Origin of the sequence: Pseudomaricurvus alcaniphilus, assembly GCF_011440395.1 — a bacterium.
GTDB lineage: Bacteria > Pseudomonadota > Gammaproteobacteria > Pseudomonadales > Cellvibrionaceae > Pseudomaricurvus > Pseudomaricurvus alcaniphilus.
The window spans coordinates 115344-173014 of the sequence record NZ_JAAOIX010000010.1; the positions used below are offsets into that span (position 1 = coordinate 115344).

Genomic DNA, 57671 nt, shown 5'->3' on the forward strand with positions numbered 1-57671 from the left:
GCACATGGCCTCGATGGAGGTGGGGCCGCCGCCATTGCGGGCCCGTTCAATGGCGGTTTTTATGGCCTCGTAGGTGGCGAAGAAGTCCAGGCCGTCGACGCACTCGGCGGGCATGCCGAAGCCGGCATTGCGTTCGGTAAGGCTCTCGCAACCCAGGGCGTAGTTGGCGGCAGTGCCCTCGCCGTAGCCATTGTTCTCATAAATAAAGATATGCGGCAGCTTCAGGACTACGGCCATGTTCATGGCCTCGAGCACCGTGCCCTGGTTGGCGCTGCCATCGCCGCCGAAGGAGAGGGCGATATTTTTTGTGCCCAGGGTTTTGGCGGCCAGTGCGGCGCCGTTGCAGAGCGGTGGGCCGCCACCGACAATCGCATTGGCGCCGAGCATACCTTTGTCGATATCGGCGATGTGCATGGAGCCGCCCTTGCCCTTGCAGAGGCCGGTAGCGCGACCCATGATTTCTTTCATCATGCCGCCGACGTCGCAGCCCTTGGCGATGCAGTGGCCGTGGCCGCGATGGGTGCTGCCAATAATGTCCTTGTCGGACAGGTCGATACAGGCGGCCACAGCGACGGCTTCCTGGCCATTGGAGACATGGGTGAAGCCGGGAATATTGCCTCCCTCGAACTCCTTGACGCAGCGCTCTTCAAACTCGCGGATGGTTTTCATGGTGCGATAGGCTCGCAGGAGAAACTCTGTCTGGTAGGGCATTGGCATGCCTCCTTGTAATTGTTTATAAACAGGCGATGCTCCAGACTATACCGCTTTTTAATAAAAAAACAAGCCTGATGGTTTTGGAAAGTGTACAATATTGACAAATTTCCATGACTTATTTAAAAAATAGTCATGCTTATTTTTATTTTGGAAAAACAGGCGGCTGTTTGTTATTCTGACAGGCGTGAGTTTGTTATTCTGAAAAGCTTTGAATTATGGGAAAAGGACAGTGATTCTATGGACACAGTAGACGCCAAAGTGGAAGTTGGAGATGCCCCGGCCAAGCCGCGAGCGAGCAGGCCCAAGCGCAATGAGAAGGGCTGGCAGGCTGAAAAGAGTGCCATGACCCGCACTGCGATTCTGAATGCCGCCTGCCAGTGCCTGATAGAGCTGGGTTATGCCAATACCACCACCGCGCTGATCGCCAGCCACGCCAATGTCTCCCGCGGGGCGATGATGCATCATTTTCCGTCGCGGATGTCGGTCATCAAGGCGGTGATCGATTACCTGCACGAGCTGCGGCTGAGGGAGTACCAGGAGCTGATGGCCGATATCGATGACCCGAACGTAAAGCTCTCCAAGGAGAGTATTCGCAAGTCGGTGGATTCGGCCTGGCGCTATGTCAACCTGCCTTCCTTTATTGCCTACCAGGAACTGCTGATGGCGTCGCGTACCGATGCCGAGCTGAAAAAAGTCATCGAGCCGGTGGAGAAGGATTTTGAGAAGCAGTTTCTCAATACTGTCAAGTTGGTGTTTCCCCACTGGGAGAAAGTGGAAGCTCTGGAGGCGTCCCACGATTTGGTGCAGTTCCTGATGAAGGGCATGGCGCTCAGTCATATGTCCGTGCGCAAGAATGCCCGCGCCAAACGGGTCAGAACTCACCTGACCAATATCCTCTACCAGATTTATGAGGAGTCGCTGCGCGGCAGCGAGTAGACGGGTGCGTCCAGCAATGAGACAGAGATTATCGGGGAGAGGGTCATAGCCAAGCGTGATTCCAGTGTCGCAGCAGCGCCGGCAAAGCGCGTTGACCGGCGCCGCTCCCCTGAAACCAAGGAAAAAATACTCGATGCCGCCGAAGGCCTGTTTGTCCAGCGCGGCTACTACGGTGTCTCCCTGCGCGACATCAGCCGCGAGGCTGGGGTTCAGGTTGCACTCTGTTACTACCATTTCGGTGCCAAGGAAGACTTGTTTCGAGCGGTTATCGATCGCCGCTCCAGCGCCAATGTCCAGGGCCTGGCCGACGCCCTGCAAGCTGTGCAGCAGCAACCGGCGGCGGACCTGGAGACCCGCCTGCAGAACGTATTGCGGGCCTTTCTCAAGCCCATCGTGGAAAAGTCCCTGCGCGGCGGGGAGGGCTGGCGCAACTACGTGCGGCTGCTGGCCCAGGTGGCCCAGTTGCCCCAGGAGGAGACCTTCCTGCGGCCCGCTACCGACCAGTCTGATGCGGTAGTGATGCTGTTTATCGACGAGCTGCGCAAAATACTCCCCGCCATGTCCGCCGAGGATCTGCACTGGAGTTTCTATTTCTACCAGGCGGCCATAACCCACGTGCTGGTAGAGTCCGGTATCGTGGACCGCCAGTCACAGGGCCTGTGCAAGGCCTCGGACCTGGATACCATAGTCGAGAAAATGACCCGCTTCTTCAGTGCAGGGTTTTTGGCCATGAGCTCCGTGATCACGGAGCCTGCACTTAAAGCCGGTTACTGAGCGGCGCTCGCGCAATGGCGCCCGGCCACTCGGCCAAAGAAGGAGCCGGGGCCCAGGCTCATGCCGCTGGCGTAAGATTTCCCCGATTTGGGAATGTGAGCGGTGCAGGCGCCAGCGCCGTACAGGCCCTTGATGGCGTTGCCTTCACGGTCGAGTACCTGGGCGTTGCAGTTGATCTTCAGGCCGCCGAGTGTCATAAACAAATAGCTCGAGCGGTTGTAGGAGATGTCAAAAGCCGCCCATGGGCCCTTGTCGAGAGGCTTGAGCCAGTCGGAATGTTTGTGGAAATCTGGGTCGCGGCTTGCTGCTGCATGAAGGTTGTAGTCGGCCAGAGTTTGGGTCAATGACCCCGGTGGCAGTTTCAATTGGCTCTCCATTTCCTCGATGCTTTCAAAGCCGTCGATCAACTGATGACGCGCGCTCTCAATTTCCGGGTAGGCAAAAATCTCCGAGTCGACGATCAGGTAAGCGCGTTGTTGTGGCTGCTCCGCGATAAAGGCTGCGGTGCGGCCGTGATAGCTGTCTTCGGCGACGAAGCGCTTGCCGTTCCGGTTGACGATGATGCCCTTGATCAATTGTCCCGGCGGGTAGATGGAGGCGGTGGCAATCAGGCCGTTCATGGCATCAGTGGCCGCACCGGCTGCACTGCCGAGGCGGATTCCCGCGCCATCGCTGTAGGGTGTACCAAGGGGTTCCAGTGTCGGCGAGGTCTGCAGGTTACTGGCCACCATATCATGGTTCATAACAAATCCCCCGGTGGCCAGCACGACGCCCTTGTGGGCGCGCAGGTTTAGCAGTTCACCGTTTTTGCGAATCTGTACGCCGACGATCGAGTTGTTGCCGTCATCGATAATCAAAGCGGTGGCACGGCTGTCATAGGTGGCGTTTACGCCCTCATCGAGGCAGCGCTGTATCAGTCGCTCCATGGCCAGGCGGCAGGGGCTGTCGCCCTCTTCCTGCACCTGGTGGCCACGGGCGGCGGGCCTGGCAATCTCACGGTAGGGCCACAGCTTTTCATTGCCGGTACTCAGTAGGCCTTCAGAGCTTAATAAAAATACGGCTTTGCCCTGGTGGTAGCTGCGCTCGAAAGGTATTCCCTGGGCCTCCAGCCAGTTGAAGTGTTCAACATTCTGATCGCAATACATGCGAATCATGTCGGCATTTTCAGAGCCCATGCTGGCGATCATAAACCGGTACATGTTGTCGGCATCGTCCTCGACGTTACAGGCCTTTTGTACACCAGTACCACCACCCAGGTAGAACAGGCCGGAAGAAACCGCGCTGGCGCCACCTCCAGCGCTGGCGCGCTCAATAACCATGACATCCGCGCCTGTGCGGCGGGCCTCAAGTGCAGCGCAGGCGCCTGCAATGCCATATCCAACCACCAGGACATCGTGGGTAGAAGAATAATGGGTGATGTCGCTTGCTGAGAGGGTCAGCGGTGTATCGTTCATGGCTTTGGGTTCTCCGAAAGGTCCAGTGACACCAGGGGTGTATACAGATGGCTAAGGCACAGACCGGCAAAAAGGCCGGCAATTAAAAAGCTGGTCGCAGCGGATTGTCGCCCTGCCAATCAGCGGCGGCAGCGCGGATGCGTTGAAAAAATTCCGTCTGGGCCGGCGAGTGTTCAATCAATTCCATCATGTAGCCCAGGCTGGCAGTGGTATCGAGATAGCAGAAGCGCTTGCCCCCGGAGGTGCCGCTGAAGGCGACTTCTGCGCCCTGTTGCAGATAGGCCTCCAGGTCGTCATCGTAATGCTGGCAGTAGAGCGCCATATGGTGGAAGCCCTGCTGCCCTGCGGCGATGGTATCGCGGTAGGCGGAGGGGGCGTCATTGTGCTGGCAGACCAGTTCAATCTGGATGTCGCCGGCCTGGGCGAGGGCAAAGCTGGCTTTGACGTCGGTGGGCTTGCCCCGGTGCAACTGGTCTTCCAGTTCTATGCCTTCCACCAGGAAAAATGGGCCTATGCCGGTCTGCCGGATCCAGTCTGTTGCGGCTTGTCGCAGGTCGTTGACAACCCAGCTGTTTTGCATGATACGGGTATTGCGCGGATTGATCGGTGCCATCGGAGCACAACCTCTTTGCTATTTATATTGAATTCGGAGTAACTGCTGGTCGGCGCCTGGCCCTTATAATAACAAACCAATAACCTTGTTTTTATACATTTGACTAAGTATTAGTTGTGCGCGCCTGTCTGTCAATATCCAAACTCGTGGTGGCGCCAAAGCCTGCAGCAAGAGAAAGTGGTTGCAGATTAGTCGGGAAGGCAATATTATTAAAAAAGAAACATGCCTGTCTGTTTTATAGGGCGCAACTAATAACGATCACCAGCCAAACCAGGGGTTCTCTCATGGGTCGTCTAGACGGAAAAATCGCTTCCATTGTCGGCGCTGCCGGCAAGGATAATATGGGCCAGGTCATCGCCCGCCGCTTTGCGGCAGAAGGTGCCAAAGTCATTGTATCCGGCCGTAACGAACAGGAATTGCGCGACTTCGCCGCCAGCGTCAATGGCGACTGGGTCTTGTGCGACCTCACCAGCAAGGCCTCCATTGACGCCATGATCGATACCATCATCGATCGTCACGGCCGTCTCGATATAGCTGTCAACTGCACTGGTTGGGGTTTACTGGTGCCGCTGGTCGAGAACTCGGAGGCAGATCTCGACCGGATTATCGACCTGCAGTTCAAGGGCCCGTTTATGTGGTTGCAAAAACTGGTGCAGGCCATGGACGCAACCGGCGGGTCCATTATCCAGATATCCTCTGCCACAGCCAAAATCATGCTCGATGACCACGCCGCCTACATGGGTACCAAGGCCGGCACGGATCACTTGATTCGCTGTGTCGCCAATCAGTTTGGCAGCAAGGGGATTCGCGCCAACAGTATTTCGCCCGGGCTGACGGAAACCCCCATGACGGCCAATGCCATGCAGAGCGCCGCGCTGGTGAAGGAATTTGAAAAGTGTTATCCGCTGGGCCGTATCGGCAGCAAGGAAGACATAGCTGCTGCAGCGACGTTTCTCGCCTCCGACGAATGTTTTATGACCGGTGAAAACCTGCAGGTAAACGGCGGTCTGTGTCTGCGTCGCAACCCCATGGGTACCGAGTTGATGGATGCTATGGTGGCCGCGGGTGAAATCCCCGCCGCCTAAGCGACGATATTAAATTTTAAAGCGCACTTGATCGAAGCGATCACAGGCCAAAGGAATCCCGATGAGATTAAAAGATAAAGTGGTATTGATTACCGGCGCCGCGGGCGCCATAGGCATCGCGGCGGTAAAGCGCTTTAGCGAAGAAGGCGCGAAAGTGATGCTGGCGGATGTCAATCTCGAGTCACTGCAGCCACTGGTCGCTCAGTTGGGCGCCGACCGCGCTGCTTGCGTGGCGGTGGATGTTACCCAGCCGGATCAGGTGGAGAATATGGTTCGTGCCTGTACGGACGCCTTTGGCGGCATTGATGTGTTCGTGGCCAACGCCGGCATCGAGGGCAAGATCGGTGAAATTATCGATTCGGATGTCGCCAATCTCGACAAGGTGCTGGCGGTTAACGTGCGTGGCGTCTGGCTCGGTTTGCACTATGTGATTCCGGTGATGAAAAATGGCGGTGGCGGCAGCATTATCATTACCTCCTCCGGCGCCGGCGTGAAAGGGGCTGCCAATATGGTGCCTTACAATACCAGCAAGCACGCGGTGATCGGTATGATGCGCTGCGCCGCCCTCGAGTGCACGCAATACAATATCCGCGTCAACACCGTCAATCCAGGCCCCATTGAGTCGCGCATGATGCGCTCCATTGCCGAGGGTTTTGCTCCCGGTGGCGGCGATGATTTCAACCAGAAAATAACCGCGCAAACGCCCATGGGTCGCTACGGCCAGCCGGTCGAGATCGCCAACATGATGGTATTCCTGGGCAGCGATGAAAGCAGTTACTGCACCGGCAGTGTCTATATGGTCGACGGCGGCAACGCCACCTGAGGTAGTTGCGGCCTGTGCGCCCCTGGATTAAGCAATGGCTGCCGGGTTGGCAGCCAATTTTTGATAACAATAAACGGAGCAGTGCATGACGTTTGATTTTTCTGGCAAGGTCGTTCTGGTGACCGGCGCCGCCGCAGGTTTGGGTTTCGCCTGCGCCCAGGCCTTTGTCACTGCGGGCGCGCGGGTGGTGATTACCGATATTTCCCAGGCAGCGCTGGATAAAGCGGTGGCCGAGTTGCAGGGCGAGGGTGGCGAAGTGTTGGGTTTGCTCAATGACGCCAGCAAGTCCGCCGATGTCAACGCCCTGCTCGATAAGATCGTCGAGCGCTACGGGCGCCTGGATATCGCTGTCAATAACGCCGGCACCTCGTCGCCGCTGAGCGACTTCCATGAAGTGGCCGAGTCCGAGTTTGATCGTGTCTTGGCGGTAAACCTGAAAGGGGTATGGCTGTGTATGCAGGCGGAAATTCGCCAGATGCTGAAACAGGGCGGCGGTTGCATTGTCAATATGGCCTCTGCCACCAGCCGCAACACCTATCCCGGGGCCGCGCCCTATGTCACCAGTAAATTCGCGGTCGCCGGCCTCACCCGCACCGTTGCGGTGGATTACGCCGAGCGTAATATTCGCATCAATGCCATCTGCCCCGGTAATGTTGCCACACCCCTGGTGCTGAGTATGGTGGAAGACCTGTCGGTGCTGTCGGCGAAGCACGCCATGAAACGCCTGGGCACTCCCGCAGAAGTTGCCAATGGCGTTCTGTATTTGGCCTCGGACCTGTCCTCGTTCAGTACCGGCAGTTTGCTCGAAGTCGATGGCGGCTGGAACGCCATTTGATTGCGGCTCTCAGCCGGTGTTGGTTTCTCATGATGTTTTAATAATAAGGGTTCAACTATGCGCTTTTCAGGAAAAACCGCCCTGGTCACCGGCGGTGCCAAGGGCATCGGTGCCGGCATCTGCAAAATGCTGGTGCAGCAGGGGGCGAAAGTCATCATTGCCGATATCGACACCGCCGCCGCCGATAGCCTGGCGGCAGAGCTGGGTAACAACGCTGTTGGCCTGCAGCTGGATGTGTGTGAAGAGGGGCAGTGGCAGGCGGCGATAGACTACACCGAAAGCCACTGTGGCCAACTGGATATTTTGATTCAGAGCGCGGGTATCTCCCGGCCAGCGAGTATCGAGGATGCCGACCTCAATGAATGGCGCGACCATATGCGTGTGCATGGTGAAGGTGCTTTTCTGGGCTGCAAATACGCGGTAGCCAGCATGAAAAAAACCGGCGGCGGCAGTATTGTCAATATTTCTACGGTGGAAAGCATTCGCCCCGGCCCGCTGTTTACTTGCTACGGCGCAGCCAAGGCCGCGCAAGATGCGGTTACCAAAACCGTGGCACTGCACTGCGGTGAGAAGGGTTACAACATCCGCTGCAATTCCGTACATCCCGCAGCGACTTATACCCCGCTGCTACAGCAGTACCTGGACGCAGCGGAGGACCCCGCCACACTGGAAAAAATCTACGCCGGCATGCAGCCGTTGAATCGAATCGCCACCGTGGAAGAGGTCGCCAACTGCGTACTGTTCCTCGCCTCGGAGGAGTCCAGTTTTATGACCGGTCACCAGATGTATGTCGACGGTGGCGTACTGGCAAAACCCTATCCGTCCGGAGAGGGCGCCTGAAAATAAGCAATTACTAAAGGATTAATTATGTCTCGACTGTTAAACAAAGTGGCCATCATCACCGGCGCCGCCTCCAACCCCAGTCTCGGTCGCAGCATTGCCCTGCGTTTCGCCGCGGAAGGCGCCAAACTGGTCATTACCGATATCGATGAAGAGGGGTTGGCGCAACGGCAACAGGAATTGCTCGACCTGGGCGCCGAAGTGCTGGCCATGCCCCAGAATGTAGTGGATGAAAATCGCTGGCAGCAGGTGGTCGATGCCACAGTGGAGCGTTTTGGTCGCATCGATATCCTGGTGAACAACGCCGGCATGGTGTCCATGAAGCCGATCTGCGAATACTCGGCCGCGGACTACGACCTGCAAATGGACGTCAATATCCGCAGTGTCTTTATCGGCTGCCAGAAAGTCATACCGGTAATGGCAAAATCCGGCGGCGGTTCCATTGTCAACCTGTCTTCCGTGGGTGGCTTGAAAGGCATTCCCAATGTCTCGATCTACGGTATCGCCAAGGCCGGCGTGCGCAATTTCAGCAAGAGTGTGGCGATGGAATACGCGCGCCAGGGCATTCGCTGCAACTCCGTCCACCCGGGTGTGATTGATACCAATATCCAGAATGTCTCCCGCCGGGAAAACCCGGAAGGCTTCAAGGCGATTGGCGAATCGATCCCCGTGGGTCGCCTGGGGCGCCCGGAGGAAGTGGCCGACTGTGTGCTGTTCCTGGCTTCGGATGAATCCAGTTATGTCACCGCGACAGAGTTGGTAGTAGACGGCGGCCTGATGGCGCAATAAGGGCAAGTTCACAAACTTAACAGTGAATAGGGTAGGGTTATGCGGTTAAATACGCTCGGGATTTTGCAGAAAATTTTTACGACAGTTGCGTTGAGCCTGGTTTTCAGTGCGGTAACCTTTGCCGCAAGGCCGGATGATTCCGCCGCGCAGCTCTCCCGGCTGGTGGCCATCCAGAAGATTGAATACCTGCGCAAGCACTATGCCCGGGCCACCGACCTTATCGGCCTCAACACTGCAGAAAGCATCGCCCAGGGCCGGGCTATCTACCGCAGTATTTTTACCGCCGACGCCAAAATCAGCACCACCGAGCACGGCAAAGTGGTTTTTACCGCTGAGGGACCCGATGCCTGGGTGGATGTGGCAGCCCAGGCGCTGAGCGTATTTGCCAATACCCAGCATTTGATCGGCACGCAGTTGGTAGAGATCAAGTCTCTGCCGGATGCCAGTGGCAGGGGGGGTGAGGCAACCATGACCAGCTACCTGCAGGCCTGGCACGACGATCCGGATCGCGTGCTGGACATATTTATTGGTACCTACCATGACCAGCTGCGCTACAGCCCGGAAAACGGCTGGCAGATTTACGCTATGGTGCTGGAAAAAGTGTCTGGTGAAGTTACCGCAAAGTGAGCTGAATTTTTCCAATGTTCATGGGGCGGAAGTAAGAATACCGGTACTAATATACCTCGTTAGTCTTAAGGTTTTGATCTACCCCTAAACTTTTATTGCCGAGGTTTTCAGGTGGCGGAAAAATCCGCGGCTGTGGCCAAGGGTCCGGGATCTTTCAGGGCTTCAATAAAGCGAGACTGCGGATCAATTGATCCGCAGTCTCGCTGTAGGGCACCTGTAACATCAGCTCAGCTTGGTCAGGCCGGCTGTATGCACTGGTGTCCCCAGGGGAAGCTTGTTGATGCGCGCAGTCAACTCTTCTTCATCATTGCCGACATTGTTCGCGGTTGGGGAGTCCAGGTTGGCACTGGGCCGTGTTACCCGGATCATATCGTCGCCCACCATGCGCAGGGACAGGCTGCGTCTGGTCGAGCGGGGCGGTGTAGTGCCGCCGCCGTGCAGACAGCTGGGGTGGAAAAGCAACACGTCGCCACGCTTCATGCCACAGGTCACGATATCCCATTTGTCCCGCTCTGCTTCAATTTCCGGCAGGCGAGGCATTTCCTTCTCATCGTAAAGAGGAAGTGTGTCATCGTTCGGATCGAAGAATGAGGGGTTGTACAGCGTCTGTTTGTGCGACCCCCGGACGACTTCGAGCGCGGACTCCGCAGGGATATCGCGCATCGGAATCCAGAAGACCACAAACTTGCTGCCATCAATGGAGTGGTAGGGCGTGTCCTGATGCCAGGGGGTGCGCCGCACCGGCTTGTCGTCGCCCTCCTTGTAGAACAGCTGGTCATGGAAGTACCAGACATCGCCGGAACCGAACGCTTTTGCGCAGATTTCAACGATTGGGGTTTGCGCAAACATTGCCTTGAAGGCAGGCTTGCCGCTCGAGTCTTCGATCGACTGGATAAAGGTACCACCAGACTCTTCGTAGAGACGCTGGGCAAGCGCACTGGGGTTGTCCAGATTGCCCTGATAAGCTGCTTCTATAAGCGTCATCTGCTCATCATTGAACGCACCTTCCACAATCAAAACCCCATCGCGATGGAATCTTTCCGAGAAGCTGTCCATTTCGCTGAGGTTTGCACGTATTTCTTTAGAGTTTGACATTTTGCCTCCTGATCGAAAAATGCAAGTTACTTGTCTTTATGAACCTGGCCTACAGAGTCGGGCATGGGCAACTTGGGAGCCTCATAAAAATGGGCGATTTTCCAACCGTTTGAGGTGCGTCGCATCTTCAGGTCGTAATAGACATATACCTGAATGTCGACCCCCTGGTGCGAGCGCCCCATACCACAGATATAGGCATAACAACGAGCTGTATCGCCAGCATACTCAGTAACTCGGAAGTTGGTCAGCGTGTGCATGTGATGGGACATGGACTCAAAGACTTGCGCATAGAACCCGCGAATTGCCTCTTGACCTTCAAAAACGCCCAGGTCCAGCCCCGAGAGGTCCAGTACCGCGTCTTCGGTAAAAACAGCCGTCATGGCATCCAGGTCAGCCAATCCATCAACAGCGGTCAGGTAGTCGAGTAGCGCATCTTCCAGGTCACGGCGATCTTGCAGGGTGGGTTGATTACTCATATAAGCTCCTTGGTTATTAGTATCGGCAAATTCTTGCCGAGCATCTGTGGTAAGTGTATCTGTCTGCCGGGGGTAACTCCCCCCGATTCTTTTATTATATTACAATTGTCATAAAATAAAATACATTTTTTATGGGGCAGGTGATGTATGCTCATATCCTATTGTTTTATATAGATATTTATTTATTTGTTCGATGCGTTATGGAAATTGGTGTAATATAAAGAGGCGTTAAATAGATTTGAGACAGAAATGTCCTGAGAGGAGATAGCTGTGCCCGCAATTGTTGATCATGATGCCCGAAGACAGGAGGTGGCCGCCGCAGTCGGAAGGCTGGTAGCCCGCGGCGGAATTCAGGCCGTGACGGTTCGATCTGCTGCCAAAGAAGCCGGCTTCAGTACCGCCGTTATCGGCCACTACTTCCATAACAAAGATGACTTGATCAACTTTACCTATTTTTCTGCCCGAGACCGGACACGCTTTCGTGTCGAGCGAGCGCTCCACGCGGGGAAAAACGTCTTTGATTGCCTGAAAGAGTGCCTGCCGACCAACGCCAGTCAGCGCAGTGACTGGATCGTATGGTTCGGTCTTTGGGGTATGGCAAACGGAAACCCTGCGCTGGAAAAGGAGCGCAGCAAGGGCTTGCTGGAAGCCAACACACTGTTTGTTGATGTGCTGGAGGCAGCCAAAGCGCGAGGTGAACTTGCCGAGTCAGTTGACTGTGTGGCCCAGGCTCAGCGCCTGCTCGTCTTGATTAATGGTATCGCCGCGTTGTGGGTGCAGATGCCAGAGTACTGGACGGCAAAAACCCAACTACAGTTACTGAAATCTGAGCTTGAATCGATTGGCGCACTCTGAGTGTTGTAATGCACTTTGAAAACTGTGGTATGGGGCCGGATATTCTTCTTATCGAAGTAAAATAAACCCAAAATTGTTGGCATAAGGCTGCCGTTCTTATGGGTTGTAAATGATGCAATTCATTGGGTGAGAAGGCTAGCCGAGTTGCAAGGCGTGAGCCATTCCCCGGTAGGCCCGCTGCGCCGCTTGCTCTACAGCCAGACTCCTGAATTCATTGGACAGGATCTCAACGCCGTATAACCCCTGATAGCCAGTGGCGGCGATGGCGGCCATAAATTTGGCGATGGGAAATTCCCCCTCGCCCGGTGCGCAGCGGTGCTCGATGGTGTCGGTGATATAGTCGGCACCAGGCAGCAGCGGGCCATCGTCCAGTTCGACATGATTGATGATGCCCGCCGGCAGGCTGGCAATGGCGTCCAGGGAAATATTGCCGCGCAGCATATGCCAAATATCGAGCAGCAGACCGCCGTTGCTGCAGCCGGCTCCTTGCACCACGGCAAGCCCGGATTGCAGGTCGGCGAGGTTAGAGGTTGGAAACAGCTCGATGGTAATCGCCGTGTCCACTGCCGCGGCCTGTTGACAGAGTTGGTAGAATTCCCCAATCAAATGATCCATGGGCCAGGGTTTGCCGGTTATGTCAGAGCAGACCTTAATATGGTGAGCGCCGATCAACTCTGCGGCGAGCAGCAGTTGCTGGCGTTTCAGGTCGGAGACTTGACGTCGCTCGCCGTCCACAAACCAGTCGAGCAGAACCTCCAGTTCCCGCTGCTGCAGGTCCAGGTCATCGAGAATCCGGTTCACTTCAGCGGCACCATGGCGTGCCAGCAACTGATTGATATCATCCAGGGAAAAGCCCATACCGCCGAAGCCGGCGTCGGCACAGGCCCGAGCGCGGCGCTGGAAGTCAACCGGGCTGGCGCTGTTGGCAGCAAAAGGGTTGACGTTACCGGCGTGGGTAAAATAACTGCAGATGGTTTTGTTCATAGCGCGGAAGGGCGTTGCGGGTGCCCTGGTCGAATAGCGACAAGGGTACCCGGATCGAGGTTCTGCTAGCGGAAGCGAGCAGTGAGCTGTACAGCGAAGGTGCGCGGCAGCGAGGTAAAGCCAAGCTGATCGGCGTACTCACCACCGGCTACCGGTGTGCTGGGGCCATCCACCACACCCGATACAATGTGCTCGTCGGTGAGGTTTTTACCCAGCAGTTTTACCTCCCAGCGGTCATCGGTGCCGGCCAGGTACACACTTGCATCCCAGGTTGTGTAGGCGTCACGGGCCGCGTGGGGGTTGGCAAATGCAGAGACGTTATAATCGTCGCTGTAAATACCGTCGAGCGCGATGCCGTAGGATAAACCGTTGCCCAGGCTGCCGTCGTAGCTGACACCCATGGATGCAGACCTCTTGGGTGCCATGGCGGTTGAACTGCCGCTGATGTCCTGTCCGGGGGTACCGTTGGTGCCGGGTACGGTGGTATCACAACCCATTGCCGCTGTCTGCCCGCCCCAGCAGGGAGAGATAAAGTCATCGTACTCCGCCTTGTTGTAGGCAACCGAACCGCGCAGTGTCAAACCGGCGATGTCAAAGGGCGCGTATTCGAGATCCAGTTCAAAACCTTTGGTGGCGGCTTCGCCGACATTGAGGGTGATAAAGGCGAAGGTCGGTGAATTGAAAAAGTCGACCTGCAGGTTCTCATAGGTGTATTTGTACAGGGTAAAGTTCAGGCGCAGCTGGTTGTCCAGCAGCGTCGATTTAATACCCGCTTCAAAACCTTCGGCGGTTTCAGGCTCGAACAGGAAGTCGGATTCGGAACCGCCCATAAAGTCGGCGGAAAAAATGCCGCTGTTGGAAAAGCCGCCTGATTTGTACGCCGTTTTGTAAGCCACATAGCCAAGTATATCATCGTTGATCTGCCAGCTGAGGGTGGCCTCCGGCGACCATTCCTCAAAACTCTGGTCACCCCTGGCGACTTCATTCTCACGCCAGATACCGCCCAGACCCGGGTTGTTATAGGGGTGCACAAACTCGGATTTCTTGGTCTCGTCGGAGTAGCGGGCACCGGCGCTGACTTCAACGGTGTCGCTCAACTGCCAGTTAAGCTGGAAAAACGGCGAGATGGTTTTGCCGTCGGTAAAGGACGACTTCGAAGAGGCCACGTGTACCAGGCTCGGGTCCGGAGCCGCGCTGTTCATCAGTCCGGCAGTCGCTACCCACTGGTCAAACGTGCGTTCGGTTTCCTGGTAGAGGATGCCCACCAGAAAATTAAAGTCACCATCAAAATCGCTGGTCAAGCGCAGTTCTTCCGAGAACGCATTCCAGGCATTTTTTTCAGTGGCAAACGTCGCGGTGGGAAACGACTGGAAATCACCGGACAGGCCAAAGGTGTTTTCGTTGTCCTGGTAGTTGGTCACCGATGCCAGGGTGAAATTGTCGCCGATGCGGTATTCGACATTGGCCGTCAACGAATAGGATTCATACAGGTTGAACAGGTCGCCGTTACTGCGGGCATAGGGCAGGGAGTTAGCCAGTGGCGCCGGCATCCGGTTCTGGGTGATGACAAAATTATCACCACAGCTCAGGTTTGGATTCAGACCGCCCACGCCGCCCGGACAGTTAAAGTGGGTGTAGTTCCAGGAAGAGTTGCTGACTTCTGTATCGGTGACTGCCGCCATAAAGGTCATCGACAGGTCGTCGTTGGGATCGACCGTCAGGGTCAGGCGGGCCAGGGTTTCCTCTTCACCGGGGGCATCCCGGTTGTCGGCCGGTGCTATGTAAGGGTTCACCGTACTGGTGGCAACATCAAAGGCATTGTAGGGCTGCTCGGTGGATTTGTTGGCGAAATAGCCGCCGGACATATCCGAGTAGCGCACGGCGAGCCGGGCGCCGACGGTGTCACTCAGGGGGCCGGAGACAATGCCTTCAAAGCGGGTCTGCTCGGCTTCGAATTCGTAGCCGACCTTGGCGGTCGCTTCAAATTCCTGCGTAGGTTTGGCCGTGGTTATGGAAATAACCCCGGCGGTGGCATTTTTGCCAAAGAACAGGGACTGGGGACCCTTGAGCAGTTCAATCTGGGCCAGGTCGAACATGCCTTCGTTGAGAACGCGACCCTGGCCGTAATAGACACCGTCAAGTACCACGGCTACAGACTGTTCGATACCAATACTGGTGGAACTCGAACCAATACCGCGCAGGGTCATCTGTGCCCCGGAACCGTTGGACGAGCGACCGACGAAGAACTGCGGCGACAGGGCGGCAATTTTTTCGAGACTGGTGACATCAAATTTTTCGATCCGCTGCTGGGAGATAGCACTTACAGTTAAGGGCGCATCTTGCAGGCTCTCCTCGCGTTTGCGAGCGGTTACAATAATCTCCTCCAGACCGCCAGCGCGCTGGCCTTCATCGGCAGCGTGTAACACCGGCGCAAAGCTGAGGGTGGTGCCCATGGCAAGGGCAATATGGGAAGCAAGTGTTTTTATACGCACAGAGGTTCTCCTTCTGCAGGACTTTATAATAGTTAGCAATAATGTCTTGGTGTAAGCGGTGGCATAGATGCTGGGTAAACAGTAGCAGCTACCTTCTTAAAAAACAAGCAGTACGGATTTATTTGTTTGGTGGCGTGGATTGCCCAGTTTTCTCAGCCGTTGCAACAGGTTGCTGGCGCTGCTGTGCAGGTGATGGATACCAGTGTTTATGCGCCGGGGTAGTTCGCCCGGTGTAAGATGTCGGCCGATGCTTGCCAGGCTTTTAATGCAGCCTGTTCAGCGGTTAACAGGTCCAGTTGGTCGGAAAATATTTCCGGTCCAATATTTACGATGCCTTTTTTCTTGCCGAGAATGGCCAGCACTTTTTGCAGCGCCAGTTCGCCATCGCCCGGCAATTGGCGAAAACGAAGGCAGTCGGCAAACAAGTCGCCGGTCTCTGAGTGCAGTTTGGCGTCCGCCAGTTGCACGGTAGTGATGGCGCCATCGGGAAGGCTTTCGAGCAGAGCATAGTTCGGTGTGCCTTTTAAAAAATGCCAGGTGTCCAGTAATATGCCGGCGTTGCTGGCGTTAGCGGAGCGCAGGATATTCCAGGCATCCGCCAGTGTCGGAACGCCCCACATTGGCAGGAATTCCAAATCCACCCGCACGCCGTGAGCGCTGGCCTGCTGGCAAAACTCGGCAAAGCAATCGGCCAGTTGTGAGACGGGAAATTGGGTTGGATAAAATGTTCCTGTTGCGCAGATATTGTCCAGTTGCAGGCGCTGGCAAATCTCCAGGCACTCGGCGCTACTGATGTCAAATACCGCTCTCGCCGCGGCCGGCAGGTCGTCGTTAAAACGCACCGGAGCCCAGGCGCTGAAGCCGTCGTAGTGGCCCAGTTTTACACCTTGCTCCGCTGCCAGGTCGAGAATGTTACCATCGCTGTAACCGTCGGCCCGCAGCGCCCGGTAAGTGACCAGGCCAATCGGCAGGTGGGTAAAGCCGGCCGCGGCTGCAGCCGCCAGTTGCTCCTTAAAGTTGTGGCTGCGAACGCAGGCGGGCCAGAGGCTGCGTCGCACATCTGCGCTGGACAAATTCAATCGAACAACCGGTCCGGTGCATCGACTGCGACGATTTCCTGCAGCTCGAACACGTTGCCGTCCGGGTCGCGGCCATAGGTGGCTTTGACGGCACCGAAGTCCTGTGGGGGGGCGTTGAAAGCAACACCGGCGGCCAGCAGGCGGGCGTAGACCTCCTCGATGTCTGTCACATCAAAGCAGATGTGGGTGTGGCCGTGATTGCAGACCGGGCGTTGCGGATTCATGGTGTCGGGCGCCGGGGTCTTGAATTCGAACAACTCGATGCACAGGTTGGCGCCCTTCAGCATCACCTGGGTGGCCGCGCTGTCCTGTAGCCCCAGCACCTGGTTGATGACGTCGGTGCCGGGCTCCCAGGCAGTGCGTGCAACCTCCTGAAAGCCGAGCAGGTCGCGATAGAAACCCAGCAAGCGTTCGATATTGGGTGTGGATATGGCGACGTGGTGCGCACCCCGGATCATGACTGCCCTCCTTGCAGGTACTTGTCCAGGGTGTTGTGAAACTGGCGAATCCGAATTTCCTGGTAGTTACCCAGGGTCTCGCCGCGCTTGGTGCTGGATTTGAAACCGCGCTGCTGGCCGGCGAGGTTGCCGGTGTCCTGGTCGTAGATGGTGGCCAGGCCCGGGTCGAAGCCGGGAACCTCGTGGAACGACTGATGTTCATCCAGGTCGATGGGTTCGGCGGGGTCCGGACGCTCACCGGATTCGGGCAGCGGTTGCAGGTAGAGCAGATCAAAAATGGTGGCGTCGGGGTTGTTGCCGTCCGGGCGGAAGCGATACACCATGGGAAACAACAGTGACGGGAACAGGCAGGTGTTGGGGAACAGGGCGTATTCCAGCGCGTCGATGGTTTCGGTGATGCTGAGGTGGGAAAAGTCGCGCTGGTAGGCGGCGCCCAGACTTTTTTGCAAGTGTTTGGCAAATGTTTTACGCGCCGTTGAGCCCTCGGGCACCTGCAGCTTGTCCTGCTTGCCTTCAATGCCTTCGACCACCCCTTCACTCATCAGGGCGTCGAGGATTTCCTGTTCACCGGGCTCTTTTTTCAAGTGCGGGCTGGGATAGCCCACCAGATGCACGAAACGGGAGACGTTGTCGCCGTAGATGTCGTACTGGCTGTTGGCGTCGCCGACGGTGGCCAGGCCCTGAGGGTGTGTTTCGAGCACATGGTAGGATTCGAGGAACGCTTCCAGGCAGGCTTTCCAGTTGGCGGGCAGTCGCTTGCGGATGTGCATGGCGATGAATTTTTCATCCATGCGCCAGTTGGCGAAATGCTCCGGTAATACCCCGAGAAAATCCTGCAGCGGTTGGGCATTGGCGTCGAAGTTGATAAAGACAAAACCTTGCCAGATGTCGACCCGCAACTCTGGCAGGCTGAAGTTGCGCTCTTCGATATGGGGGAAGTCCCAGCGGCAGGGGACGTCGGTCAGTTCACCCTCCAGCGACCAGGTAAAACCGTGAAAGGGGCAGCGCAATTGTTTGCTGTGGCCGCAGCTATCGGACGGCTTGAGCTGGGTGCCGCGATGCAGGCAGGCATTGGGATAAGCCTTGATGTCACCGCTGTTGGTGCGCACCAGCAGTACCGACTTGTCGCAGATGTCGTAGACCGTGTAGTCACCCGGCCCCGGTATCTCTTCTTCGCGGCAGGCCCACTGCCAGGTTTTCAGCCAAACCTGCTGCTTTTCGGCGTTGAAGAACGACTGGCTGGTGTAGCGACTGAAATCAATGTCCTCGTCGCCGAGGAATTGGTAGGACTCCTGCAGCAGGTGGGCGGGTGCGTGATCCTGGTCTGAAGCGATGACTTCACTGGTGCTGGGCCCCGGGCAGCGGGCCTGGCCTGGTTTCAATGCGGCGTCGTTCACGGGCTGGTTGCCTCCTGATTGTTGTCATTATGGTTGTTCTAATAATTTTGGTAGAGCCGTATGGGAAACAGCTTTGCGGTAACGCCAACTTTACCACTGTCTTGTAAAAAAACAATCAGGAATGTATAAAATATTGCCTAGACAGTTGACTAAGTATCTCCAAAGCTATATAAACAATCCTGTTGGTTTTTATGGTTGGTGCTTGATGAGAGCAGTCGCAATAGCCCCGCTAAGCCAATAAGCAAAAGAAAAAAACAGAGCAAGAAAAGCAAATTAAAATAATTGAGTCGGAGCAGTCATGAATTCATTCCCTGTTGGTACCTGCAAAGTGGAAAATCACTCGAAAGCAGAACTGCGTGCCAAACAATCGAAAAGTACCGTAATTGCAAAAACAACGGGGCTAATACCCCGCGCGCTGGCCAGTGCTATCTCGCTGGCTTTATTAGCGCCGCTGGCAACTGCGCAGGATAACCCGCGCATTCGTGCTGCGGTGGAAGAGGTTATTGTGACCGCACAGAAAAAAGAGGAGAGTTTGCAGGATACCCCGGTCGCCGTTTCGGCGCTGACCGGGAATATGCTGGAACGCACCTTTGCCACCGACCTTAAGGCCATCAGTGGCCAGGTGCCCAGCCTGGTGGTGTCCAGTGTGGTCAACGTCGGCATGACCGCTGCCATGACCATCAGAGGCATAGGCGTGCAAGAGGCCGACGGCTTTATCGACCCCTCGGTCGGGGTGGTGCTGGATGGTGTCTACCAGGGCAGCAACACCACAGCGCTGCTGGATTTGTTCGATATTGAGCAAGTGGAAGTATTGCGCGGGCCGCAGGGCACCCTGTTCGGTGCCAATACCATTGGTGGTGTCGTCAATGTCAAAACCCGCCAGCCGAGCGAAGAACTGGAAGGCAGTATCAAGCTAACCGGCGGCAATTACGGTCGTCGCGATGCTGCCGGGATGATCAACGTGCCCATCAGCGAGACGCTGGCGGCGAGGGTGGCGATGATGTACAAGTCGTTTGATGGCTTCTACGAAGACCACGACACTGGCAGAGATCTCGGCTCCCAGGAAGTGTTGTCGGGGCGGGGCTACCTGAAGTTCACGCCGTCGGGTAATTTTGACGCTACCTTGCAATACGAATACGGCCGCGGCCGCAACGGCTCGCCCCCGGTAGTGAATCACGCCGACCCCGGCATGGCCATGTATGTGCCCGGCTACTCCCAATCCATAAATGATGCGCCACATTTCAAAACCACCCAGGCCAGGGATGCTTCAGACTACGATATCGATGGCACCACCCTGACCATGAATTGGGATCTGGGTGCGGTGCAGCTGGTGTCGATCAGTAATTATCGCCAGTTTGAACTGGACGAATGGACCGATCAGGATGGCACCCCGGTGGATATCTATGTCTCCCACCGCGTTACCAACAACAAGCAGGCTTCGCAAGAATTGCGTGCCGATTTCAGTCTGGCGGACAATGTTGAATCCACGGCCGGAATTTTCTATTTCCGCCAGAACTGGCAACTGGATTCCGATGCGGTATTCGGGCCCTTTGCTCTCTACAGCGACCCCGACCAGGACGATCAGGCGTGGTCTCTGTTCACCCAGAGCTACTGGCACATTACCGACGCGGTAACGGTGCAGGCGGGCTTGCGCTATACCTGGCAGGAGAAGGAACTTGACCTGAGCGCCGATACCCAAGACGCGGCCAGCGGAGCATCGCTTGTACCTGTCACCGCGGGCGGCAAGAGTGACTGGGAAAACCTGGGCTGGCGCCTGGGGGCCGACTGGAAGGTGAACGATGACCTGATGCTGTATGGCTACCAGGCCCGGGGCTTCAAATCCGGCGGTTTCAACGCCCGTATTACTTTTCCGGAAGACATTGGTCCCTACCAGCCGGAAATCGTCGATACCTGGGAGATTGGTGCCAAGGCGGACTGGATGAATGGCATCCTGCGCACCAATGCGGCTATTTTTTACAACGACTACCAGGACCTGCAGGTAGACCAGTTGGTGTACCAGAATAACCAGCCGGTTACTCGGGTGGAAAATGCCGCCAGCGCCATTATCCAGGGCGTTGAGCTGGAGGTGGTTTGGGTTCCCGCGCAAGGGTTGACCATCAACGGCTCCTACAGCTACCTGGACGCCGAGTACGACGAATTCTTTTTCGACCTGGACGGCAACCCCGCGAATGGCCAGGAAGACGCCTCCAGCCTTGCCCTGCGCAACGCTCCGCGCAACCAGGGTTCATTGGGTGTATCCTACGAGATGGAGTTGTTGGGTGGCTATACCACCTTCAACGCGGTCTGGACCTACACCGGCGAGCGCCAAACGGATACGCGCAATCACCCGGTGGGAACCATTGCCCCACTGGATCTGTTCGACGCCAGTATCCGCTGGGCCGATGCCAATGAGCAGTGGTCGGTGGCGCTGCGGGGTAAAAACCTGAGTGATGAGAAATATCGTGCGTCCGGTTTTTATGCGCCGGATGTAATGAATTTTGGTGTCAATGGCGGCCGCCGCGAAGTGGCTGTGGATCTCGCCTATCGGTTTTAAGTGCAGTTCAGTTATCTGACGTTAGCAGGAGACACCTATGACCAGTAAAACGACCGAGCGGCAGCTGCAGGAGCTGCTCGACAAGCAGGCGCTGCACGAATTGAACTGTGCCTATGCGCGCGGCGTAGACCGGGCCGACCGCGCTCTGCTTGAGAGCCTATGGCACCCGGACGCCACTGCTGATGCCGGCATGTTTCGCGGTTCTGCCCGGGAATATTGTCAGGTGTTTACGACGCCCAATGAGGCCATGGAAAGGTGTGCGCATGTTATTACCAACGAGTGGTTTGAGGTCCATGGCGATGCGGCTACAGGTGAATCCTATGTCCTGGGGCTGACCACCATGGTGGATAACGGCGAGAAATATGAGCAGATGGTCGGCGGTCGCTACCTGGATCGCTACTCGCGCCGTGATGGCAGCTGGAAGTTCGACTCCAGGGTATTTGTGCTCGACTTTAACCGCACGGGTCCGTGCACTGCGCAGTGGGACGAGGGGATATTTGCCCTGATGACCACCCGCGGCCGTCGCGATCGGCAGGATCCGGTCTACGCATTGAGCACGGTCGGCTAGGGCTGGCGCAGCAGCGGTGTGACCAACAGCCAATTATTTACCAGATGAACTATTTATAAAACAAGCTATGCTGTTTTTATGTTTTTGTGTATAATGGGCCCACGTTTGGTTAGTTGTAAGCCTGCAGCTATCACCTGTAGGGGTTGGTAGCGCTGGCTGGATATTTTCTCCCTGTTGGTTTTTTTGCTGGTATGGTTTTGCCCTGCCAGCTTTTTTTTGCCCGATTTTTTGTCCTAGACCTGATTATTCGTTAACAAGGGGATCACTGCATGACCACTGACATTATCAACCGCCGCTGGGTGCTGACATCGCGCCCACAGACCACTGTTTCGCCGCGCAATTTCGAATTGCAGCAATCCCCGCTGCCTGACTTGCGCGAAGGCGAGTTCCTGGTGCGCAACCACTATCTTTCTTTTGAGCCGGCCCAGCGCGGTTGGCTCAATGACGTGCCGAGTTACATTCCTCCGGTGGCAATCGGCGAGGTGATGCGGTCTATGGCGGTAGGTGAAGTGATCGCCAGCCGGCACAGTGATTATCAGGTTGGCGACCGACTGCAAGGCGGATTTGGCTGGCAGGAATACGCCATCAGTGATGGCAGGGGCCTGTTTCCGGTGACCAGGATAGCCGCCAATATTCCCATGTCCTATCCGCTCCATATCTATGGTCTCACAGGGTTGACCGCCTACTTTGGCTTGTTGGAGCTCGGCCGGCCCAGGGCCGGGGATACGGTGGTGATTTCCGGTGCCGCCGGGGCCACTGGTTCTACCGCCGGGCAGATCGCCAAGCTGTTGGGGTGTCGGGTAATCGGTATTGCCGGCGGGCAGGCCAAGTGCCAGTGGCTAACCGACGAGCTGGGCTTTGATGCAGCCATCGACTACAAATCGGAATCCGTCGACCAGCGCCTGAACAGCCTGTGCAAAAACGCCATCAACGTGTTCTACGACAATGTTGGCGGCCCGATACTCGATGCGGCGCTGGTCAATCTCGCCAATCATGCCAGGGTGGTGTTGTGCGGTGGAATTGCCAGTGGTTACCAGGCCAGTGAGTTGCCGCCGGGGCCGAAGAATTATATGCAGCTGGTTATTCGCCGCTCGCGTATGGAGGGCTTTATCGTACTCGACTATGTCGATCGCTACGGCCCCGCCATCGAGCAGTTGCAAGCATGGGTCGAGGCGGGACAAATCAAGGTCAAGGAGCACATCGTTGAGGGGATCGAACACTGTCCGTCGGCGCTTGCCGGCTTGTTTGCCGGTGCAAACTTCGGCAAGCAATTGGTAAAAATATAGGAAAATATTAACAGCTTGACCCAGGGGGCGAGGGGTTGTCATCCATTAACGGCGGCTTGGGGATGTTAGCTAACTGGCCTTGAATTAACGGGCCCTGAATTAACTGGAGAGGACTCACTGTGTATAAAGTCATTGGCTTACTGAAACGGCGAGCGGGGATGAGCCCGCAGGATTTTCGCGCCTACTATGAATCCCACCACCGGGTCATCGGCGAGAAATATCTGCGTGACTACGCCGTGCGTTACTTGCGCCGCTACCTGCAGGGGTTCGCCGACCCGATTACCGGTCAGGTGGCGGAGCAGGAGTACGATGTGCTGCTGGAAATCTGGTACCGGGATCAACAGGCATTTGAGGCCGCCAACCGGCGCTTTACCGAGCCGGAGGTTAGCGCCGAAATTGCGGCGGATGAAGAAAAGCTGTTTGATCGCAGTGCCAGCCGTTTTTACACCCTGCAGGAAGTGGAGTCGGATCTGTCCGCCTGAGCTGCCGGTTTACCTTGTTAATCTGTTTACCCCTTTACCTCTTAACCTCCTTTCCTGTTTACCCGGACCGGCTGGCACTCCAGCGCGGCGCCGGGAAGAGCAAGCGCCGCAGCCCCTTTCTGGTAAAGGGCTGCCAGCCAGCCCGGGGCTGTAAGAGGCGGTCATTGATGATGTACCAAACGGCGGCATTGACCGTCATGGCATTGTGGCAGCTGTAGACTTCGATATTCTCGGTGCGCTCGTGCCCGTTCGATTGCAGGGCAATTCGCCAGTTAATAATGCCATCTGTGCGCGAATAGATGGCCGTAGTGGGCACGGGCGGCGCCTCCGGCCACTTGGCGTCATCATCGACCCCGTTGTGTGGGCTGAGCAATTTGTAGAGGGAGTTGGCGTAGGATGCTGAGGTCCGTCCGCCACCGATGGGACTGCCAATAGAAATCACCTGGCGTACTTCGTGGGGCCACAGCTTGGCGATTTCCCGTGCGTAGACTCCGCCCAAACTGTGTCCGATCAGTGACACAGATTGCCCGGACTGGTTGTAGAGCTGGTTGACACGATTGACAAGTATTTCCGGGTCCAGCAGTCCGTGGCCCCAATTTCGTCCCCGGTTCCAGCCCACAGCGTTATAGCCTTGGCACTGGAGAAATTTGATCAGCGGCTGGTTGTAACCGTCACCCCCGGTGAAACCGGGAATCACCATCACGGGGTGGCCGTCGCCCTTGGGCAGCCGATTTAACCATGGCCGGCTGAGGTACAGTTTCGATTTTTCTGCCAGTGTGCGCGGAGCCTCCAGCAGCGTCAGTGCCAGGGGAGGCGGTCTTTTGCTGCGCTCGGGGCAGGTTTTCACAGTGTCAGGTTGCCGCGTCAAGGCTGGGCTGAGCGGGACTTTTTGCCCGCGGGTTCAGGCAGCAGGGCGCGCTCCAGCTCTTCCAGTGCTTCTCCGGTAAACACCGCCAGCCGTTGTACCCGCGGCAGTGTATCGCGGCAGGCCGCGAATCCGAATGACAGGGTACCCGCATAACTGTAGCAGGTGATGTTGAGGGCCTGGCCGTGAGTCACGGCCGATACCGGGTACATGGCTTCGAGCTTGCTGCCGCGGAAGTAGAGCGGTTCCCTGGGGCCGGGCACATTGGAAACGGTGACGTTGAACACCGGGCGTGTGCGGCCCTCAAGCCCGGTAGCGGCCTGCAGGGAGAAAGGAGACATCAGCAGCGCGGTAAATATATCGATCGATTGCTTGGACAGGCCATCCAGAACGCTTTTTGCGCGCCGGGTGGAGGCCTTGATGGTATTCAGGCGCCGCAGGGGGTCGGCAATATTGGTGGCCAGGTTAGCGATCAAAAAGGTCACTGCGGACCCGGCACCCTGGTCATCTGCTGCGCGCAGTGACATCGGTATACCGGCGGTCAGGGGTTCACCGGGCAGGGCAGACAGATCGCGTAAAAACCGCCGCAGGGCACCGCTGCACAGGGCCAGGATAATATCGTTGATGGTGCAGTCGCCGGCTTTGGATAGCTTGCGAATGCGCTCAAAATCATACAGTTGGGTGGCGAAACGCCGTTGACTGTGAATCCGGGCGTTGAGCTTGGAGACCGGTGTCTGAAAGGGCAGGGTAATGGGGTCGTCTTCATCCATTGAGGCGCCGATCAACTGCCCGAGCCGCTGGACCGCGGGCAGCAGTGCATTCGACACCAGGTTGGATCCGGATCTCACTACACTGCCAATGTGTTTCGCGGCAGGTGGATTTTGATTCTCAGTGGCGGCCGGTGCTGCCCAGAGGGCGGGTGTATTGATCTCCTCGGGGTTGGTCGACATGGACCGTTGCAGCATGCGGATGCCGGCGATGCCGTCGACCAGGGCGTGATGCATTTTGAAATAGACCGCGAAGCGATTGTTTTCCAGCCCCTCGATGACGTGGTATTCCCACAGTGGGCGCTCCTTGTCCATGGGATTGCTGTGCAGGCGGGATACCAGCATGCCCAGTTCCCGTTCGCCGCCGGGACGCGGCAGGGCCAGGTGGCGTACATGGTATTCCATGTCGAGGTCTGAATCGATTTTCCAGAGGGGAAGCAAGCCCAGGGGGGAGGGTTTGATCAGGCGTTTGTTGAAAGGATCGGAAAACTCGGCCTCCTCACGCAAGTCTTGCACCAGTTGGGAGAGGTAATTTTCCGCCGCCTTGTCTGGCAGCGAGTAAATTAACAAGGTGGCAACGTGCATGGGGCGCTGGCTGGAATCCATCATTAGCCAGCCGGCTTCATTTATACTTATTCGTTTTTTAGACGGCATTCCTTTTTCTCCGCGCAAAGTGTTGTATGCCATAGGCTTGCGGCCCTATTGAAGGCAGGTTGGCCCGAGCATTCCTTGGATAACGCTACTCTATACCGAATATACTAAAAAAACAATATTGTATGTTTTTATGGTTTGGGTTAACGTAGTGGTGTAGCGGTGACGGCCGCAAGCAACATAAGAACAGTCTTCTCCACAACCTGAATGCCTGAACCTATGACCAAATTACGCAATAAAAGCCTGGCCGAATACGCCGCAGCCCTGGCCGCGACACGCCCTGATGACATCGCCATCTACCTGGAGGACGCCGAGCCAATTCGCTACGGCAGTATTTTTACTGAGGCGATGTCGCTGGCGGCGTCACTTGCCGATCTCGGCCTAAAGGCCGGTGACGTGGTCAGTTTTCAATTGCCGAACTGGCGTGAAACTGTGGCTCTGGATATTGCCGCCACCTGGCTGGGTTTGGTGGTCAACCCGGTAATTCCTATTTACCGGGATCGCGAGCTGGCATTTATTCTCGCTGACAGTCGTGCTCGCTGCCTGTTTATTCCCGGCACCTATCGCAAATTCGACTACCCGGCGATGATTCAGCGGCTGCAGCCGCAGTTGCCGGAGCTGGAGTTTGTGGTGACCGTGCGCGATGAAGAAAAGCGCGACGGCACACTGGCTTATGAGGCGCTGATACAGGCGGATCCATCGGCGGCGCCTGCGCGGCAAGCAATAGCCGGGGACAGTGTTAAATTGATTATGTACACGTCCGGTACCACCGGTCGTGCCAAAGCGGTGCGGCATAGTCACAACTCTCTGGCACGGGCCATAGACAACGGCGTCGAGGGCTGGGGCTTGGGTGAGGGCGATGTCATGCTGATGCCCTCGCCGGTCACACACGTCACCGGCTTTGCCAACGGTATCGAATTGCCGTTCTTATCCGGCTGCAAGACGGCGTTTATGGAGCGCTGGGATGTGGATCAGGCGGTGGCATACATTGCCAGGGTCAAGGCCACCGGGTGTGTCAGTGCAACGCCTTTCCTGCAGGAACTGGTGGACAAGGCGGAGCGGGAGTCCCTGCGCCTGCCATCGCTGCGCTTTTTCGCCTGTGGTGGTGCCTCGGTGCCACCCACATTGATCCAGCGTGCCCATCGAGTATTGGAAAACTGTCGCGCATTCCGGGTTTACGGTTGCACCGAGGCGCCACTGGTTACCGTCGGCTTTATCAAACCCGAGGAGGAGTTGCTGGCAGGGACCACCGACGGTCGCATCCACAACTGGGATGTTGTGGTCGTCGATGACGACGGCAAGCCAGTGGCTGCGGGTGAGGACGGTGAATTGTTGGTCAAGGGGCCGGCGATGATGCTGGGTTATGGTGAAGAGGAGCAGACCCGTGAGGCGGTTGACGCCAACGGCTATTTTCACACCGGCGATATCGGCCATATCACCCCCGAGCGGGCAATTGTAATTACCGATCGCAAGAAGGACATCATTATTCGCGGCGGCGAAAACCTGTCGGCGCGGGAGATTGAAGATGTGTTGCACCAGCACGAACTGATCAATGAAGTGGCGGTTGTTTCCATGCCCCACGAGCGGCTGGGCGAAGGTGTTTGTGCGTTTGTGGTTACCCGTGACCAGGCGCCGTTGTCCCTGGCGCAATTGCGCCCGTTTCTGGAGCAGCGGGGCCTGGCCCGACAAAAATGGCCGGAGCGTGTTGAGCAGGTGGAAGAACTGCAAAAAACCGCGTCGGGCAAGGTGCGCAAGGATATTCTGCGTCAGCAAATTAAAGCCCTGCTGGAAACCTGATGACGGCGTGACAGGGCCGGCGCCGCAGCGGACACCAATTTTAAAATGCCCCACTGCTGATGACAAATAAATAAAAACAGGTTAGACTGTTTAATCGATGGCAGTGAGTAAAATGGCAGAGAATCGTTATGAGTGATGAAGAGTTTCGCGGTGAAGTCCGCGCCTTTCTCGAACAGGCCCTGACCAAAGAGATCAGGCGCGCCGGGGAATTGATGACCAGTGTGTTTGCCGATTTCGATGCGACCATGGCCTGGCACAAAATTTTACACGCCCGCGGCTGGATCGCACCCGATTGGCCAGAGGCCTATGGCGGCACCGGTTGGTCCCTGAACCAGCGTTATATTTTCCAGGAAGAGTGCAAGCTGGCCAACGCCCCCGCGTTGTTGCCCATGGGGCTGCAGATGCTCGGGCCGATGTTGATTCATTACGGCACCGAAGAGCAAAAGAACTATTACCTGCCGCGCATTTTGTCCGGCGAAGATGTCTGGTGCCAGGGCTATTCCGAGCCGGGTGCCGGCTCGGATCTCGCCTCATTGACGACCTCGGCAGTGCGCGACGGCGACGACTACGTGATTAACGGTTCCAAGATCTGGACCAGTTACGCGCAGCACTCCAATCGCATTTTTTGCCTGGTGCGGACCTCAAAAGAAGGCCCGCCGCAAGCCGGTATCAGTTTTATCCTGGTGGATATGGATGCCCGAGGTTTGACGGTGGATCCGATTGTCGGGCTCGACGGCACAGTCGAGCAGTGCCAGGTGTTTTTTGAAGACGTGCGGGTGCCGGCTGCCAACCTCGTCGGTGCTGAGAACCAGGGCTGGGAAGTGGCCAAGTACCTGCTTGAGTTCGAGCGTGGAGGTCACAACTTCACCATCGATCACAAGAAGCAAATGGCCAAAATCATGCGTCAGGCCAACTCGCAATACGGCCCCGACCACAACCTGTGGATCAACAACCCGGTATTTCGTGCCAAGTTTGCCGATGTCGCGGTGGATGCCCTGGCGCTTGAATTTACCGAGTTGCGCATCAAGGGCGACCTGCAGGCGGGCGGTAATCCCGGCGCGCTGTCGTCGCTGACCAAGGTGATGGGCACCGAGATCGGCCAGCGTTTCAATGAGCTCAGCCTCGAAGTCATGGGTGATCACGCGCTGGTTAAACAGCTGGACGCACTCACGCCGGGCTACGACGGCGAGGTAATCGGCCCGCTCTGCGGCCTGACCACCATGGCCGAGTACATCAACAATCGGGCGGCGACCATTTATGGCGGCTCTGCTGAAATCCAGCGGGATATTATCGCCAAGCGCGTATTGGGCCTCTAACTAACTCGAGCAGCAGGCAGAAATTAGCATGTTTATTGAATACAGCGAAGAGCAGACCATGTTGCGCGACAGCGCCGAGAAATACCTTCGCGACAATTACACGTTTGAGCGCCGCCAGGCGGTGGTCAACAGCGAGCAGGGTTTCAGCAAGGAAGCCTGGCAGACATTTGCCGACCTGGGTTGGCTGGCAATGACGTTCCGCGAGGAGTCCGGCGGTTTCGGCGGCGGCGCCCTGGAAACCCTGTTGTTGTGCGAGCAATTTGGCAAATACCTGGTGGTGGAGCCCTATCTGGAATCCATTGTCCTGGTGGGCGGCTTGATCGAAGCCGGCGCTCACCCCAGCGTGCGAGAAGAATACCTGGGCCGCTTGCTCAGCGGCGAATTGCAGGGCGCGCCGGCCTATCTGGAAAGTGCCAACGTCGCCGACCCGCTGCGCGTGGAAACTACCGCCCAGCCTTTTGGTGGCGGCTTCCTGATCAACGGCAGTAAAACTGTGGTGGTCAACGGGCCGGAAGCTGACCTGTTCCTGGTCAGTGCGCGAACCGGCGGCACCACCGCCAATTCGCGCCAGGGAATAAGCCTGTTCCTGCTGGAGCGGGAGACGCCCGGCCTCAGCTGGAAAAACTACAAGACTTACGACGGTCGTTCGGCGTGCGAGCTGCAGCTCCACAACGTCAAAGTTGACGCCGAGTCGGTCGTGGGTCGAATCGGTGATGCCTACAAGTTTTCTGCGCCGATTATGAGCCGGGCGATCGTGGCGGTGTGCGCGGAAGCCGTGGGGGCTATGGATGCCCTGTTGAGCGCAACGGTGGAGTACAGCAAACAGCGCAAACAGTTTGGGCAACCCATTTCCCGCTTCCAGGTACTGCGCCACCGCATGGCGGACATGTATATGGAAGTGGAGCTGACCCGCTCGCTGTTGCTGGCAACCGCCTGGAAGCTGGATAGCGGTGCGCCCGATGCCCAGCAATGCCTGATCGCCCTCAAGGCCAAGGTTGGCAAGGCGGGGCGCTTTGTCGCTCACAACGCCATCCAGTTGCACGGCGGCATCGGCACCACCGACGAACTCAGTGTCGGTCATTATTTCAAGCGACTGGCGGCCATAGGTGTCATGTTCGGATCGAGAGATTCTTACCTTGCACGCTATTTTCAATCCTGATGGTTGTCGTTATTTACTGTTCATAAATATAGAGAGGAAGTGATCGCTATGGATCTGCAGTTAAAAGATAAAGTGGTTCTGGTTACCGGTTCATCCAAGGGTATTGGCTTTGCCGTGGCAAAAACGCTGGCGGCGGAAGGTTGTAAGCTGGGTATCTGTGCCCGTAATGCCGAGGAGGTGAAAGCCGCCGCGGACAAGCTTCGCGCCATGGGTGTCGAAGTGCACGGCGAAGTGGTCGATGTTACTGATTCGGCTTCTTTGGAGCGCTGGATCAAGACTTGTGCCGAGACACTGGGCGGCGTCGACGGCTTTGTCGCCAATGTCAGCGCCGGTGGTGCCGATGCCGAAGAGTCGGGCTGGCGCGCCGGTTTTGAGGCCGATGTGTTAGCCAGCTGGAAGGCGGTGAACGCGGTGAAGCCTTACCTGGAGAAATCTGCCTGTGGCTCCATCGTCAGTATTTCTTCTACTGCCGCGCTGGAACAGTTTGCCGGTGCCGTACCCTACGGTGCGATGAAAGCCGCACTGCTGAATTATTTTGGCAACCTGGCGCAGGATCTGGCGCCACTGGGGATTCGGGTCAATAGCGTTAGCCCGGGCCCGATCTTTATCGAGGGCGGGGCCTGGGATCAGATTAAGCAGTCCATGCCGGAAGTATACGAGTCCACCGTAGCCGCGATTCCCGCTGGCCGCATGGGTAAAGCCGAGGAGGTGGGGGTGCAGATCGCATTGCTGTTGAGCCCGCTGTCGGGCTACACAACTGGAACCAACGTGGTGATTGACGGTGGTTTTACCAAACGTATTCAGTTTTGATGAGCGCTGCTGAAACTGACAACAACAAGGGGTAATAAACGTGTCAGAGAATCTTTTTTCCGTTGCAGGTAAGGTAGCGTTTGTCAGTGGTGCGTCCAGCGGTTTGGGCGAGCACATGGCGCAGATGCTGGCTGGCCGGGGGGCACTGGTGGTGTGCGCCGCGCGCCGCCTTGATCGCTTGCAGGCGCTGGCGGAGCGTATCAACGCCGCCGGCGGTAAAGCCCTGGCTGTTGCGCTGGATGTGACCGATCGGGCGTCGGTGAAAGCCGCACTGGACACCACAGAGAAAGAATTCGGTACGCCGGATATCGTGGTTGCCAATGCCGGCGCCACCGGCGGGCAGCCCTTCCTGGAGATGGACCCATCAGTCTGGAACAACGTGGTGGACGTCAACCTTAACGGCGTTTTTCATCTCGGCCAGGAGGCCGCCCAGCGCATGGTCGCCGCGGGCAAGCCGGGCAGTATCATCAATATTTCGTCGATCTGTGCGGTCAGCTCCTTCAAGGGTTTGACCCACTACAGCGCCTCCAAGGCCGCCGTCAATCAGTTGACCCGGGTCATGGCGCACGAGCTGGCGGAGCACAATATACGGGTTAATGCGCTCGCGCCAGGCTACCTGATGACCGATATGGTGGCCGACTACTACGCCACCGCGGCGGGCCAGAAGGACCTGGAGGCGCTGCCGCTGAAACGCGTCGGTGAGTTGAAGGAACTGGATGGTGCGCTGTTGCTGCTGGCCAGTGGCGCGTCGAGCTATATGAGTGGGTCGGTGGTTACCGCCGATGCTGGTCACTCAGTCAGGTTGGGTTAAAATTAGTAACCAAATCCAAAGCAATGAAAGTAAAAAAAGCGACCAAGGTGGTCGCTTTTTTTTGGCTTTGTAAATGTGAAAAGTAAAATTGGAAAGGTTAAACCCCGGCCGCCGCTTTGGCTTTTGCCATGGCCGTGGCTGTGGCGGCGTCCATGGGTTCAATCGCCCACTTGATACCGCGTCGCAGCAGGGTATAAAACACCGGTAAATCCCAGGCGCAGCGATCAATGGTGGGCCAGTAGTCGAGCAGCGGTTGCATATCGTGGTGGTGACGGCAGTGGCCCAGAGTCAGATACAGGACCTCGCCCTCGCCGACCTTGTGGGTGTAGAAAACCGGGTGTCGCCCGTGCTCCCACTCGTCCTCCTCAAAGCCTTCGGCTTTGCCGCCAAACTCGGCATCCAGCATGACGTGCAGGTCACCGTAGGTTCTCATCAGGTACAGTTCGTCGGTTGATTCAAACGGCTCGATGCCCTGCACCAGCGGGTGCTCGGGGTCGGCCACCGAGACTGTGTAGGGGGCGATAGGGGGGTGTGAGCGAAACATGGAGCCCAGCGTTTCCACAAACAGGGGGGCCCAATCCGGGGTGCCGTAAAGCCCGCTCGACATCAGCCGAATGATGGAATTGGTGCCATGCAGGGCGTACCAGCGGCCACCTCGTTCGACCCAGGCTTTCAGTGCTTCCTGGGCCACCAGCGAGGGGACTACGTTGCAGGTGTAAGAGACGATAAAATCGGCTTCTTCAAGTGCTTGCAGGTTTTCATAGTCTTCGAAAACCCTGACCCGAATGCGCTCGTCTTCCGCCAACAGTTTCAGCAGTTCAAGGCGGGCAAAGTCAATGTCGTGCCACATGCCGCCGGCAATCAATACACAGTTGATGCGCCCGGCACGGTTGTCGTGAGTACTCATGGGGTTACCTTTTATCCTGGCCGCTGTGCCCGCGGACTTTACAGTTCGGGTTTGGCGGCGTTGGGGTCGTTGGCCAAATACCAGTCGACGTATTTGTGGAACAGCTGGTTGCCGCGCTCGTTGCGTCCGAAGGTGACGTTGTTGAAGGCGTGCGCCTCCAGGCCTTTCTGTATGGCCAGCCCTACGTGATAGTCCTCGGTGTCGACCACATCGCGCAGCCAGTCCATCATGGTTTCCAGCTCGGCGTCATTGTCTACCGGTTTGCTCGGATGGATAAAGTTCAGGTAGGTGGTGTTCTGGTTGGGCTTGGGGCCGGGAATGATCTGGCTGATCATGGTGATCTCCGGAGCCACAAAGATGGAGACATTGGGGAACAGGGTGCGTATCCAGTCGTAGCCATTATTTTCGTGTTGGTGATATTCATCCGGCGGCACATCCGCCAGTTTTTCCTTGATCGCCAGGTGAGGGAAGCAGATCAGGGTGTGAGGCCCATAGGCACCGAACTCCATGACGTTGGAAAACGTTCGCTGGGCAATGGTGTCCGGGTGGGCCGCGGCGAAGTGATACCCCTCCAGATAGCCGTCATAGGCGATCTTCCAGTTGGCGCCGAAAATTTCCCGTTTGCCACAATAGTGCCATTTGTCCATGCCGAGGCGGCCCACATCTTCCATAATGCCGCCGAGAAAGCCGTCAAAATCTACTTCACCATCGGCTTCCAGTACGGTAAATATCATGCCTGAGCGTTCGTAGACCGGGAGCTGATGCAAGCCGTTGGCCTGCTTGTCGAAGTCGCCGAATTTGGGTTGGTCCGCGACTCCGCGCAGGGTGCCGTCGTTGGTGAACATCCAGCCGTGGTAGGGACAGGTAAAGCGCGACTGGTTACCACAGGGTTTGTCGGCGACGGCCATGGCGCGATGGGGGCAGACATTGAGCATTACCCTGGCGGTGCCGTCCTTGAGCCGGGTGATGAGCAGGGGCTTGTCCAGGAACTGCATGGTTTTGTAGTCGCCGGGGTTGGGGATCTCCTGGGTCAGTGCCACGAATACGGGCACCTTCTTGAAAATCAGATCCATTTCCCGCTGCCAAATGTCGGCATCGGTATAGGCAGTTGTGGGAACCTGCATGGAGCCCGGAGCCTGGTCGGTGGTTTTGTTGTCGATGTCATCGATCAGGCGGGCGATGATTTGGTTGTAGTTATCTGTAATGGACATGGTCTACGGCTCCTGTCTGGTCTATCTCTCAGTCCTGTGGAATTTGCAGCGGTCCGGCGGCGGCTACGTCGTAGCGGATGGCGTTCATATCAATCACAGTGAGTGCGCTGGTCAGTTCCAGGAATTCCGCGATGTGCGGTGTTTTGAGGTGGGCGAAGAGGTCGGCTTCGCTGTCCCACTGCTCAGAAATCCACACCACGTTGGGTTCGCTGATGTCCCGTGCCAGGCCGTAGAGCTGGCAGCCTTGCTCGGCGCGAGTAGGTTCAATGATTTTTTGAGCGCCGGCGATATAGGCTTCGGCGTCTGCGGGAGCCACTTCGACTCGTGCTGAAATAACTAACATGTGTAATTCCTTATTGTGATGATTGATGGGTGCGTGTGGATGGAAACCAGCTGCAGCGAGTCGGCCAACTAGCGGGCGCTGCTGGCATCGAGACCGTGGAACATCAGGGCATAGGCCCCTTGTAAAAATTCTTCGGCCTCCTTTTCCCGGCCCGGCTCGGTAACAAATTCGGAGTCGTAATTGAGGCGGCAGCCGCCATTGTCGAGTTCAACCAGCCTGCCAGTTGCCTGGTATTGCAGCAGGCCCGCGGGCCGGTCACAGACGATCGATAGTTTGAGGGTGTGATTCTCGGTGTCCAAATAGTCGAGGCGCTCACTGACGGCGGACTCAAAGCCGACATTGTATATGTGGCGAATCATGCCGATACCATCGCCTTCTATATCCACATGATCAATGTCGACAATGGAGTCGGCAGGCCACCAGCGCTCTATATTGCCGAAGTCGACCAGTAGCGCCCAGACATTGGCTCGGGGTGTATTGAAGTCATGGTGCGCGTGCAGTTTTTGCATATCGAGGGTCTCGCCATTTGTTATGGTTACTGTGCTGATCAGCCGTGGAGGCATTGCGGCACAATATCAGTTTGACGACTAAACTAACCAAACCAAATAAAAAAGTCAATCTTGATTGCTTTTATATTTGGGGGCGTGAGTGCTGCCTGGCTGGCATCTGTCACCGGTAGACAGTGGCATATTGCTCGTCCGACCAATCGGATCGAGGCAGGCGATTATAAAACAATCAAAAATGTTTGTTATTGTGGGTGCTAATCTGTCAGTATAGGCCACCAGGTGCAACGGTTGGTCTCCAGCCGTATTGCGCGGACAGTGTAATAACGACGATAACGGACATATTCCCATGACACAATTGAACACACGGGTGTTGCTCGCCCGCCGACCCGCAGAGCAATTGCAGGCCTCCGACTTTGCTGTGGATGCCCAGCCGCTGGCGCCGTTGCAGGCGAACCAGTTCCGCATCCGCAACCTGTACTTCTCCCTGGACGCCGGTTTTCGCCAGTGGATGAACGAGGGGTCTGACGACAACTACCTGTCTTCGATGCCGCTGGGTGAGCCGGTACAGAGTATCATCCTCGGTCAGGTGGAAGAATCGCGCCATCCCCAGTACCCGGTGGGCAGCGTGGTTGTGGGGCGAACTGCCTGGGAGCAATTCAGTGTGGCCGATGGCTCTGACCTGATGAGCATTATCGAGCCGGATCCGGAGGTGCCGCTGCACGAGTACCTGTGCAGTCTTGGGCCGGCCGGAATTACCGCCTATTTCGGGTTGATGGAAATCGGTAAGCCCAGGGCCGGGGATGTTTTTGTGATCAACGCGGCGGCCGGTGGCGTTGGAGCCATTGCCGGCCAAATCGCCAGGGCGCAAGGCTGCAGCACGATTGGTATCGCCGGTGGCGAAACCAAATGCCGCTGGTTACTCGATACCCTGAGTTACGACAAGGTGATTGATTACAAGAGCGGCGCCCCCCTGGCCGAACAGTTGCAGCTCGCCGCCCCGGATGGCGCCGACATCGTCTTTGACAATGTCGGTGGCAGCATGCTCGGCACGCTGCTCGGCCACCTCGCGGAAAACGCTCGCGTGGTGCTGTGCGGTGCGATCTCCCAGTACGACAAAGTGGATGGCCATGAGGGCGTTGCCAATATGTGGCAGCTGATCACCAAGCGAGCCAGGGCCGAAGGCTTTATGTTTTCGGATTACACCGAGCGCTACCCGGAGGCACTCGACTACCTTGCCGGCTTGCTCAAGGCTGACCAGCTGGTCAGCCCCGTTAATATCTCCGAGGGCGTCGAGTCGGCAGGGCAGGCCTTTGTCGATATGCTCGAAGGCAATAGTCTGGGTAAGTGCCTGGTTAAGATTTAAACCGGCTACCGCAGCCGCGAAAATGGGGACGGAGGGATTAAAATTTGACCAACTCCTGATCGGGCAGGGCTTGCGCTTACTTCGAGTCGGAAGCTGAGTTGATGTTGTGCAGCTCAGCTCCCGAGCAGGCGAACCCTGGCAGGGGAGTTTGAGCCAGGTTGGGCTGGTTAAAAAATAATCCCTTCGTCCTGAATGGCACTTACTTAAGTTGCGAAAGATCCAGCTTGTCATTCCCGCGCAGGCGGGAATTCAGGGGCCTGCGTTATATGTGTCCTGAAACGCTGGATCCCGCCTGCGCGGGAATGACATCGACCAGCTCGCGAGTGGCCGGGCAGCCGTTGATAGACCCGCCTTCGCGCGGCTGACAGTCTAAAGTAAGTACCATTCCCCTCCGTCCCCTTTTTTTGGGGGGTGAGTAGAGTATTCCCTTTTTCTGGCGTTATGTTATATAGTAACGTTAGTGCGTTGAAATTCTTAAACCCAGGCCAGCCCAGCTACCCCATGTTATCCCGACGTCCAGCCGCCCGTTTACGCTCAGCAGTCTTGTGCCTGCTGGCGGTGCTGCTATTGTCGATAACCCTGGACGCTGGGCATGTACATGGGGGTGGCGATAGCAGCAGCGACTGTGCCATTTGCCTGCAAAGTACCGGGCATGCTGTCGCCAGCGGTAATACGCGCCTGCCGCCTGTCATTACGGGTGGCGAGCCCGCTCTGGTCGCCCCACTCAAATATCACTTCAGTAACACTCCGCGGGCATTCAGTATTCGCGCCCCGCCCACTCTCCAGCACTGACATCAGAAAATACCCTGACCCAAAGGGCACCCCTATTAGTTGTTAGCTGCGCGCGACCGCAGCGCATTCTGAGCGGTGCCATAAAGTAATTTCCGCTGTCGCGTGTGCGTCGACGGCGTCCGCTGTGAGAAATGTATGCATTCGTTTTATCGTCCCTTGCCAGTGGCATTGTTGCCACTGGCTGCTGCCATAATTACTAACAATAGCTGGTCTGCTGAAGACCGCCGCATCACTGAAGAAGTTGTTGTCAGCGCTTCACCTCTAAACCAGTCTGTATCCGATAACCCGCACCCGGTCAGTGTGCTCAGTGGCGATGCCCTGCAGCGCCAGGCCAGCGCCACCCTGGGGGCAACCCTGCAGGGCCAGGTGGGGGTCAGCTCCGCTTCATTTGGCCCGGGCGTGGGCAGCCCGGTAATTCGGGGGCAGAGTGCCAACCGGGTCAAGGTTATGCAGGACAACCTTGACACTCTCGATGCCGCCAACGCTTCCGGTGATCACGCCAACGCCGTGGAGCCACTGCTGGCGGATGGCATCGAAATCTTGCGCGGCCCGCAAACCCTGCGCTTTGGCAGTGGCGCCATTGGCGGGGTTATCAATATTATCGACAGCCGTGTGCCCCGCAGCCTGCCGCAGCAGTTTTCCGGCGCCATCGAAACCCGACATAGCAGTAGCAGTGATGAAAGCGCCAGCGTGATACGCCTCGACGGCGCCATTGGTCAATTTGGCTGGCATATGGATGGGCTCTATCGCGACAGTAATGATATTGAGATTCCCGGGCGCGCCGACGGCGAGGCCGATCCGGAATTGACCAGCGACGGCTATATTGCCAACAGCGACAGCCTCAGCACGGCTGGCAGTGCGGGCGGCAGCTGGATTGGCCAGCGCGGCTTTATCGGTGCCAGCGTCAACTACAGCGAAAACCTGTACGGTATCCCGCCGCGCAGCGAAGAGGACGCTGAATACGTACAGATTGCCATGCGCCAAACCCGCTACGATGTTAAAGGTGAGCTGGGTTCGCCCTTGCCGGGGTTTGAACTGGCGCGGCTGCGGCTTGGCTACGTGGACTATCAACACACCGAGTTGGAAGACGGCGATCCGGGTACGGTGTTTGCCAGCCAAGCCGCGGAGGGCCGTATCGAGCTGCTTCACAATCCCTTTGCCGGCTGGCAGGGCGTGGTTGGTATCCAGTGGCTGGATCGGGATTTTGGTGCTATCGGTGAAGAGGCTTTTATCCCCCAATCGGACATCACCAGCGTCGGGGTGTTCGCGATTGAAGGCCGCTCTTTTGGCAATCTGGCGCTGGAACTGGGTGCCCGCGCGGAATACCAGGACATTGACCCGCAGCAGCAGAAAAGCGTCGATCACAGCACCTCCAGCCTGTTCGCGGCCGGCCAGTACCGTCTCAGTGAAAACCAGCGCCTGAACCTGTCGCTGAACCGTGCCCAGCGCGCGCCGAGTATTGAAGAGCTGTATTCTGATGGCGCTCATCTGGCCACCAGCAGTGTCGATCTCGGTAACGCCGCACTGGACCCGGAAACCAGCGTCAATTGGGAGATCGGTTATCGCTATCAGGGTGCCGTCGAACTGGAGGTAAATGCCTTCTATAACGACATCAGTGATTTCATTTATAAAAGTAACAGCGCCATGATCGATACCGAGAGCGGCCTGCCCATCTACGTCTATACCCAGCAGGGTGCTGTGTTTAAAGGCCTGGAGGCCCAGCTCGGCGTGCCGGTTACCGAGGCCTGGGAGCTGCGTTTATTTGCCGATACGGTGCGGGCTGAACTCGATGATGGCGCCGATGTGCCGCGCATCACACCGCGGCGTATCGGTGCCGAGGTCAACTACACGACTGATCAGTGGCAGGCTGGCCTGCGCGCAACCCGCGCCAGTCGCCAGGACCACCCGGGCGACAACGAGCTGCCCACCGCTGGCTGGACCCGTGTCGATGCCCATCTTACCTGGCACTTGCAAGAGATCACCGTGTTTGCCAATGCCGGCAATCTGCTCGACGAGGACATCCGCAACGCCAGCTCCTATTTGCGCGATGTCGCCCCTGAAGCGGGTCGCAACCTGACCCTGGGGGCTCGCTATCGGTTCTAGCCGGAAAAGGGGACGGAGGGATTAAAATTTGATCAGTTCTTGATTTCTCTGATCTCCCTGAGCGCCCGATTGCGCAGCGCCGCAAGCTGAGTTGATGATGCACTACCTGTCGCCTTGCTGGTAAAAGCCGGCAGGAGGCAGGTTTGTCTGGTTAATAAATAATCCCTCCGTCCCCTTTTGAGGGGGCTTGAGGCAGGTTTAACTGGTTAATAAATAATCCCTCCGTCCCCTTTCGGGGGTTTGCGTGCCGTGGAATAGCAGGTAGTTGACCGGCACCAGCAGCAGGGTGACAAAGGTGGTAAAGATAATGCCGAAGCCCAGCGATATGGCCATTGGGATCAAAAACTGGGCCTGGGTTTCTTTTTCGAAGAGTAGGGGTAGCAAGCCGAAAAAGGTGGTTAGGGAGGTTAACATCACCGGGCGGAAGCGCGCTGCTCCGGCAGTGAGGACGGCATCCAACACCTCTGCACCGGCTGCGCATTTTTTGTTGATATAGTCGACCAGTACCAGCGAGTCATTCACCAGCACGCCCATAAGTGCCAGCATTCCAAGCAGGCTCATGATGGTCAGGTTCATGCCCATTAGCCAGTGGCCAATCATCGCCCCAATAATCCCGAAGGGAATGATCGAGATTACGATAAAAGGCTGCTTGTAGGATTTAAAGGGTATTGCCAGCAGGCAGTAGATGACAAACAGTACTGCACCAAGGCCATATAACAGGCTGAGCATGGATTCGGCCTGTTCCTCTTGCTCACCACCCATGGCATAAGTTACACCGGGATGCTTCGCCACTTCGGCTTGCAGAAACTGCTGTAAATCCGCCGTCAGAGCCGTCATATTGACCCTGTTCTTTTCCACATCCGCGCGCACATTGACCACCCGGTAGCCATCCACACGCCTGATCTCAGTGGGGCTAATAGCGGGTGTTAAGGTGGCAATCTGGGCAAGCGGGATTTGTTTGCCCTCGCCATTGCTAATCAACATGTCATTGAGATAAGCCGCGGAGTTGCGTTCACTCATGGGGAAGCGGACCATTACCCGTATGTCGTTGCGCCCCCGTTGAATACGTTGCGCCTCCACACCAAAAAACGCTTGCCGTACCTGGCGAATAACATCGGAGCGGGTAATGCCCAGCAGGTGTGCCTCAGGCTTGAGGTCTATACGCAGCTCTTCCTTGCCTTTCGACAGGCTGTCGTGAATATCAAACACGCCATCGTAAGTCGCCAGTTGCTGTTTAATGTCATTGGCAAGTTGCTGCAGTACTTCAAAACGCTCGGCGCGCAATTCAATATCTATCGGGTCGCTGGATCGACCGGACTCAGCTCGAAACGCCATATTCTCAGCGCCCGGAATCGGACCAATTTTCTCGCGCCACTCCTTCGCCAGGGTCAGGCTGCTGACATTGATGACACGCTTTTCGGTGGGTGCAAGTTCAAACCGCGCTGAACCGGAATGCGCAACGCCGCCCCTGCCACCGGTGCGGGTAAGAATATCGCTAATGATACTCACGCCGGTTTCTTTATCGGTGTATTTTTCCTGTAATTCCCGGGCTGCCAACAACACCCTCTCCATATGGGTGTCGGTCACTTCAAACGGCGTGCCGGTGGGCATGGTCAGGTCCAGTCGCACCGTTTCACTGGGTATTCTGGGGAAAAAAGTATAGCGGGTGTGGCCAGTAAAAATGGCGGTAACGATCACGGCCAGCAGGCCCGCAAAGATGACAACCGTAGTCATTTTGTTGCGCACACACAAGACCAGCAGCGGCTGATAGTATTTCAAGATTGCACGCTCAAACCCGTCGGCAAAATTGCGCTGCCACTGCTGCAGTTGGTTGAGATTTTTTTCCTGGCCAACTTTGATATGTTTCAGGTGCGAGGGCAATACAAGCTTTGATTCGATCAGGGAAAACAGCAGTACCGGGATAACGATAAGCGGTATCTGGGCAAATATGGGCCCCCGTTGCCCCTCCATAAACAACAGTGGAGTAAAAGCAACGATGGTGGTGAGTACGCCAAAGGTAACCGGTACCGCCACTTCAGTGGTGCCATTGATGGCTGCCTGTAACCCGGACTCCGACTTTTGCAGATGGCTGTAAACGTTTTCACCGGTGACAATGGCATCATCAACGACGATGCCCAGCACAATAATGAACCCGAACAGGCTGATCATATTGAGGCTAACCCCCAGTATTGGCATCAGCAGCCAGGCACCACAAAAGCTGATGGGAATGCCGACAAATACCCAGATCGCAACCGCCGGCCGCAAGAATAATGAGAGTAATATGATGACCAGGACACCGCCTTGAATCGCGTTGCTGGCGAGGGTGTTGATGCGTTTCTTGATAACGACCGATTTGTCGTTCCAATAGTGCAGTTCGATATTGTCACTCAGTGTTTCCCGGCGCTTCTCCACATACGCCTTCACCTTGTCAGCAACCTCGATCACACTCTGGTCGCCCACGCTGAACACATCAACGATGGCCGCGAGGCGACCATTAAAGCGCGTGCGCACGGCCTTTTCCTCGAAGCCGTCGGTAACCGTGGCAATATCCCCCAGCCGCAACAGGGTGCCGTTGGGGTTGCTTTTGATAACGATTTCTTCGAAATCGTCGCGCCGGTAGGCCTGCCCTTTGGAGCGAATCAGCACGTCCCCTCCGAGGGCTGAAATATTGCCGCCGGAAAGATCCAGCGAGCTTTGCGATATCGCCTCGGCAACCTCGCTCAGGGTAAGGTTGAATTCCCGCAGGCGATCCTGTCGCAATTCGATGGCCACTTCGTAGTCACGCACGCCCTCGATATCCGCTTGCGTAATGTTGGGCAATTGCAGGATATCCTGCTGCAGTTGTTCACCCAGCTCCCGCATTTCCAGCTCCGAAACATCGCCGGCAATGGTTAAGGTGATGGCGGCTCGACGGCGCTGCGCCAGGGAAATAACAGGGCGTTCAGCGCCCACCGGAAAAGTATTGATCGAATCGACACGGCTTTTTACATCATCCAGCAACAAGCGGGCGTCATAACCTTCTTCCGCCTGGATTCTGACCGCTGTACCCCCTTCGGCAGATACGCTGCTGTATTCCTTGATGCCTTGCAGGTCTTTTATCGCCTCTTCAATTCTTGTTGCCAGGCCCAGTTCGGCATCTTCCGGTGTCGCGCCGCGCAGCGTGACCCGCACGCTGATTTCGCGACTCTCAAACTCCGGAAAATATTCCAGCGCTATCCAGTGGGTCAGTGAATACAAGCCCAGCAGCGCTATGGTAATCATCAACAGATTGGCCGCCACATCATTCCTTGCAAACCAGGCGATCATATTGCCGCTCCTTTTTTCCCTTTGCCCTGGTCGGCCACTCCATCCCTGCCGGCATCGTAATCTTCAGCTGTTTTTCGGTTCACTTTTCCCGCCGCGGTTTGACCTTCATCGCGGGTCAATTTCACCAGCGTCCCCGAAGCTACCTGCCCCAGTGGCGATACCACTAATTGATCCCCCGGACTGATGCCTGCCGAGATGATGGCTACTTCGCCATTTTGCCAGCTTATATCAATAGGTGTGCGGTAGACCGCGCCCTCTCGGTAGAGGTACACATAAGAGCCCTGGTAAATAGCCTTGTTGGGTATGCTGATGGCAGAATCCAGCGTGATGCCATCTATTTCGGCAGTCACATACTGACCAATCTTGAGCGGGAAGCGGCCCTCAGCTTTTTTGCCAAAGGGGTCGTCGATCCGGGCCACCACATACAGCTGGCGACTGCTGTCGTCAATGGAGCTGGCGGTGCGGATAATGTTGCCCTGCCAGACCTCTTGCCTGGCCAACTCCGAACCGATCCGCACCGATGGCATGCTTGCGGGGCTGTGCTCCTGGTGACGGTAGGCTTCTGGCAGATCCAGTAGCTGCAAGTCGTTATTTTTTATCGGTAGGCGAATCTCAACCGCATCCGTCGCATAGATTTCTCCCAGCACCGTATTGTTGGAAGCTACCTGGCCGAGATCAACGCTGGTTGAGAGTACCCGTCCATCAAAGGGGGCTCGAATGGATGTCCGTGCCAGATCAACTTTCGCTTTCCTTAACAGCGCCTTGGCCGAGCTTACATTGGCCTGGGCCGCTTTTAGCTGCGGTTCGCGCATGACCAGGGGCTTGGCGGTTGTGTTGTTGCCCAGGCGCTCCCAGTCGGCCCGCGCCTGCTCCGCCTGGGCGTATTCCTCAGCCAGGCGTTGTTCCGCCTCGGCCAGGCTCGCTTGCGCAATATCCACCGCAATTTCGTAGTCTGTCGCATCTATCTGCAGCAGCAGTTCACCCTTGCGGAAGAAGCCGCCGTCCCTGAAGCGCTCAGAGACATGCTCCACGCGACCGCTCACCTGCGCCACCAACTTGCTTCGGGTGCGGGGTTCCACCAATCCGTAGGACAATACTCTAGGCGTAATGCTTGATCTCTGGATTTCGATCGCTTCAACACTGATCTTGGGGTCTGTGTTTGCATTGCGTTTTTCAGGTTTTGGCTCTGAGAGTATCAGTGCGGCCACGATGATAATAACCACCCCTAGTATGACAATGGGAAGTATTCGTTTCCTTGATTTGGCCTGCATTGGGCGTCCTGTCTGTTGCTGCGGTAATGAATGAAACTCGGATCGATCACGGTTCCTGGTGATCTGGCCGCTAACAGGGAGAATAAACGCCCTGTTGCCGGCAAGCAATGGAACGGTTTACCTGGAGGCTGTTCTTCGTCATTAACGGGGGAGGAGGGCAAAAGCAGCTTGTCCAAATTGCTCGGCCGCAATTTGACTCTTCATCATGAACGGGGGTGGGCGGTTCTGCGTCGCCCGGCAGCGACACAACATCAAACAAAAAAGGCCCACCCGAGGGTGAGCCTTTTTTGTTTGAAGATGGTAGCTAGGGGCGGACTTGAACCGCCGACCCCAGCATTATGAGTGCTGTGCTCTAACCAGCTGAGCTACCTAGCCATCGTTTCGAGGGGCGCTATTCTGCTGATTTGGCCGCCCCGTGTCAAGGATTCTATGTGCTTGTTTTTACTGGATCTGTTCAGTATCGGCGGAGCCGTCACACATTGAAACGGAAGTGCACTACGTCGCCGTCTTTGACGATATATTCCTTGCCTTCCAGGCGCCATTTGCCGGCGTCTTTGGCGCCCTGTTCGCCGTTATTGCTGATGAAGTCATCGTAGGCCACCACTTCTGCGCGGATAAAGCCTTTCTCAAAGTCGGTGTGGATTTTACCGGCCGCCTGGGGGGCGGTGGCGCCCACGGGAATGGTCCAGGCGCGCACTTCCTTGACCCCGGCGGTGAAGTAGGTTTGCAGGCCGAGCAATTCGTAGCCGGCGCGAATGACCCGGTTCAGGCCCGGCTCTTCCATGCCCAGCTCTTGCAAGAACTCCATTTTTTCCTCGTCGTCCAGCTCGGCGATCTCGGCCTCCAGCTTGTTGCAGATGGGGACCACCACGGCGCCTTCCTCCTCGGCGATTTTGCGCACGGCGTCGAGGTGCGGGTTGTTGTCAAAACCTTCCTCGTCCACGTTGGCGATGTACATGGTGGGCTTGAGCGTCATCAGCGACAGTTCGCGCAGCTGTTTCAGCTCGTCTTTATTGAGGCTGAAGCTGCGCAGTGGCTTGGCTTCGTTCAGGTGCGGCAGCACTTTCTCCAGCAGGGCCTTCATGGCCATGGCGTGCTTGTCCTGGCCCTTGGCGGCCTTGGCGTAGCGGTTGGCGGCCTTCTCGCAGGTTTCCAGGTCGGCCAGGGCCAGCTCGGTGTTGATCACCTCAATGTCGGCGATGGGGTTGATCTTGCCTTCGACGTGAATCACGTTCTCGTCGTCGAAGCAGCGCACCACGTGGGCGATGGCGTCGGTCTCGCGAATGTTGGCCAGGAACTGGTTGCCGAGGCCCTCACCCTTGGAGGCGCCGGCGACCAGGCCGGCGATATCGACGAACTCCATGGTGGTGGGGACGATGCGCTCGGGCTTGACGATGGCCGCCAGCTTGTCCTGGCGGGGGTCGGGCACCGGCACTATGCCGGAGTTTGGCTCAATGGTGCAGAACGGAAAGTTTTCCGCGCCGATTCCAGCCTTGGTCAAGGCGTTGAATAAGGTGGATTTGCCCACGTTCGGCAGGCCGACAATGCCGCAATTAAAACCCATAGTGGTGTCTCTTTAGCGCTTTCAATAGATAAGAAGGATGGATGCACAGCCTGTGGCTGGTTTGGGGCGGCATTCTACTACAGAGTGGCTGCTTGTGCTCAGTTTATGGGCGGGCAGAGGCGGCAGGTTGTGGTCGGCAACAGGCTGGTGGCCTGGTAGCACTCCCGAGCCCTGTAGGAAGTGACTGCGGTATGTCGCTGCCACCGGTTACTGCTCGTGCTGTGGCCCTGGACCGCGCGCTCGGGAGCGGTACAGGGCTCGAGGTAATTATTGAAGCGTGCGGGTTACTGGGTCGCGCACCAGGCTTCCAGTTCGTCGGCGCCACCGACACAGATGCCATCGATAAACACCTGCGGGGTAGTGCCCTTGCCGCTGATGGCCGCCAGGGAGCTGTAGCTGATACCCTTGGTGCCGAGCACGATTTCTTCGAAGCGCATGCCCTTGTCGTGCAGCAGTTTTTTGGCGCGGGCGCAGTGGGAGCAGCCGGGCTTGGTGAGCATGGAAATACGCTTGGGCAGGTTGGCCTTGGCGTTGATGTAGTTGAGCATGGTGTCGGCGTCCGAGACCTTGAAGGGGTCGCCGGGCACATCGGCTTCGATAAACTGCTTCTCGATCACGCCGTTGACCACCAGCATGGAGTAGCGCCAGGAGCGCTCACCAAAGCCCAGGTCAGTTTTGTTGACCAGCATACCCATGCCGCGGCTGAAGTCGCCGTTGCCGTCGGGCAAAAAGTGGATCTTGTCGGCGTCCTGATCCTTCTGCCAGGCCTCCATCACAAAGGCGTCGTTGACCGACAGGCAGATAATGTCGTCCACGCCCTCTTTGGCGAACACCGGTGCCAGCTCGTTAAAGCGAGGCAGGTGGGTGGAGGAGCAGGTGGGGGTAAAGGCGCCGGGCAGGGCAAACAAAATGACCTTCTTGTTGGCAAACAGGTCGTCAGTGGTGACATTGACCCATTCGTTGCCCTGGCGGGTACGGAAAGTAACTTGGGGTACGGCTTGGCCTTCACGATTCTCTAACATAGCTTTGGTTTCCTGTGTGTGGTTGGATATGGGGCTAGTATATTAGAGTTCGTAATTTAATAAATATAATTAATGATATGGGGGTGATAGCGTCAGCTTATCGATAGGGCGCGGAGCTGTTATTGCGGGTGTGCAGCTCTTTCATGGCGCTGTTCCATTGTCCCTGCAGTAACAGCGGTACTACCTTGCTGGCGGCGTAGATGGCGTCTTCAATTTTCTGAAACTCCTCGGAGGGCGCCTTTTTCAGCACGTAATTGGACACCAGCTTGGCGTTGCCCGGGTGACCGATGCCCAGGCGCAGGCGGGCAAAGTTGTTGTTATTGCCGAGTGCGCTGATGGTGTCGCGCAGGCCATTGTGGCCGCCGTGACCACCGCCCAGTTTAAGCCGCGCCACGCCTGGCTCCAGATCGAGTTCGTCGTGGGCCACCAGAATGGCCTCGGGCGGTATCTTGTAAAAGTTGGCGATGGCGCCCACCGCCTGGCCACTGCGGTTCATAAATGTGGTGGGGATCAGGAGCCGCACCGGCACGCCGTCGAGGCTGGCGAGGGCGGTCAGGCCAAAAAACTTCTTGTCTGCGGCGAGGCTGGCGCCCGCCTGGCGAGCCAGTTCGATAACGAAGTCGGCGCCGGCGTTGTGACGGGTGAGGTGGTATTCGCTACCGGGGTTGCCGAGGCCAACGATCAGCTGAATAGGGGTGTCCATATTAACTCTGTCTATAGTAACTCTGCCGCTGTTTTGGCGATTTCTTTGGTGGTATTTGTCGCGAGTATTGGTGTTGCCTAAAACAAAAACGGCCGGGAGATGTCAGCATTTCCCGGCCGTTGGTGTTGCTCAGAGCGTGTGGCTTACTCGGCTGGAGTCTCGCCTTCTTCTCCGGCTTCAGCTTCGGCTTCAGTGCCTTCTTCGTCTTCGACGGCGACGCCCTTCAGCTTGTTCACGGAGACCACGGCGTTATCGTGATCTTCACCGTGTGACAGGTCTACCGAAGTAACGCCTGCAGGCAGCTTGAGGTCAGAGATGTGCACGATCTGGTCAAGCTCGACGTTGAGCATATCCACTTCGATGTACTCGGGCAGATCGCCAGGCAGACAGGTGATCGCCAGGTCGTTCATCAGGCGAGAAATGCTGCCGCCCTGTTCCTTGACGCCTTTACAGGCTTCTTCGTTGGTGAAGTGCAGCGGCACGTTGACGGTTACTTCCTTGTCCATGGAGACACGGATAAAGTCCGCGTGCAGGACCAGGGGCTTGGCCGGGTGGCGCTGCAGGTCTTTCAACAGCACGGTTTCGCTGTCACCGCCGACTTTCAGGGTGATAACGTGAGAGTAGAAAGCCTCGTTTTCCAGTTGCTTGAGCAAGTCCTTGTGGGGAACCTGGATATTGGCTGGGGCTTTCTCGCCACCGTAAACGATGGCGGGCACTTGGCCTTCGAGACGACGCAGGCGGCGGCTCGCACCTTTCCCTGCGTCCTCGCGAAGGACGGCATTCAATACAAAATCTTCAGACATGTGTCTATTCCTCGATAAATCTGCCAGATTCCGCGACCAGAAACCGGGCAGCTATTAAAAACACCAAAGCCTGCACATGATCCCCTAGTTGGGGTCGAAGGCAGGCTTTAGCGGCTTATCCGAACCAATGTTTGCCGTTGTTTATGACAAGTTAGCGAAACATTGCGCTCAAGGATTCTTCGTTGCTCAAGCGGCGAACCGCTTCGGCCAGCATGGCCGACAAAGTGAGCTGGCGGATTCTATCACAATTTTTCAGGTTGTCACGCAGCGGTATTGAATCCGTGACCACCAGTTCATCCAGAACGGAGTTGTTGATGTTGTGCAGGGCATTGCCGGACAGCACCGGGTGGGTACAGTAGGCGACCACCTTGTTGGCGCCGAACTCTTTCAGGGCGCGGGCGGCATTGCAGAGGGTGCCGGCGGTGTCGACCATATCGTCGATCAGCAGGCAGGTGCGGTCTTCAACGTCGCCGATCAGGTTCATGACCTCGGTGACGTTGGCCTTGGGTCGACGCTTGTCGATAATGGCCAGTTCGATGTCCAGCTGTTTGGCCAGGGCCCGGGCCCGCACTACACCGCCGATGTCGGGGGAGACCACGATCAGCTTTTCATAGTGTTGCTTGCAGATGTCGTCCAGCAGGACCGGTGAGCCGTAAACGTTGTCGACCGGAACGTCGAAGAAGCCCTGAATCTGCTCGGCGTGCAGGTCGACGGTCAGTACCCGGTCTACCCCGGCGCCTACCATCATGTCGGCGACTACCTTGGCGGTGATCGGCACCCGTGCGGATCGCACCCGGCGGTCCTGGCGAGCGTAGCCAAAGTAGGGCACCACCGCGGTGATGCGGCCGGCGGATGCGCGTCGCAAGCCGTCGACCATGACGATCAGTTCCATCAGGTTGTCATTGGTGGGGGCGCAGGTTGGCTGCACTACAAAGACGTCGCGGCCGCGAACATTTTCGTTCAGTTCTACCGTGATCTCGCCGTCTGAAAACTTGCCTACGGTGGCGTCGCCCATGGGGATGCCGAGGCGGTCCACGATTTGATGAGCCAGTTCAGGGTTGGCGTTGCCGGTAAAAACCATTAAGTCAGCCACGGGGGTACCTTTTGCAGAAGATTGTAGTGGTAGGGCGTAAGCAGGTTTTGGGGTCCTGTTATATTCTTACAAAATCTTAATGCTGGTGCGGTGCTCGGGAGGGGGCTGGGTGTCGAAAGCGACACCGGGATGGATATACCGGGCTGACCCGGTTTGATCCATTGGCCACTGTCCCGGTAACCAGACGACATGAATCAATATGTTTCAAGCCATCTATTTATATGGCTGGGGTGGAAGGATTCGAACCTTCGCATGACGGGATCAAAACCCGCTGCCTTACCGCTTGGCTACACCCCAGTAGCAACTTAACTGGCTAGCAGTTGGTGCGCTGGTGACTGGTTGACGGCGCCTGCAACAAAACCCCGCAGGGGTGGTTGCAGTTGCTCCAGAACCCTGATTGCATCGGCCCTGTTGGCGAATGCGGCATACACACAGGCTCCGGTTCCAGTCATCCTGGCATCGCCGTATTGGCTCAGCCAGCGCAGTGCGAAATCTACCTCAGGATAGAGTTTTCGTACCAGTGGCTCGCAGTCATTTCGGCCACCCTGCTCCAGAAAGGCCGCTACTGTAATGGCCGAGCTGTCTCTTGTCAAATCTTTGTGGGAAAAAATCCTGGCGGTGGAAACATGGCAATCCGGCGCCACCACCAGGTACCATTTTTGCTCCAGCTCAAGGGCTTGCAGCTGCTCCCCGATGCCCTCGGCCCAGGCAGTTTTGCCGCGTACGAAGACCGGTACGTCGGCCCCCAGTTGGCGTCCCAGTTCGGCCAGTTCATCGAGTTCGAGCTGCAGTTGCCAGAGTTGGTTGAGGGCCAGCAGGGTGGTGGCGGCGTCGCTGCTGCCGCCGCCAATACCGCCGCCCATGGGCAGTCGTTTGCGCAGTTCAATATTGGCGCCGCGGCGGCTGTCGCCGTGCTGTTGTAACAGGCGGGCGGCCCGCACCACGAGGTTGTCTTCGCTGGCCAGCCCCGGGATTTCCGGGCGCAGCTGGATCTGGTTGTCAGCGCGGGTTTCAAAGTGGAGTTCGTCGCCGTAATCCAGTAATTGAAATACGGTTTGCAGATTGTGGTAGCCGTCACTGCGTCGCCCGGTGATGTGCAGGAACAAGTTGAGCTTGGCCGGTGCCGGAAGGGTCAATGCTGTCACTGTGGTAATTGCCAGTTTTTGATAATCAGGGTCGCCTTGATTTCCGCCCGGCTGATGGCGAGCCGGGCAGGTAACAGAAACGGTGGTATCGCCTGGTAGCTGAGGTAACTGATAAGCCAGCCGCTCTGGGTGAGGCTGTGGAGAGTGCCGTTTTCATTGCGCTCCATAACCCCGGTCGGGGCCGTGGGCGAGGGGATGCCCCGCACCCAGTAATGCATGTCGCTCATGGGCAGCCACCAGCCGAGGGTTCGGTACATTAATTCCTCAGCGCTGGGGGCACTGATCTCCGCTTCACCGGCCCGGGCCAGGGTGACCCCGTCCGGGGTGGCGGAGATGCGGGTGGCGCCCTGGCCCAGCGGGCCGCTGAGTTGAATCTCGTAGCTGCGGGGTTGTTGGCGCCAATCGATGTAGGCGCTGGCGGCATCGTCCGGCAGGCGAATGCCCAGCTTGCCTTGCAGCTGCCACTGGTCGAGAGCGGCGAGCTGGCGCTGCTGTTGGCTGTAATCAATGCCGCTCGGCGGCGGTTTGGGCCCGAGTGCCGAGCAGGCGCTGAGCAGTGCCAGCAGGCTGCAGATTGCGGCGCTGCGCCAGGGGCGCGACAGGCGGGACCGGGTTGAACAGTTCATTGGCGGGCCTGATCAGGGAGTGTCACCGGGGGCTGGCAGAGCGCCCAGGCGCCGAATGACGTCGGCGATAACAGTGCTTTTCGGGTTCAGCTTCAGCCCTTTGCTCCACACCTCCCGGGCCTCCTGCTGGCGCCCGCTGACCCATAGAACCTCGCCCAGGTGCGCGGCTATTTCGTGATCCGGGTAGGCTTGCATCGCCTGGCGCAGCAGCAGCAGCGCCTCCGGCAGGTTGCCGAGCCGGTATTGTACCCAACCCATGCTGTCGAGAATGGCGGGGTCTTCGGGTTTGATTTGCAGGGCCTGGGAAATAAGCTCCAGTGCTTCCTGGTAGCGGGTGGTGCGGTCTGCCAGGGTGTAACCGAGGGCATTGAGGGCGGCGGCGTTGTTGGGGTCGTATTTCAAAACCGCGCGCAAGTCGCGCTCGAGATCCTCCAGCCGATCCAGTTGCTCGCTGATCATGGCGCGGCTGTAGAGCAGTTGGGTGCTGGCGGGAAACAGGGCGAGAGCTTCATTGAGCAGGCTGTGGGCGCTGTGCAGTTGCTGGTATTTGTTGAGCACTTCCGCCTCCAGCAGGTAGAGGCGCTCGGCCTCTTGCGGGAACTGCTGGCGCGCGGCACTGAGGCGCTTGTTGGCCGCTTCGGTCTGGCCGGCGCGAACCAGGATGTCGGTGGTGCGCAGCAGGGCGGCGATAAAATTGGGGCCCGGCCCCACCCGCAGGTAGTGCTCGAGGGCGACCTGCCAGTCTTCGCTGGCTTCAGCAATACGGCCGAGGTAATAGTGGGCCACCGAGCTGTGTCGTTCAAACCGGGTCAGGCTCTCGAAGTGCTGCCTGGCTTCTTCCACCAGACCGCGCTCGTGGCTGATCAGTGCCAGTGACAACAGGAAATCCTCATCGTGGGGCGACTGTTGCACCAGGATGCTGAATTGCTGGTAGGCCTCGTCGAGGTCAATGCTGGCCAGCAGGCGCGCGTACTGCAGTCGCAGCCGATCATTGTCCGGGTGCGCATCCAGCAGCAGGCGCAGGCGCTTCATGGCTTCTTCGGGGTGGCCCTGGTCGTTCAGCAGGCGCGCCTCCAGCACCGCGGCGGAAACCAGCGTGGCATCCAGTTGCAAAGCCTGGCGCACATAAGTCAGTGCCTGTTCCGGCTGCTGCTGTTGCTGGTAGAGCAGACCAACGCCCACCAGCAAGTCGGTGTTGGCCGGATGCTCGGCCAGGCGTTGCAGGAATTCAGCCAGCAGCAGTTCGCGCTGGGTATCGGTGGCACTGGTGGCGCGGGAAGCGATGCTCTGGTAGAGAGTGGAGCCATCGTTTTGCAGCAGGAACGCGGAGTGCTGGCTGGCCTCCAGCAGGCGTCCGGCCTGGATCAGCTCCGAGGCGGCAATAAAGTGTGCCTCGGCGTCAGTGGGGCTGACTTCTGCCCACAGCAGGGCCGACTCCAGGGCTGCTCGGCGGACATTTAAAAACCGCGCAATGCGGGTGGCACGGGCGGCGATATCCGGGTCGCGGGTGATCTGCGCCTGTTGCATGTAGTTGCCCAGGGCAATGTCGTAGCGTTCGCGGCTGCCGGCGATCTCGGCCACCAGCAGGGCGTAGAAGGTCTCTATGGGGAAGGGCTTCTCCGGCGCCTTTACAGCTTCGGGAGTGGCGCTTGGGGTGGACTCGGTTACAGCCGGTGGGGCGGGGGGGGGCTTGAGTTGCGAAGCACACCCCTGCAGTAAAATAGCGACCGTCAGGGTGGTGGCAAGTGTCCTGGTCAAATTCATTAAGTCAGTCAGCACGAGTCATTTTAAAGTCAGACAACCATACCTGCGAAAGGTTGTTTTGGGAACCAGAGAAAGATTGCGAAAAAACCGGCGCCAAAATTGCTACAATGCCGGCGAGAGCTGCGCCAGGTGGAGGCAGCCCTGTGCCCGCTAACGGGCAATAATAGACGCCAGTTGACTAAAGTCACTTGCCAGACAGGCATCGTAACCGGAAAATCACGCTTTTTTAGCACGCCAGCCCTGAACTATATGACTTTGCTCGCTTTCGGCATTAATCACAACACTGCGCCACTCGATATACGCGAGCGGATAGCGTTTGTGCCCGAGCAGGTCCACGAGGCCCTGGCCCAGGTTTGTGGCCAGCTCAATATAGATGAAGTGGCCATATTGTCCACCTGCAATCGCACCGAACTCTACGCTCACCTGAAAGCGTCCAGGGAGGTGGCTGCCGAGGCGGTGGAGCGGATCCAGCACTGGCTGGAAACTTACCACCGGGTCGAGTGTGCCGGCCTGGATAACTGTCATTACTGGCACGTGGATGAGGACGCTATCGGCCATATGATGCAAGTGGCCAGCGGGCTCGACTCACTGGTGTTGGGCGAGCCGCAAATACTCGGGCAGATGAAGTCGGCCTATGCGGTCGCCTGTGAGGCCGGCACCGTCGGGCGCTATCTGCACAGCGCCTTTCACAAGGTGTTTGCCACCGCCAAGCGGGTGCGCACCGAAACTGCCATCGGCGAGAATCCGGTCTCCGTGGCCTACGCGGCGGTGACCCTGGCGCAGCAGATATTCTCCGACCTGAAGCAAGATACTGCCCTGTTGGTGGGCGCGGGGGAAACCATTGACCTGGTGGCCCAGCATTTGACCCGGCAGGGCCTGGGGCGCCTTATCGTCGCCAACCGGACCCTCGAGCGAGCCGCACAACTGGCGCAAAAATATTCGGCCGAGGCGGTGTTGCTGGCGGATATTCCCGATCTGTTGCACCGCGCCGACATCGTTATTACCTCTACCGCCAGCCAGCTGCCGCTGCTGGGTAAAGGGGCGGTGGAGTCGGCCTTGAAAAAGCGCCGCCACAAGCCGATGTTTATGGTCGATATCGCGGTGCCGCGGGATATTGAGCCCGAAGTGGGCACGCTCGATGACGTCTACCTCTACAGCGTGGATGACCTGCGCGAAGTGATCGATGAAAACCGCCGCTCCCGCGAGAGCGCGGCGGCCAAGGCGCTGCTGATTGTGCAGGAGGGCGTACAGCAGTTTATGGCGGAGGTGCGCTCACTGGATTCGGTGGCCACCATCAAGGCCTATCGCCACAAGGCGGAAGAGTTGCGCGACCGGGAGCTGGGCAAAGCGCTGAAATTGCTGGAGTCCGGTGTGGCGCCGGAGCAAGTGCTGACCCAACTGGCCCGCGGCCTGACCAACAAGTTGTTGCACAGCCCCACCACACAGCTAAAGAAAGCCGGTCTCGATGGCGACAGCCAGCTGATCGACCTCACCCAGCAGCTGTTTGACCTGAGCAAGCCGGATATCGAAAAACACGAAGCCTGAAGGTCCCCCTACAGGCAGAAATAATGAATACAGCAGTACCCACACAATGAGAGCCCTATGAAGTCGTCAATTCTGGAAAAACTGGAAAATCTGCAAGAGCGTTACGAGGAGGTTGGAGCGCTGTTGAGCGATGCCGGTGTCATCAGTAACCAGAACCAGTTCCGCGAACTGTCGAAGGAGTACGCCGAACTGGAACCGGTGGTGCAGTGTTTCACCGAGTACCAGCAGGTGGTGGCCAACGTCGAGGAGGCCCGCTCGCTGTTAAAGGATGGCGATGCGGATATGCGCGAGATGGCCCAGGAAGAACTCAAGGACAGCGAAGGCAAGCTGGAACCGCTGGCGGTGGAATTGCAGCGCTTGCTGTTGCCCAAGGACCCCAATGATGACAAGAACGTCTTTCTGGAAATTCGCGCCGGCACCGGTGGCGATGAAGCGGCGATTTTTTCCGGCGACCTGTTCCGCATGTACGCCCGCTACGCCGAAAAGAAAAAATGGAAAATCGAGGTGCTGAGCGAGAGCGAAGGCGAGCACGGCGGCTACAAGGAAATCATCTCCCGGGTTGTGGGTCAGGGGGTTTACTCCAAATTGAAATTTGAATCCGGCGCCCACCGGGTGCAGCGGGTGCCGGAAACCGAGTCCCAGGGGCGTATCCACACCTCCGCCTGCACGGTGGCAGTGATGCCCGAGGCGGATGAGTTGGAGGCGGTAGAAATCAACAAGGCGGATTTGCGCGTCGATACTTTTCGCGCCAGCGGCGCCGGCGGCCAGCACGTCAACAAGACCGACTCGGCGATCCGGATCACCCATATTCCCACCGGCATGGTGGTGGAGTGCCAGGACGAGCGCTCGCAGCACAAGAACCGTGCCCGGGCCATGTCGCTGTTGGCGTCGCGGCTGAAAAATGCCCAGGAAGAGATGGCCGCGCAGAGCGTCGCCGATGAGCGCCGCAGCCTGGTGGGCAGTGGCGATCGCTCCGAGCGCATCCGCACCTACAATTACCCCCAAGGCCGGGTTACCGATCACCGCATCAACCTGACCCTCTATAAGCTGCACGAAATTATGGCCGGTGATCTGGACGAAGTGGTGCAGCCACTGGTGAACGAATACCAGGCCGATCAGCTGGCCTCACTGGCGGATTAGATTTGAGCACCGGTAGCGGCGGCGGGCCAGACCAACCGGGGCTGTCGATAAAAGAGTGTTTGCGGCTCTCGACGCGTCTGCCGCAGAGTCCTTCGGCGCGGCTGGATACCGAACTGTTGCTGGCCCGGGTGCTCGGCAAGGCGCGCAGCTACCTCTACACCTGGCCGGAGAAAATTCTCACCCAGGCCCAGTGGCAGGAGTTTAACCGCCTGCTGCAACAGCGGGCTCTGGGTCATCCTGTGGCCCACTTGCTGGGGGCGAGGGAATTCTGGGGGCTGGAGCTGGCAGTTAACGAAGCGACACTGATTCCCCGTCCGGAGACCGAGCTGCTGGTGGAAGCCGCCCTGCAACTGGATTTGCCCGCGCGCGCCCGGGTGCTCGATTTGGGTACCGGCACCGGCGCCATCGCCCTGGCCCTGGCCAGCGAGCGACCGCGCTGGCAGGTGGTGGCGGTGGACAAGCAGCCGGCGGCGGCAGAGCTTGCCGAGGTCAACCGGGCGCGGCTCGGGCTGGACAATGTCCGGGTGCTGGTGAGCGACTGGTTTGCGGCACTGCCGGACGCCGGTTTCGACCTGATCGTCGGCAACCCTCCCTATATCCCCGCCAATGACCCGCACCTGGCCGAGGGGGATGTGCGCTTTGAGCCGCGCTCGGCGCTGGTGGCCGGTGCCAATGGGCTGGCGGATATCGACACCATTTTACGTCACTCGTGTCAGTTCCTGTTCAGCGGTGGCTGGTTGCTGCTGGAGCACGGCTACGACCAGGGTGAGGCGGTGCGACAGTTGTTTCAACAGCAGGGCTTTACCGAGGTGGCTACCCGGCGCGACCTGGCCGGCCATGACCGCTTGACCCTGGGCCTGTGGCCCGGTCAGGGAAAATAAAGACAATAAGATTAAGACAATAAAATTACCTAATTACTACCTAAGCTAAGCTTTCGTGCAGCCGGCACTATGTTAGGTCTGGCTTCGGGGGCTTGCTTTCAAGACCCTCGACAGCAGGGATGCTGTCGTGGAGCCTCGAGCCCGCCCCGCGAGCGGAGCGAGTGCTTTGGGTGCATGGATGGAATCTGAGCCTGCCCCGCGAGCGCAGCGAGTGCTTTGGGCACGGCGAGTCTTGAAAGCAAGTCCCTGGAGCCAGGCCGGGAGCAAAGCTGCTGTCCCAAGGGCTACAGGGTATATGTTTACTATCGCCGATAGCTGGCTTATTCATAGGCGTAATTAGGTAAGATTAAGACAATAAGGTTAAGACAATAAATAAATAGTGGGCCTGGGCGCAAGCCCGTATGCCACATCAATGCGGATAACTTATGGCGATCAACAGCAAAGCCCTGGCCCTGTGGTTAGGGCCCCTGGCGGCCTTACTATTGGCACTGCTCATGGAAGGCTACGGCTGGCAGAGCGAGGCCTGTTTTGCTGCGGCTATTACCATGCTCTGCGCGGTGTGGTGGATCTTTGAACCCATTCCCATTCCGGCCACCTCGCTGATCCCGCTGGGTGGCTTGCCCCTTCTGGGCGTGCTGGACGGGGAGGCCATTGCCAGCGCCTACGGCAGCCCGATTATCCTGTTGCTGGTGGGGGGCGCCATGATGTCCAAGGCGATGGAAAAAAGCGGCGCCCACCGGCGCATTGCCCTGCTGATGATTCACGCCTTCGGCACCCACAGCCGGCGCCGGCTGGTGTTTGGTTTTATGTCGGCGGCCGCCTTTTTGTCCATGTGGATCAGCAATACCGCGACCACCCTGATGATGATTCCGGTGGCCATGGCGGTGCTGGAGCGAGTCCAGGATCGAGCGCTGACGGTGGCGCTGCTGTTGGGTATAGCCTACGGCGCCAGCATTGGTGGCCTGGCCACTCCCATCGGCACGCCGCCCAACCTTATCTTCCTGTCGGTCTATAAGGAGTTTACCGGCAATGAAATTACCTTTCTGGAGTGGATGGCTACCGGGCTGCCGGTGGTGGTGGTGTTTTTGCCGCTGGCGGCACTCTGGTTGACCCGTCGATTGCAGGCGGGCGAAGCGCTGCAGGTGGAGCGTCTTGGGCCCACCAGTGTCGCGGAAAAGCGGGTGCTACTGGTGTTCGCGCTGGTCATAGTGGCCTGGATGACGTTGAAAAACCCCCTTGGTGGCTGGGCCGGCTGGCTGGCTCTGCCCTACGCCAATTACGCGGCGGTGGCGTTTCTGGCGGTGGTGGTGATGTTTGTCTGCCCTGATGGCCAGGGCGGTCGACTGCTGGACTGGCCGGCGGCCAACTCCATTCACTGGGGGGTGATGATTCTGTTCGCCGGCGGCATCGCCATCGCCAAGGCGTTTATGGCGACCGGTATCAGTGACGCCCTTGGGCAGCAGCTAACGACTCTGTCGCAGCTGCCGGTGTACCTGTTGATTTTGGTGATTTGCCTGTTTGTCACCTTTCTTACGGAAATCACCAGCAATACCGCCACCACCACGTTGCTGATGCCGATTCTGGCTGCGGCGGGAATCGCGGCGGGCCTGGAACCGGCGCTGTTGATGATACCGGCAGCACTCAGTGCCAGTTGCGCGTTTATGTTGCCGGTGGCCACCGCGCCCAACGCCATTGTGATTGCCAGCGAAGCGGTGAAGGTTAAGGAGATGGCGCGGGAGGGGCTGGCGCTGAATTTTTTGGGCGCGCTGATAATTTCGGTGCTAATCTACATAGGCTGGGGTTGGTAATTAGACTTTAGTCTGGTGTAGAGTGTTGGCACCGAGTTATAGAGCGGGGCGGCTTGAAATTCCGCTTCACTATTTTACATTTATAGTATTTGAACCAGGTTTATTGCTGGAACGATTTCATTAGCTTGCGAAAGGGAGCTTTCGCGGCAGCGCAGTAGAGCGTTCTGCCATCACGTGGACAGGTAAGTAATGTTGGGCAAGGCCAGTTCGTCGGCGGGTATCTACTGGATGCTGGCCGGCGCGGTTCAGGTTTTGTCGTCAGGCATTTATGAGCAGTTACCAAAACCACGAAGTCACCCACCTGATTCGCAAGTTTCAGAGTCTGTTTGCCGAGCTTGAACCGGGGCAAATCGTCGAGCGTTTGTTGCGCCTGTCCATGGCTC

General features: G+C 57.5%; 52 protein-coding genes and 2 tRNA genes (2 of these 54 cut by a window edge). 25 read left to right on the forward strand and 29 right to left on the reverse strand.

Going from position 1 to position 57671, the window contains the following annotated elements:
* Positions 1–711, reverse strand: the 5' portion of a protein-coding gene (locus tag G8764_RS18085; RefSeq protein ID WP_166166246.1) for a thiamine pyrophosphate-dependent dehydrogenase E1 component subunit alpha. The gene continues 261 nt to the left of window position 1, outside the view; only the first 711 of its 972 coding nucleotides appear in the window; it begins with the start codon at positions 709–711; the stop codon falls past the left edge of the window.
* 240 nt (positions 712–951) lie between these two features.
* Between G8764_RS18085 and G8764_RS18090 the strand changes: the two genes are divergently transcribed.
* The gene (locus tag G8764_RS18090) at positions 952–1650 is read left to right on the forward strand and encodes a TetR/AcrR family transcriptional regulator (protein WP_243748886.1); all 699 of its coding nucleotides are present in this window, start codon (positions 952–954) and stop codon (positions 1648–1650) included.
* 126 nt (positions 1651–1776) lie between these two features.
* The gene (locus G8764_RS23000; protein ID WP_341806417.1) at positions 1777–2424 is read left to right on the forward strand and encodes a TetR/AcrR family transcriptional regulator; all 648 of its coding nucleotides are present in this window, start codon (positions 1777–1779) and stop codon (positions 2422–2424) included.
* Here G8764_RS23000 and G8764_RS18100 read toward each other — a convergent pair.
* Positions 2418–3878 (reverse strand): FAD-binding protein, encoded by a 1461-nt coding sequence (locus G8764_RS18100; protein ID WP_166166250.1) that lies wholly within the window; start codon positions 3876–3878, stop codon positions 2418–2420. The two genes, G8764_RS23000 and G8764_RS18100, sit on opposite strands and share 7 nt — an antisense overlap.
* Positions 3879–3960: 82 nt before the next feature.
* Positions 3961–4491, reverse strand: a complete 531-nt coding sequence (locus G8764_RS18105; protein ID WP_207951959.1) for a VOC family protein — start codon at positions 4489–4491, stop codon at positions 3961–3963.
* Positions 4492–4775: 284 nt separating this feature from the next.
* On the opposite strand from G8764_RS18105, the gene G8764_RS18110 reads away from it, so the two are divergent.
* From G8764_RS18110 to G8764_RS18135, 6 genes are all read left to right on the forward strand, one after another.
* Positions 4776–5576: an SDR family NAD(P)-dependent oxidoreductase gene (locus G8764_RS18110; protein WP_166166252.1), complete on the forward strand. Its 801-nt coding sequence runs from the start codon at positions 4776–4778 to the stop codon at positions 5574–5576.
* A gap of 61 nt (positions 5577–5637) precedes the next feature.
* Positions 5638–6399: an SDR family NAD(P)-dependent oxidoreductase gene (locus G8764_RS18115; protein ID WP_166166254.1), complete on the forward strand. Its 762-nt coding sequence runs from the start codon at positions 5638–5640 to the stop codon at positions 6397–6399.
* Positions 6400–6484: 85 nt separating this feature from the next.
* Positions 6485–7234: an SDR family NAD(P)-dependent oxidoreductase gene (locus G8764_RS18120; RefSeq protein WP_166166256.1), complete on the forward strand. Its 750-nt coding sequence runs from the start codon at positions 6485–6487 to the stop codon at positions 7232–7234.
* 57 nt (positions 7235–7291) lie between these two features.
* Positions 7292–8074: an SDR family oxidoreductase gene (locus G8764_RS18125; RefSeq protein ID WP_166166258.1), complete on the forward strand. Its 783-nt coding sequence runs from the start codon at positions 7292–7294 to the stop codon at positions 8072–8074.
* A 27-nt stretch (positions 8075–8101) separates the two neighbouring features.
* On the forward strand, positions 8102–8863 hold the full coding sequence (locus tag G8764_RS18130) for an SDR family NAD(P)-dependent oxidoreductase (protein ID WP_166166260.1): 762 nt from the start codon (positions 8102–8104) through the stop codon (positions 8861–8863).
* A 39-nt stretch (positions 8864–8902) separates the two neighbouring features.
* Complete coding sequence (locus G8764_RS18135) at positions 8903–9490, forward strand: nuclear transport factor 2 family protein (RefSeq protein WP_166166262.1); 588 nt, start codon at positions 8903–8905, stop codon at positions 9488–9490.
* A 222-nt stretch (positions 9491–9712) separates the two neighbouring features.
* Here G8764_RS18135 and G8764_RS18140 read toward each other — a convergent pair whose 3' ends face one another.
* Complete coding sequence (locus G8764_RS18140) at positions 9713–10585, reverse strand: phytanoyl-CoA dioxygenase family protein (protein ID WP_166166264.1); 873 nt, start codon at positions 10583–10585, stop codon at positions 9713–9715.
* A gap of 26 nt (positions 10586–10611) precedes the next feature.
* Entirely contained in the window at positions 10612–11061 is a 450-nt protein-coding gene (locus tag G8764_RS18145; RefSeq protein WP_166166266.1) for a nuclear transport factor 2 family protein, read from the reverse strand.
* A gap of 270 nt (positions 11062–11331) precedes the next feature.
* On the opposite strand from G8764_RS18145, the gene G8764_RS18150 reads away from it, so the two are divergent.
* On the forward strand, positions 11332–11916 hold the full coding sequence (locus G8764_RS18150; RefSeq protein WP_166166268.1) for a TetR family transcriptional regulator C-terminal domain-containing protein: 585 nt from the start codon (positions 11332–11334) through the stop codon (positions 11914–11916).
* Positions 11917–12051: 135 nt separating this feature from the next.
* Here G8764_RS18150 and G8764_RS18155 read toward each other — a convergent pair whose 3' ends face one another.
* The 5 genes from G8764_RS18155 to G8764_RS18175 all read right to left on the reverse strand — a co-directional run bounded on the left by G8764_RS18155 (position 12052) and on the right by G8764_RS18175 (position 18326).
* Positions 12052–12900 carry a sugar phosphate isomerase/epimerase family protein gene (locus tag G8764_RS18155; protein ID WP_166166271.1) on the reverse strand — a complete coding sequence of 283 codons (849 nt, stop codon included), beginning with the start codon at positions 12898–12900 and terminating at the stop codon, positions 12052–12054.
* 65 nt (positions 12901–12965) lie between these two features.
* Positions 12966–15392: a TonB-dependent receptor domain-containing protein gene (locus G8764_RS18160; protein ID WP_207951960.1), complete on the reverse strand. Its 2427-nt coding sequence runs from the start codon at positions 15390–15392 to the stop codon at positions 12966–12968.
* A gap of 206 nt (positions 15393–15598) precedes the next feature.
* Positions 15599–16471, reverse strand: coding sequence for a sugar phosphate isomerase/epimerase family protein (locus G8764_RS18165; protein WP_166166273.1), 873 nt, complete (start codon positions 16469–16471; stop codon positions 15599–15601).
* The gene (locus G8764_RS18170) at positions 16468–16929 is read right to left on the reverse strand and encodes a VOC family protein (protein WP_166166275.1); all 462 of its coding nucleotides are present in this window, start codon (positions 16927–16929) and stop codon (positions 16468–16470) included. Before G8764_RS18170 ends, G8764_RS18165 begins: the two co-directional genes overlap by 4 nt.
* The gene (locus G8764_RS18175; RefSeq protein WP_166166277.1) at positions 16926–18326 is read right to left on the reverse strand and encodes an SRPBCC family protein; all 1401 of its coding nucleotides are present in this window, start codon (positions 18324–18326) and stop codon (positions 16926–16928) included. The genes G8764_RS18170 and G8764_RS18175 overlap by 4 nt, the downstream gene beginning before the upstream one ends.
* A 298-nt stretch (positions 18327–18624) precedes the next feature.
* On the opposite strand from G8764_RS18175, the gene G8764_RS18180 reads away from it, so the two are divergent.
* The 4 genes from G8764_RS18180 (at position 18625) to G8764_RS18195 (ending at position 23216) form a co-directional block, all read left to right on the forward strand.
* Positions 18625–20880, forward strand: coding sequence for a TonB-dependent receptor (locus G8764_RS18180; RefSeq protein WP_166166279.1), 2256 nt, complete (start codon positions 18625–18627; stop codon positions 20878–20880).
* 37 nt (positions 20881–20917) lie between these two features.
* Complete coding sequence (locus G8764_RS18185; protein WP_166166281.1) at positions 20918–21448, forward strand: nuclear transport factor 2 family protein; 531 nt, start codon at positions 20918–20920, stop codon at positions 21446–21448.
* Between the two features lie 269 nt (positions 21449–21717).
* On the forward strand, positions 21718–22734 hold the full coding sequence (locus G8764_RS18190; protein WP_166166283.1) for an NADP-dependent oxidoreductase: 1017 nt from the start codon (positions 21718–21720) through the stop codon (positions 22732–22734).
* Positions 22735–22892: 158 nt separating this feature from the next.
* Positions 22893–23216 (forward strand): EthD domain-containing protein, encoded by a 324-nt coding sequence (locus G8764_RS18195; protein ID WP_166166285.1) that lies wholly within the window; start codon positions 22893–22895, stop codon positions 23214–23216.
* Between the two features lie 58 nt (positions 23217–23274).
* Here the strand turns inward: G8764_RS18195 and G8764_RS18200 are convergent, their stop codons facing one another.
* Entirely contained in the window at positions 23275–24063 is a 789-nt protein-coding gene (locus G8764_RS18200) for a PGAP1-like alpha/beta domain-containing protein (protein WP_166166287.1), read from the reverse strand.
* A 17-nt stretch (positions 24064–24080) separates the two neighbouring features.
* Positions 24081–25457, reverse strand: coding sequence for a WS/DGAT/MGAT family O-acyltransferase (locus G8764_RS18205; RefSeq protein WP_243748887.1), 1377 nt, complete (start codon positions 25455–25457; stop codon positions 24081–24083).
* A 261-nt stretch (positions 25458–25718) separates the two neighbouring features.
* On the opposite strand from G8764_RS18205, the gene G8764_RS18210 reads away from it, so the two are divergent.
* The 5 genes from G8764_RS18210 (at position 25719) to G8764_RS18230 (ending at position 31392) form a co-directional block, all read left to right on the forward strand.
* Complete coding sequence (locus G8764_RS18210; protein WP_166166291.1) at positions 25719–27296, forward strand: AMP-binding protein; 1578 nt, start codon at positions 25719–25721, stop codon at positions 27294–27296.
* Between the two features lie 128 nt (positions 27297–27424).
* On the forward strand, positions 27425–28612 hold the full coding sequence (locus G8764_RS18215) for an acyl-CoA dehydrogenase family protein (protein ID WP_166166293.1): 1188 nt from the start codon (positions 27425–27427) through the stop codon (positions 28610–28612).
* A gap of 28 nt (positions 28613–28640) precedes the next feature.
* Positions 28641–29771, forward strand: a complete 1131-nt coding sequence (locus G8764_RS18220; RefSeq protein WP_166166295.1) for an acyl-CoA dehydrogenase family protein — start codon at positions 28641–28643, stop codon at positions 29769–29771.
* Positions 29772–29819: 48 nt separating this feature from the next.
* A complete protein-coding gene (locus tag G8764_RS18225) occupies positions 29820–30581 on the forward strand; it encodes an SDR family NAD(P)-dependent oxidoreductase (RefSeq protein WP_166166297.1) in 762 nt (253 codons plus the stop codon).
* Positions 30582–30621: 40 nt separating this feature from the next.
* Complete coding sequence (locus G8764_RS18230; protein ID WP_166166299.1) at positions 30622–31392, forward strand: SDR family NAD(P)-dependent oxidoreductase; 771 nt, start codon at positions 30622–30624, stop codon at positions 31390–31392.
* A 97-nt stretch (positions 31393–31489) separates the two neighbouring features.
* On the opposite strand, the gene G8764_RS18235 is transcribed toward G8764_RS18230, so the two are convergent.
* The 4 genes from G8764_RS18235 to G8764_RS18250 form a co-directional block, all read right to left on the reverse strand.
* Positions 31490–32299: a ThuA domain-containing protein gene (locus G8764_RS18235; RefSeq protein ID WP_166166301.1), complete on the reverse strand. Its 810-nt coding sequence runs from the start codon at positions 32297–32299 to the stop codon at positions 31490–31492.
* Positions 32300–32337: 38 nt separating this feature from the next.
* Positions 32338–33510, reverse strand: a complete 1173-nt coding sequence (locus G8764_RS18240; protein WP_166166303.1) for an aromatic ring-hydroxylating oxygenase subunit alpha — start codon at positions 33508–33510, stop codon at positions 32338–32340.
* A gap of 28 nt (positions 33511–33538) precedes the next feature.
* Complete coding sequence (locus tag G8764_RS18245; RefSeq protein ID WP_166166305.1) at positions 33539–33853, reverse strand: putative quinol monooxygenase; 315 nt, start codon at positions 33851–33853, stop codon at positions 33539–33541.
* A gap of 68 nt (positions 33854–33921) precedes the next feature.
* A complete protein-coding gene (locus G8764_RS18250) occupies positions 33922–34362 on the reverse strand; it encodes an SRPBCC family protein (RefSeq protein WP_166166307.1) in 441 nt (146 codons plus the stop codon).
* A 343-nt stretch (positions 34363–34705) separates the two neighbouring features.
* On the opposite strand from G8764_RS18250, the gene G8764_RS18255 reads away from it, so the two are divergent.
* Positions 34706–35722, forward strand: a complete 1017-nt coding sequence (locus tag G8764_RS18255; protein ID WP_166166310.1) for an MDR family NADP-dependent oxidoreductase — start codon at positions 34706–34708, stop codon at positions 35720–35722.
* Positions 35723–36286: 564 nt separating this feature from the next.
* On the opposite strand, the gene G8764_RS18260 is transcribed toward G8764_RS18255, so the two are convergent.
* Positions 36287–36457: a hypothetical protein gene (locus tag G8764_RS18260; RefSeq protein WP_166166312.1), complete on the reverse strand. Its 171-nt coding sequence runs from the start codon at positions 36455–36457 to the stop codon at positions 36287–36289.
* Between the two features lie 192 nt (positions 36458–36649).
* On the opposite strand from G8764_RS18260, the gene G8764_RS18265 reads away from it, so the two are divergent.
* A complete protein-coding gene (locus tag G8764_RS18265; RefSeq protein WP_166166314.1) occupies positions 36650–38617 on the forward strand; it encodes a TonB-dependent receptor in 1968 nt (655 codons plus the stop codon).
* A 198-nt stretch (positions 38618–38815) separates the two neighbouring features.
* On the opposite strand, the gene G8764_RS18270 is transcribed toward G8764_RS18265, so the two are convergent.
* The 12 genes from G8764_RS18270 to G8764_RS18325 form a co-directional block, all read right to left on the reverse strand.
* Positions 38816–41923 (reverse strand): efflux RND transporter permease subunit, encoded by a 3108-nt coding sequence (locus tag G8764_RS18270; RefSeq protein WP_166166316.1) that lies wholly within the window; start codon positions 41921–41923, stop codon positions 38816–38818.
* On the reverse strand, positions 41920–43194 hold the full coding sequence (locus tag G8764_RS18275) for an efflux RND transporter periplasmic adaptor subunit (RefSeq protein ID WP_243748899.1): 1275 nt from the start codon (positions 43192–43194) through the stop codon (positions 41920–41922). Before G8764_RS18275 ends, G8764_RS18270 begins: the two co-directional genes overlap by 4 nt.
* A 298-nt stretch (positions 43195–43492) precedes the next feature.
* Positions 43493–43569 (reverse strand) — tRNA-Met (locus G8764_RS18280).
* Between the two features lie 97 nt (positions 43570–43666).
* Positions 43667–44758: a redox-regulated ATPase YchF gene (gene ychF / locus G8764_RS18285; protein ID WP_166166320.1), complete on the reverse strand. Its 1092-nt coding sequence runs from the start codon at positions 44756–44758 to the stop codon at positions 43667–43669.
* 284 nt (positions 44759–45042) lie between these two features.
* Positions 45043–45780: a glutathione peroxidase gene (locus G8764_RS18290; protein ID WP_166166321.1), complete on the reverse strand. Its 738-nt coding sequence runs from the start codon at positions 45778–45780 to the stop codon at positions 45043–45045.
* 97 nt (positions 45781–45877) lie between these two features.
* On the reverse strand, positions 45878–46483 hold the full coding sequence (gene pth / locus G8764_RS18295; protein WP_166166322.1) for an aminoacyl-tRNA hydrolase: 606 nt from the start codon (positions 46481–46483) through the stop codon (positions 45878–45880).
* 143 nt (positions 46484–46626) lie between these two features.
* Complete coding sequence (locus G8764_RS18300) at positions 46627–47286, reverse strand: 50S ribosomal protein L25/general stress protein Ctc (RefSeq protein WP_166166324.1); 660 nt, start codon at positions 47284–47286, stop codon at positions 46627–46629.
* A gap of 151 nt (positions 47287–47437) precedes the next feature.
* The gene (locus G8764_RS18305; protein ID WP_166166429.1) at positions 47438–48367 is read right to left on the reverse strand and encodes a ribose-phosphate pyrophosphokinase; all 930 of its coding nucleotides are present in this window, start codon (positions 48365–48367) and stop codon (positions 47438–47440) included.
* Between the two features lie 234 nt (positions 48368–48601).
* Positions 48602–48676, reverse strand: a tRNA-Gln gene (locus G8764_RS18310).
* An 8-nt stretch (positions 48677–48684) separates the two neighbouring features.
* Complete coding sequence (gene ispE / locus G8764_RS18315) at positions 48685–49524, reverse strand: 4-(cytidine 5'-diphospho)-2-C-methyl-D-erythritol kinase (protein WP_166166326.1); 840 nt, start codon at positions 49522–49524, stop codon at positions 48685–48687.
* A complete protein-coding gene (gene lolB, locus G8764_RS18320; protein ID WP_166166328.1) occupies positions 49521–50150 on the reverse strand; it encodes a lipoprotein insertase outer membrane protein LolB in 630 nt (209 codons plus the stop codon). The genes ispE and lolB overlap by 4 nt, the downstream gene beginning before the upstream one ends.
* Positions 50151–50162: 12 nt before the next feature.
* Positions 50163–51914: a tetratricopeptide repeat protein gene (locus tag G8764_RS18325; protein WP_166166329.1), complete on the reverse strand. Its 1752-nt coding sequence runs from the start codon at positions 51912–51914 to the stop codon at positions 50163–50165.
* Positions 51915–52163: 249 nt separating this feature from the next.
* Here G8764_RS18325 and hemA point away from each other — a divergent pair, with 249 nt between their 5' ends.
* From hemA to G8764_RS18350, 5 genes are all read left to right on the forward strand, one after another.
* Positions 52164–53459, forward strand: a complete 1296-nt coding sequence (gene hemA, locus G8764_RS18330; RefSeq protein WP_166166331.1) for a glutamyl-tRNA reductase — start codon at positions 52164–52166, stop codon at positions 53457–53459.
* A 57-nt stretch (positions 53460–53516) separates the two neighbouring features.
* The gene (prfA, locus tag G8764_RS18335; RefSeq protein WP_166166333.1) at positions 53517–54599 is read left to right on the forward strand and encodes a peptide chain release factor 1; all 1083 of its coding nucleotides are present in this window, start codon (positions 53517–53519) and stop codon (positions 54597–54599) included.
* A 2-nt stretch (positions 54600–54601) separates the two neighbouring features.
* Entirely contained in the window at positions 54602–55480 is an 879-nt protein-coding gene (gene prmC / locus G8764_RS18340; protein WP_279538472.1) for a peptide chain release factor N(5)-glutamine methyltransferase, read from the forward strand.
* Between the two features lie 425 nt (positions 55481–55905).
* Complete coding sequence (locus G8764_RS18345; RefSeq protein ID WP_166166335.1) at positions 55906–57288, forward strand: SLC13 family permease; 1383 nt, start codon at positions 55906–55908, stop codon at positions 57286–57288.
* A 268-nt stretch (positions 57289–57556) separates the two neighbouring features.
* On the forward strand, positions 57557–57671 hold the start of the coding sequence (locus tag G8764_RS18350; RefSeq protein ID WP_166166337.1) for a putative bifunctional diguanylate cyclase/phosphodiesterase. The gene runs 2198 nt beyond the window's last position; the window shows 115 of its 2313 coding nt (coding positions 1–115); its start codon is at positions 57557–57559; its stop codon lies beyond the right edge, outside the window.

What these genes read in the sequence shown, in the direction of transcription:
- G8764_RS18270 (WP_166166316.1), bottom strand. Translation starts at nt 41,923, where the DNA reads ATGATCGCCTGGTTTGCAAGGAATGATGTGGCGGCCAATCTGTTGATG.
- G8764_RS18145 (WP_166166266.1), bottom strand. Translation starts at nt 11,061, where the DNA reads ATGAGTAATCAACCCACCCTGCAAGATCGCCGTGACCTGGAAGATGCG.
- G8764_RS18180 (WP_166166279.1), top strand. Translation starts at nt 18,625, where the DNA reads ATGAATTCATTCCCTGTTGGTACCTGCAAAGTGGAAAATCACTCGAAA.
- G8764_RS18140 (WP_166166264.1), bottom strand. Translation starts at nt 10,585, where the DNA reads ATGTCAAACTCTAAAGAAATACGTGCAAACCTCAGCGAAATGGACAGC.
- G8764_RS18105 (WP_207951959.1), bottom strand. Translation starts at nt 4,491, where the DNA reads ATGGCACCGATCAATCCGCGCAATACCCGTATCATGCAAAACAGCTGG.
- G8764_RS18130 (WP_166166260.1), top strand. Translation starts at nt 8,102, where the DNA reads ATGTCTCGACTGTTAAACAAAGTGGCCATCATCACCGGCGCCGCCTCC.
- G8764_RS18215 (WP_166166293.1), top strand. Translation starts at nt 27,425, where the DNA reads ATGAGTGATGAAGAGTTTCGCGGTGAAGTCCGCGCCTTTCTCGAACAG.
- pth (WP_166166322.1), bottom strand. Translation starts at nt 46,483, where the DNA reads ATGGACACCCCTATTCAGCTGATCGTTGGCCTCGGCAACCCCGGTAGC.
- G8764_RS18300 (WP_166166324.1), bottom strand. Translation starts at nt 47,286, where the DNA reads ATGTCTGAAGATTTTGTATTGAATGCCGTCCTTCGCGAGGACGCAGGG.
- G8764_RS18240 (WP_166166303.1), bottom strand. Translation starts at nt 33,510, where the DNA reads ATGTCCATTACAGATAACTACAACCAAATCATCGCCCGCCTGATCGAT.
- G8764_RS18135 (WP_166166262.1), top strand. Translation starts at nt 8,903, where the DNA reads ATGCGGTTAAATACGCTCGGGATTTTGCAGAAAATTTTTACGACAGTT.
- G8764_RS18125 (WP_166166258.1), top strand. Translation starts at nt 7,292, where the DNA reads ATGCGCTTTTCAGGAAAAACCGCCCTGGTCACCGGCGGTGCCAAGGGC.
- G8764_RS18225 (WP_166166297.1), top strand. Translation starts at nt 29,820, where the DNA reads ATGGATCTGCAGTTAAAAGATAAAGTGGTTCTGGTTACCGGTTCATCC.
- G8764_RS18250 (WP_166166307.1), bottom strand. Translation starts at nt 34,362, where the DNA reads ATGCAAAAACTGCACGCGCACCATGACTTCAATACACCCCGAGCCAAT.
- G8764_RS18185 (WP_166166281.1), top strand. Translation starts at nt 20,918, where the DNA reads ATGACCAGTAAAACGACCGAGCGGCAGCTGCAGGAGCTGCTCGACAAG.
- hemA (WP_166166331.1), top strand. Translation starts at nt 52,164, where the DNA reads ATGACTTTGCTCGCTTTCGGCATTAATCACAACACTGCGCCACTCGAT.
- G8764_RS18210 (WP_166166291.1), top strand. Translation starts at nt 25,719, where the DNA reads ATGACCAAATTACGCAATAAAAGCCTGGCCGAATACGCCGCAGCCCTG.
- G8764_RS18245 (WP_166166305.1), bottom strand. Translation starts at nt 33,853, where the DNA reads ATGTTAGTTATTTCAGCACGAGTCGAAGTGGCTCCCGCAGACGCCGAA.
- G8764_RS18275 (WP_243748899.1), bottom strand. Translation starts at nt 43,194, where the DNA reads ATGCAGGCCAAATCAAGGAAACGAATACTTCCCATTGTCATACTAGGG.
- G8764_RS18090 (WP_243748886.1), top strand. Translation starts at nt 952, where the DNA reads ATGGACACAGTAGACGCCAAAGTGGAAGTTGGAGATGCCCCGGCCAAG.
- G8764_RS18235 (WP_166166301.1), bottom strand. Translation starts at nt 32,299, where the DNA reads ATGAGTACTCACGACAACCGTGCCGGGCGCATCAACTGTGTATTGATT.
- G8764_RS18305 (WP_166166429.1), bottom strand. Translation starts at nt 48,367, where the DNA reads ATGGTTTTTACCGGCAACGCCAACCCTGAACTGGCTCATCAAATCGTG.
- prfA (WP_166166333.1), top strand. Translation starts at nt 53,517, where the DNA reads ATGAAGTCGTCAATTCTGGAAAAACTGGAAAATCTGCAAGAGCGTTAC.
- G8764_RS18115 (WP_166166254.1), top strand. Translation starts at nt 5,638, where the DNA reads ATGAGATTAAAAGATAAAGTGGTATTGATTACCGGCGCCGCGGGCGCC.
- G8764_RS18290 (WP_166166321.1), bottom strand. Translation starts at nt 45,780, where the DNA reads ATGTTAGAGAATCGTGAAGGCCAAGCCGTACCCCAAGTTACTTTCCGT.
- G8764_RS18265 (WP_166166314.1), top strand. Translation starts at nt 36,650, where the DNA reads ATGCATTCGTTTTATCGTCCCTTGCCAGTGGCATTGTTGCCACTGGCT.
- G8764_RS18195 (WP_166166285.1), top strand. Translation starts at nt 22,893, where the DNA reads ATGAGCCCGCAGGATTTTCGCGCCTACTATGAATCCCACCACCGGGTC.
- G8764_RS18255 (WP_166166310.1), top strand. Translation starts at nt 34,706, where the DNA reads ATGACACAATTGAACACACGGGTGTTGCTCGCCCGCCGACCCGCAGAG.
- G8764_RS18100 (WP_166166250.1), bottom strand. Translation starts at nt 3,878, where the DNA reads ATGAACGATACACCGCTGACCCTCTCAGCAAGCGACATCACCCATTAT.
- G8764_RS18155 (WP_166166271.1), bottom strand. Translation starts at nt 12,900, where the DNA reads ATGAACAAAACCATCTGCAGTTATTTTACCCACGCCGGTAACGTCAAC.
- G8764_RS18110 (WP_166166252.1), top strand. Translation starts at nt 4,776, where the DNA reads ATGGGTCGTCTAGACGGAAAAATCGCTTCCATTGTCGGCGCTGCCGGC.
- ychF (WP_166166320.1), bottom strand. Translation starts at nt 44,758, where the DNA reads ATGGGTTTTAATTGCGGCATTGTCGGCCTGCCGAACGTGGGCAAATCC.
- G8764_RS18120 (WP_166166256.1), top strand. Translation starts at nt 6,485, where the DNA reads ATGACGTTTGATTTTTCTGGCAAGGTCGTTCTGGTGACCGGCGCCGCC.
- G8764_RS18190 (WP_166166283.1), top strand. Translation starts at nt 21,718, where the DNA reads ATGACCACTGACATTATCAACCGCCGCTGGGTGCTGACATCGCGCCCA.
- G8764_RS18170 (WP_166166275.1), bottom strand. Translation starts at nt 16,929, where the DNA reads ATGATCCGGGGTGCGCACCACGTCGCCATATCCACACCCAATATCGAA.
- lolB (WP_166166328.1), bottom strand. Translation starts at nt 50,150, where the DNA reads ATGAACTGTTCAACCCGGTCCCGCCTGTCGCGCCCCTGGCGCAGCGCC.
- G8764_RS18220 (WP_166166295.1), top strand. Translation starts at nt 28,641, where the DNA reads ATGTTTATTGAATACAGCGAAGAGCAGACCATGTTGCGCGACAGCGCC.
- G8764_RS18205 (WP_243748887.1), bottom strand. Translation starts at nt 25,457, where the DNA reads ATGATGGATTCCAGCCAGCGCCCCATGCACGTTGCCACCTTGTTAATT.
- G8764_RS18325 (WP_166166329.1), bottom strand. Translation starts at nt 51,914, where the DNA reads ATGAATTTGACCAGGACACTTGCCACCACCCTGACGGTCGCTATTTTA.
- G8764_RS18345 (WP_166166335.1), top strand. Translation starts at nt 55,906, where the DNA reads ATGGCGATCAACAGCAAAGCCCTGGCCCTGTGGTTAGGGCCCCTGGCG.